This is a genomic window from Methylibium sp. (assembly GCF_013817345.1).
Classification (GTDB): Bacteria; Pseudomonadota; Gammaproteobacteria; order Burkholderiales; family Burkholderiaceae_C; genus Methylibium.
The window spans coordinates 1-42,049 of sequence record NZ_JACDCW010000027.1; the positions used below are offsets into that span (position 1 = coordinate 1).

41 protein-coding genes, 1 tRNA gene and 1 pseudogene are annotated in these 42,049 nt (G+C 67.7%); 22 read left to right on the plus strand and 21 right to left on the minus strand.

All coding sequences use genetic code 11. The features are described 5' to 3' along the window. The 3 genes from H0W40_RS07180 to H0W40_RS07190 form a co-directional block, all read right to left on the minus strand. Positions 1-373, minus strand: a 373-nt coding sequence (locus H0W40_RS07180) for a response regulator (protein WP_292444762.1), incomplete at its 3' end; no start/stop codon positions are given. Between the two features lie 28 nt (positions 374-401). Next, entirely contained in the window at positions 402-1,118 is a 717-nt protein-coding gene (gene cheD, locus H0W40_RS07185; protein ID WP_292444765.1) for a chemoreceptor glutamine deamidase CheD, read from the minus strand. 5 nt (positions 1,119-1,123) lie between these two features. Beyond that, positions 1,124-1,957, minus strand: coding sequence for a CheR family methyltransferase (locus tag H0W40_RS07190; RefSeq protein ID WP_292444838.1), 834 nt, complete (start codon positions 1,955-1,957; stop codon positions 1,124-1,126). Between the two features lie 231 nt (positions 1,958-2,188). Between H0W40_RS07190 and H0W40_RS07195 the strand changes: the two genes are divergently transcribed. From H0W40_RS07195 to H0W40_RS07205, 3 genes are read left to right on the plus strand one after another with little or no spacing between them, the layout of a single operon-like run. After that, positions 2,189-2,935 carry a GGDEF domain-containing protein gene (locus H0W40_RS07195; protein ID WP_292444768.1) on the plus strand — a complete coding sequence of 249 codons (747 nt, stop codon included), beginning with the start codon at positions 2,189-2,191 and terminating at the stop codon, positions 2,933-2,935. 16 nt (positions 2,936-2,951) lie between these two features. Next, positions 2,952-3,743 carry a MinD/ParA family protein gene (locus tag H0W40_RS07200; RefSeq protein WP_292444771.1) on the plus strand — a complete coding sequence of 264 codons (792 nt, stop codon included), beginning with the start codon at positions 2,952-2,954 and terminating at the stop codon, positions 3,741-3,743. Positions 3,744-3,792: 49 nt separating this feature from the next. Then, a complete protein-coding gene (locus H0W40_RS07205; RefSeq protein WP_292444774.1) occupies positions 3,793-4,215 on the plus strand; it encodes a group II truncated hemoglobin in 423 nt (140 codons plus the stop codon). A 94-nt stretch (positions 4,216-4,309) separates the two neighbouring features. On the opposite strand, the gene H0W40_RS07210 is transcribed toward H0W40_RS07205, so the two are convergent. Both H0W40_RS07210 and radC read right to left on the minus strand, forming a co-directional pair. Beyond that, positions 4,310-5,062, minus strand: coding sequence for a Smr/MutS family protein (locus tag H0W40_RS07210; RefSeq protein WP_292444776.1), 753 nt, complete (start codon positions 5,060-5,062; stop codon positions 4,310-4,312). Next, positions 5,059-5,733, minus strand: coding sequence for a DNA repair protein RadC (gene radC, locus H0W40_RS07215; protein ID WP_292444779.1), 675 nt, complete (start codon positions 5,731-5,733; stop codon positions 5,059-5,061). Before radC ends, H0W40_RS07210 begins: the two co-directional genes overlap by 4 nt. 165 nt (positions 5,734-5,898) lie before the next feature. On the opposite strand from radC, the gene H0W40_RS07220 reads away from it, so the two are divergent. The 5 genes from H0W40_RS07220 (at position 5,899) to H0W40_RS07240 (ending at position 9,354) form a co-directional block, all read left to right on the plus strand. After that, positions 5,899-6,363, plus strand: a complete 465-nt coding sequence (locus H0W40_RS07220) for an FKBP-type peptidyl-prolyl cis-trans isomerase (RefSeq protein WP_292444781.1) — start codon at positions 5,899-5,901, stop codon at positions 6,361-6,363. Beyond that, entirely contained in the window at positions 6,360-7,346 is a 987-nt protein-coding gene (gene ispH, locus H0W40_RS07225; RefSeq protein WP_292444784.1) for a 4-hydroxy-3-methylbut-2-enyl diphosphate reductase, read from the plus strand. Before H0W40_RS07220 ends, ispH begins: the two co-directional genes overlap by 4 nt. Before the next feature lie 4 nt (positions 7,347-7,350). Beyond that, positions 7,351-8,727 (plus strand): serine--tRNA ligase, encoded by a 1,377-nt coding sequence (serS, locus tag H0W40_RS07230; protein ID WP_292444787.1) that lies wholly within the window; start codon positions 7,351-7,353, stop codon positions 8,725-8,727. A 64-nt stretch (positions 8,728-8,791) separates the two neighbouring features. Next, positions 8,792-8,882, plus strand: a tRNA-Ser gene (locus tag H0W40_RS07235). Between the two features lie 223 nt (positions 8,883-9,105). Continuing rightward, positions 9,106-9,354, plus strand: coding sequence for a DUF3297 family protein (locus tag H0W40_RS07240; RefSeq protein WP_292444789.1), 249 nt, complete (start codon positions 9,106-9,108; stop codon positions 9,352-9,354). 32 nt (positions 9,355-9,386) lie between these two features. Here H0W40_RS07240 and H0W40_RS07245 read toward each other — a convergent pair whose 3' ends face one another. Beyond that, the gene (locus tag H0W40_RS07245) at positions 9,387-10,298 is read right to left on the minus strand and encodes a LysR family transcriptional regulator (protein ID WP_292444791.1); all 912 of its coding nucleotides are present in this window, start codon (positions 10,296-10,298) and stop codon (positions 9,387-9,389) included. Between the two features lie 249 nt (positions 10,299-10,547). Between H0W40_RS07245 and H0W40_RS07250 the strand changes: the two genes are divergently transcribed. From H0W40_RS07250 to H0W40_RS07285, 8 genes are all read left to right on the plus strand, one after another. Next, the gene (locus H0W40_RS07250; RefSeq protein ID WP_292444793.1) at positions 10,548-11,264 is read left to right on the plus strand and encodes a 2Fe-2S iron-sulfur cluster-binding protein; all 717 of its coding nucleotides are present in this window, start codon (positions 10,548-10,550) and stop codon (positions 11,262-11,264) included. A 67-nt stretch (positions 11,265-11,331) separates the two neighbouring features. Beyond that, positions 11,332-11,679, plus strand: a complete 348-nt coding sequence (locus H0W40_RS07255) for a succinate dehydrogenase (RefSeq protein ID WP_292444795.1) — start codon at positions 11,332-11,334, stop codon at positions 11,677-11,679. 34 nt (positions 11,680-11,713) lie between these two features. Beyond that, positions 11,714-12,070, plus strand: a complete 357-nt coding sequence (gene sdhC / locus H0W40_RS07260; RefSeq protein ID WP_292444797.1) for a succinate dehydrogenase, cytochrome b556 subunit — start codon at positions 11,714-11,716, stop codon at positions 12,068-12,070. 94 nt (positions 12,071-12,164) lie between these two features. After that, positions 12,165-13,121: a tripartite tricarboxylate transporter substrate binding protein gene (locus H0W40_RS07265; RefSeq protein ID WP_292444799.1), complete on the plus strand. Its 957-nt coding sequence runs from the start codon at positions 12,165-12,167 to the stop codon at positions 13,119-13,121. A 43-nt stretch (positions 13,122-13,164) separates the two neighbouring features. After that, positions 13,165-14,040: a fumarate hydratase gene (locus H0W40_RS07270; RefSeq protein WP_292444801.1), complete on the plus strand. Its 876-nt coding sequence runs from the start codon at positions 13,165-13,167 to the stop codon at positions 14,038-14,040. Positions 14,041-14,054: 14 nt separating this feature from the next. Then, complete coding sequence (locus H0W40_RS07275) at positions 14,055-14,666, plus strand: fumarate hydratase C-terminal domain-containing protein (protein WP_292444803.1); 612 nt, start codon at positions 14,055-14,057, stop codon at positions 14,664-14,666. Beyond that, positions 14,663-16,375 carry an FAD-binding protein gene (locus H0W40_RS07280; protein ID WP_292444804.1) on the plus strand — a complete coding sequence of 571 codons (1,713 nt, stop codon included), beginning with the start codon at positions 14,663-14,665 and terminating at the stop codon, positions 16,373-16,375. The genes H0W40_RS07275 and H0W40_RS07280 overlap by 4 nt, the downstream gene beginning before the upstream one ends. Further along, positions 16,375-17,118 (plus strand): sulfite exporter TauE/SafE family protein, encoded by a 744-nt coding sequence (locus tag H0W40_RS07285; RefSeq protein WP_292444806.1) that lies wholly within the window; start codon positions 16,375-16,377, stop codon positions 17,116-17,118. The genes H0W40_RS07280 and H0W40_RS07285 overlap by 1 nt, the downstream gene beginning before the upstream one ends. A gap of 15 nt (positions 17,119-17,133) precedes the next feature. Here the strand turns inward: H0W40_RS07285 and H0W40_RS07290 are convergent, their stop codons facing one another. From H0W40_RS07290 to H0W40_RS07320, 7 genes are all read right to left on the minus strand, one after another. Continuing rightward, positions 17,134-18,771: a thiamine pyrophosphate-binding protein gene (locus tag H0W40_RS07290; RefSeq protein ID WP_292444807.1), complete on the minus strand. Its 1,638-nt coding sequence runs from the start codon at positions 18,769-18,771 to the stop codon at positions 17,134-17,136. Positions 18,772-18,827: 56 nt separating this feature from the next. Further along, on the minus strand, positions 18,828-19,841 hold the full coding sequence (locus H0W40_RS07295) for a tripartite tricarboxylate transporter substrate binding protein (RefSeq protein WP_292444808.1): 1,014 nt from the start codon (positions 19,839-19,841) through the stop codon (positions 18,828-18,830). 88 nt (positions 19,842-19,929) lie between these two features. After that, positions 19,930-22,074 (minus strand): acetate--CoA ligase family protein, encoded by a 2,145-nt coding sequence (locus H0W40_RS07300; protein ID WP_292444809.1) that lies wholly within the window; start codon positions 22,072-22,074, stop codon positions 19,930-19,932. A gap of 9 nt (positions 22,075-22,083) precedes the next feature. Continuing rightward, positions 22,084-23,259: an acyl-CoA dehydrogenase gene (locus H0W40_RS07305; protein ID WP_292444840.1), complete on the minus strand. Its 1,176-nt coding sequence runs from the start codon at positions 23,257-23,259 to the stop codon at positions 22,084-22,086. A gap of 38 nt (positions 23,260-23,297) precedes the next feature. Next, on the minus strand, positions 23,298-23,747 hold the full coding sequence (locus H0W40_RS07310) for a Zn-ribbon domain-containing OB-fold protein (protein ID WP_292444811.1): 450 nt from the start codon (positions 23,745-23,747) through the stop codon (positions 23,298-23,300). 1 nt (position 23,748) lies between these two features. Beyond that, positions 23,749-24,957, minus strand: a complete 1,209-nt coding sequence (locus H0W40_RS07315) for a thiolase family protein (RefSeq protein WP_292444813.1) — start codon at positions 24,955-24,957, stop codon at positions 23,749-23,751. A 56-nt stretch (positions 24,958-25,013) separates the two neighbouring features. Next, complete coding sequence (locus tag H0W40_RS07320) at positions 25,014-25,823, minus strand: enoyl-CoA hydratase-related protein (RefSeq protein WP_292444814.1); 810 nt, start codon at positions 25,821-25,823, stop codon at positions 25,014-25,016. Positions 25,824-25,905: 82 nt separating this feature from the next. Between H0W40_RS07320 and H0W40_RS07325 the strand changes: the two genes are divergently transcribed. After that, complete coding sequence (locus tag H0W40_RS07325) at positions 25,906-26,811, plus strand: LysR family transcriptional regulator (protein ID WP_292444816.1); 906 nt, start codon at positions 25,906-25,908, stop codon at positions 26,809-26,811. Between the two features lie 89 nt (positions 26,812-26,900). Here H0W40_RS07325 and H0W40_RS07330 read toward each other — a convergent pair whose 3' ends face one another. Beyond that, positions 26,901-28,388 carry a heme peroxidase family protein gene (locus H0W40_RS07330; protein ID WP_292444818.1) on the minus strand — a complete coding sequence of 496 codons (1,488 nt, stop codon included), beginning with the start codon at positions 28,386-28,388 and terminating at the stop codon, positions 26,901-26,903. Positions 28,389-28,685: 297 nt separating this feature from the next. On the opposite strand from H0W40_RS07330, the gene H0W40_RS07335 reads away from it, so the two are divergent. The 3 genes from H0W40_RS07335 to H0W40_RS07345 all read left to right on the plus strand — a co-directional run bounded on the left by H0W40_RS07335 (position 28,686) and on the right by H0W40_RS07345 (position 31,651). Beyond that, positions 28,686-29,222, plus strand: coding sequence for a Spy/CpxP family protein refolding chaperone (locus H0W40_RS07335; RefSeq protein WP_292444820.1), 537 nt, complete (start codon positions 28,686-28,688; stop codon positions 29,220-29,222). A gap of 206 nt (positions 29,223-29,428) precedes the next feature. Next, positions 29,429-30,136, plus strand: coding sequence for a response regulator transcription factor (locus H0W40_RS07340; protein WP_292444822.1), 708 nt, complete (start codon positions 29,429-29,431; stop codon positions 30,134-30,136). 36 nt (positions 30,137-30,172) lie between these two features. Next, positions 30,173-31,651, plus strand: a complete 1,479-nt coding sequence (locus tag H0W40_RS07345; protein ID WP_292444824.1) for a HAMP domain-containing sensor histidine kinase — start codon at positions 30,173-30,175, stop codon at positions 31,649-31,651. A gap of 108 nt (positions 31,652-31,759) precedes the next feature. Here the strand turns inward: H0W40_RS07345 and H0W40_RS07350 are convergent, their stop codons facing one another. After that, positions 31,760-34,024: a TonB-dependent receptor gene (locus tag H0W40_RS07350; RefSeq protein ID WP_292444825.1), complete on the minus strand. Its 2,265-nt coding sequence runs from the start codon at positions 34,022-34,024 to the stop codon at positions 31,760-31,762. Between the two features lie 213 nt (positions 34,025-34,237). On the opposite strand from H0W40_RS07350, the gene H0W40_RS07355 reads away from it, so the two are divergent. Both H0W40_RS07355 and H0W40_RS07360 read left to right on the plus strand, forming a co-directional pair. Beyond that, complete coding sequence (locus H0W40_RS07355) at positions 34,238-35,842, plus strand: histidine kinase (protein WP_292444826.1); 1,605 nt, start codon at positions 34,238-34,240, stop codon at positions 35,840-35,842. Further along, positions 35,839-36,504, plus strand: coding sequence for a response regulator transcription factor (locus H0W40_RS07360; protein WP_292444828.1), 666 nt, complete (start codon positions 35,839-35,841; stop codon positions 36,502-36,504). The genes H0W40_RS07355 and H0W40_RS07360 overlap by 4 nt, the downstream gene beginning before the upstream one ends. Before the next feature lie 79 nt (positions 36,505-36,583). Here H0W40_RS07360 and H0W40_RS07365 read toward each other — a convergent pair whose 3' ends face one another. The 6 genes and pseudogenes from H0W40_RS07365 to H0W40_RS07390 all read right to left on the minus strand — a co-directional run. Continuing rightward, positions 36,584-37,585 carry a tripartite tricarboxylate transporter substrate binding protein gene (locus H0W40_RS07365; RefSeq protein WP_292444829.1) on the minus strand — a complete coding sequence of 334 codons (1,002 nt, stop codon included), beginning with the start codon at positions 37,583-37,585 and terminating at the stop codon, positions 36,584-36,586. Positions 37,586-37,685: 100 nt separating this feature from the next. Next, complete coding sequence (locus H0W40_RS07370) at positions 37,686-38,555, minus strand: ABC transporter permease (RefSeq protein WP_292444832.1); 870 nt, start codon at positions 38,553-38,555, stop codon at positions 37,686-37,688. After that, positions 38,552-39,718: a branched-chain amino acid ABC transporter substrate-binding protein gene (locus H0W40_RS07375; RefSeq protein WP_292444834.1), complete on the minus strand. Its 1,167-nt coding sequence runs from the start codon at positions 39,716-39,718 to the stop codon at positions 38,552-38,554. The genes H0W40_RS07370 and H0W40_RS07375 overlap by 4 nt, the downstream gene beginning before the upstream one ends. Then, positions 39,715-40,728 carry a PQQ-dependent catabolism-associated beta-propeller protein gene (locus H0W40_RS07380; protein WP_292444835.1) on the minus strand — a complete coding sequence of 338 codons (1,014 nt, stop codon included), beginning with the start codon at positions 40,726-40,728 and terminating at the stop codon, positions 39,715-39,717. The genes H0W40_RS07375 and H0W40_RS07380 overlap by 4 nt, the downstream gene beginning before the upstream one ends. 34 nt (positions 40,729-40,762) lie before the next feature. After that, a complete protein-coding gene (locus tag H0W40_RS07385) occupies positions 40,763-41,503 on the minus strand; it encodes an ABC transporter ATP-binding protein (RefSeq protein ID WP_292444836.1) in 741 nt (246 codons plus the stop codon). A 64-nt stretch (positions 41,504-41,567) separates the two neighbouring features. Next, positions 41,568-42,049, minus strand: a pseudogene (locus tag H0W40_RS07390) (hypothetical protein); the annotation flags it as partial.

The window sequence follows — 42,049 nt, forward strand, 5'->3', positions numbered from 1 at the left end:
CGGTGATGTCCTGGCCGAGCTGGCGCAGGCCGTCGGCCACGCCGATCTTGGGCTTGGCCACGAAATCGACCGCGCCGAGCTCCAGCGCCTTGAGCGTGACTTCCGCGCCGCGCTCGGTGAGCGTGGAAACCATCACCACGGGCATGGGCCGCAGGCGCATCAGCTTGCCGAGGAAGTCGATGCCGTCCATGCGGGGCATCTCGATGTCGAGCGTGATGACGTCGGGGTCGAGGCTGCGGATCATCTCGCGCGCGATGAACGGGTCTGCAGCTGCGCCGACGCAGACCATGTCGGGCTGGCGGTTGATGATCTCGCCGAGCAGGCTGCGCACCAGCGCCGAATCATCCACCACCACTACACGCGTCTTGATCATGCTGCGCCCTTGTCGCTGGTTCGGGTTCTCAGAAAAGTTCGACCGAGCCTGCGCCGCTGGCAGCAGGCAAGGGCTTGCGGGCGGCCGCGCGATCCTGCGCGACCAGCGCCTCGGGGTTGCTCGCCGCCAGGCGTTTCACCATCGCCTTGCCGCTGGCCGGAAAGAAGCAGACCTTGCGCGGATAGATGTCGAGAACGTCCATGCTCACCACGGGGATCCGCTCGGTCTTCAGATAGTCGAGCACGAAGGTGGTGTTGCGCTCGCCGACGTTGAGGCTTTCCATGCCGGAAATCACGGCGCCGCCGCCGAACACCTTGGCCTCGAGGGTCAGGCGGCTGGCACCGCGTTTGAGCAGCTCGTTGATCAGCAGCTCCATTGCGTAGGAGCCGTAGCGGCCCGAATCGAGGCCGGTGGCGGTGGCGCCCAGCTCGGGCAGCATGAAGTGGTTGAGGCCGCCGATGCGGCGCTCGCGGTCCCACAGGCATGCGGCGATGCACGAGCCCAGGGTGGTCAGGATCGCCAGGTCCTGGTCGTGCACGAAGTATTCGCCGGGCAGCACCTTGACCGCGTCGGCCCCGAAGTGCGGCTCGAAGAAGAAGAACGACGCTTCGCCCGGTTTGCGCGGCGCGGCCTTGAGCCGCTCCAGCTGCGACGCGTCGCGCGCGAAAGGCACGGGCGGGCGCCCAGACGAGGCGCCGTTCGCGCGGGGGAGGGGCGCCGTGCGGCTGCGGCTTGGCATCGACATGATGGTCAGCCGCCGACGCGCTCGTAAACCGTCTTGCCGCGCAGGCGGAACAGCTCGCGCATGTCGGTGAAATTTTCGGAGTGGCCGACGAAGAGCAGTCCGCCCGGCTTCATGGCGCGGTGCATGCTGTCGAGCACGCGTCGTTGCGTGGCAGCGTCGAAATAGATCATCACGTTGCGGCAGAACACGATGTCGAAGGGCTCGCCGAGCGACCAGCTCGGCGACATCAAATTGAAGCTGCGGAACTCGATGAGCCGCTGCAGCTCGGGCTTGACGCGGATGGCGCCCGCGTTCGCACCCATGCCGCGCAGGAAGTGCGCCTTGAGCCGCTCGGGCGTCAGGCCGCGCGCGTCGGCGTCGTAGACGCCGCGGCTGGCGGCGGCGAGCACCTTGGTGTCGATGTCGCTCGCAAGAATCTTCACGCCGGCCTGCTCGCCGAGCGTCTCGGCCACCGTCATGGCCAGCGAGTAGGGCTCTTCGCCGGTGGAAGCGGCGTTGCACCACATCCGCAGCGGCTTGCCGCGCCGCTGCTGCAGCGCCTGGGCGAGCAGCGGGAAGTGATGCTCCTCGCGGAAGAAGCTCGTCAGGTTGGTGGTCAGGCAGTTGACGAACTCCTGCCATTCGGCTTCACCCGCGCCGCCGCGCTCCAACTGCGCAAGGTACTCGGCGAACGAGCGGTGGCCCGTCTCGCGCAGGCGCCGTGAGAGGCGGCTGTACACCATCGCCTGCTTGCCGGGCTGCAGGCTGATGCCGGCACGCTGGTAGATCAGCTCTCGCACACGCTCGAAGTCGGGGCGATCGAAGCTGAACTCGCGATCGGGTGCGGCCGGCGCGGCCATCGCGGCATAGGGTTCGAGCAAAACGGGAGACAGCGCGGCGCTCATCGGCAAGGGGGCTCGGACAGGTCGAACGATCGGCCGCTGCCGCGGAGGCGGCACGGTTCGTGGTTCGTGGTGAGGTTCGCCGGCAGTTTGGCCGTCCACGGGATGTTCGGAGCCCGCGAGAAAGCAGGCGGATCGCGGCCAGTTCCCCGTCTGGCGGCGGGCGGGCACCGCTAGACTGCGGCGATCTTGAGCCTGCCCCGTCCCAATTCGCCTGAGGGCCTCCAGCTGGAGGCCGCGCTGCAACTCCTGCGCCGCGCGGGGCGTGCCCCCGCGCCCGGGCCGCGCGATAACGTCTGGCTGCAGCAGGTGATCGATGCGCTGTGCGATCTTTCCAGCCGCGACGCACTCACCGGCCTGGCCAACCGCCGCCAACTGGAAATGACGCTCGAGCGCGAGGCCGACCGCGTGGCGCGCTCGGGCGAATCGGCCCTGGTGCTCCTCCTCGACATCGATCACTTCAAGCGCGTCAACGACACCTATGGCCACGCCGTGGGCGACCTGGTGCTGCAAGCCGTGGCGGCCTGCCTGCAGCAGTGCGTGCGGCCGATGGACACGCTGGTGCGCTACGGCGGCGAGGAGTTCGCCATCGTGCTGCCGAGCTGCCCGCCGCTTTTCGGGGCAGCGGTTGCCGAGCGCATGCGCCGCACCGTCGAGTCGCATGTCATCCGGGACGGTGCCGCCACGGCATTGAGCGTCACGCTCAGCGCCGGCGGGGCGTTTGCGCCGCCCTGGGTGCGATCGTCGGCAAAGCTGTGGATGCAGCGCGCCGACGCGCAGCTCTACCGCGCCAAGGCCGAGGGCCGCAACCGCAGTTGTCTCGAGCCGGCCGCGGTGTCGCAAGTGAGCGCCGAAGAAAAAAGCCTGCTGTTCGCTGTCAGCGCCTTTGCCTCATTGGATGGCCCCAACGCGCTTCAGTCCGCTAGCCAGCCCTAACCAGCGACCCGTCGCCATGAACGCGCCCGCCTCTCCTGTAAATCCCGCCGCTTCGCGCGCGCGCATCCTCGCCGTGACCAGCGGCAAGGGCGGCGTCGGCAAGACCTTCTTCTCGGCCAACCTCGCCGCCGCCCTGTCCCGGCGCGGGCTGAAAGTGCTGGTGCTCGACGCCGACCTCGGTCTGGCCAACCTCGACGTGGTGCTCAACCTGCACCCGAAGGTCACGCTGCATGACGTGTTCACCGGCACAGCCACGCTGGAGCAGGCGGTGCTGTCGGCGCCGGGCGGCTTTTCGGTGCTGCTGGCCGGCTCGGGGCTGGTCGAGTATTCGCGGCTCACGCCGGAGGTGCGCGAGCGCTTGCTGGGCGTGATCGAAGAAGTGAAGCCGCGCTTCGACATGGTGCTGCTCGACACCGGCGCGGGCATCTCCGAAGTGGTGCTCTACACCGTCTCGCTGGCCGACGAGGTGCTCATCGTGGCCACTCCCGAGCCCACCTCCATGACCGACGCCTACGCAACGATCAAGGTGCTGGCCTTGCAGCAGTCGCGCCGTGAGCTGCGCCTGGTGGTCAACCAAGTGGCGCGCGGCGGCGACGGCCGCGGCGTGGCAACGCAGCTTCAGCAAGTCGTGGACCGTTTCGTGAGCCCGTCGGTCGAGGCGCCGGTGCGCATCAACCTGCTCGGCGACGTGCCTTACGACATCGCCGTGCGCGAAGCGGTCAAGAAACGCCAGCTCGTCGTCGAGACGCTGCCCGGCTCACCGGCGGCACAGGCGATCGTTGCGCTGGCGGCGCGTTTGAGTCCCTGATCGTCCGATCGCTTGCAAGCGCAAGCCGCGTCCTCACCTGTTCATTGCCATGTCCGCGATTCTTCCCGACCCTCGCCTGCGAGCCGACGCCAGCGACACACCGTATGCGCAACTCGGCGGCGAAGCCGCGCTGCGCGCCCTGGTCGATCGCTTCTACGACCTGATGGACCTGGAGCCCGGCTTGCGCGAACTGCGCGCGCTGCATCCAAGCACGACCGAAGGCTCGCGCGACAAACTCTTCATGTTCCTGAGCGGCTGGCTCGGCGGGCCGGACCTCTTCGTCGAGCGCCACGGCCATCCGCGGCTGCGCGCGCGGCATCTTCCGTATGCCATTGGCGTGCGCGAGCGCGATCAGTGGCTGGCCTGCATGGCGCAGGCGATGCAGGAATGCGGGGTCGATGCGGTGCTCGCCGAGCGGCTGAAGGCATCGCTCGCCAACACCGCGGACTGGATGAGAAACCAGGGCGTTTAGCTGGTGTTTCCCCTCTCCCTCTGGGAGAGGGCAGGGTGAGGGCCAGCCGGGCCGTCTTCGGCAGCCCGGAAGTCGCATCAGTTTCGGCCGGCCCTCACCCCAACCCTCTCCCAGAGGGAGAGGGAGAAGGAGAGTTGGCAGGCTTGGAGCCGTCGCCCAGCAGCACTACCAATGCCCCTGCGCCGCCCTCCGAACCCCGCGCCTGAACGAAAGCGAGCACCTCGCTCTTTTGCACCAGCCAACTCCGCACCTTGCCCTTGAGCACCGCCTGACGACCCGGCGAGCCGTTGCCCTTGCCGTGCACCACGCGCACGCAGCGCAGGCCGTGTCGGGCCGCGTCGCGCAGGAAGCCGGCCAGGCGCTCGCGGGCTTCGTCACGGCGCAGGCCGTGCAGGTCGAGCTGGGCCTGGATCGTCCAGCCGCCGCGGCGCAGTTTTTTCACCACGTCGATGCCGACACCGTCGCGGCGAAAGGACAGTGCCTCATCGGTATCGAGCAGTGATTCGACGTCGAAGTCGTCGGACAGCGCCTCGCGCAGCACCGCGGCCTCGTCGCGCTGGCGCTGCACCGGCACCGGCTCGGGCCGTGGGCGGGCCATCGCCGCGCGGGCCGCGGCCTTGAGCGGCGTGACCGGGCCGACGCTGTGCACGAACAGATCGCGCTCGCGGCGCAGCGCCATTTCGCGGGCAAGCTGCTGTGCTTCACGCAGCTTGCTTTCGCGCGCCGCCTCGTCGAGCTGGCGCTTGAGCGAGCCCAGCCCATGCAGGCCGGTGGACGGGGCGGCGGGGCGCTCACGCTCGCTCGCGCGGGACCTCGGGCCTCGACGGCGCAAGGGCGGTGCGTTCACAGCAAGCCCCGCTCGGCAAACGACACCACGCCGCCGCGCGAGACGACGAAGTGGTCGAGCACGCGCACGTCCACCAGCGCCAATGCGGCCTTGAGCGTCTGCGTGAGCACGTCGTCGGCCCGCGAGGGCTCGGCCACGCCTGAAGGGTGGTTGTGCGCCAGGATGGCAGCTGCAGCGTTGAGCGCAAGGGCGCGCTTGACCACCTCACGCGGATACACGCTGGCCTGCGACAGCGTGCCGCGGAACAACTCTTCGAAGGCGAGCAGCCGCTGCTGGCTGTCGAGAAAAAGCACCGCGAACACTTCGTGCTGCAAGCCGGCGAGCTGAAGCCGCAGGTAGTCCTTGACCGTCTGCGGCGCATCGAACACCGGCGCTGTACTCAACCGCTCGACCAGCGTGCGGCGCGCGATCTCCAGCACGGCGGCCAGCTCGGCGCGCTTGGCCGGGCCGAGCCCCCGCACGCGCAGCAGTGCCTGCGGCTCGGCCGCCATCAGGCCGCCGAGACCGCCGAACTGATCGAGCAGGGCCTGGGCCATCTGCAGCACGTCTTGCCCCGCCGTGCCGGTGCGCAGCAGCAACGCCAGCAGTTCGGCATCGGCCAGCGCTGCCGGCCCGCGGGCGAGCAGCTTTTCTCTGGGGCGCGCCTCGAGGGGCAGCTGATCGAACGACATGGCGGGAGGGCTCGGGTGAGGCAGGGCGCGGACGCGGCGCTTCGGCCCGCCGGCCGGTGGCCGACCCGGGAAAGCGGAGCGGCGTTTCTGGCAAGCCGGTGCCCCGCGAGGGGCGGAACGCAAAAACTACAATCGCTGCAGTCTATCGAAGCGAAAGCGCTGCCCTTGGAACAGCTTCAACAGGTTCGCTCGGGGTCTTTTCTGACCTTGCACTACCGGCTCGCCGGCCCCGATGGCGCGGACCTCATCAACACCTTTGGCGACAACCCCGCCACCTTGTCGCTCGGTTCAGGCGAGCTGGCGCCTGCCATGGAGCAGCGCCTGCTGGGCTTGACCGAGGGCGCCCGCGCGCGCTTCGAGCTTGCGCCGGGCGAAGCCTTCGGCGAGCGCAATCCCGAGCTGCTGCAGCGCGTGGCGCTGGCAGTGCTGCGCGAACACGGCGACCCGAACGAGACCTACAGCGTGGGCGATGTGGTGCAGTTCCCCACGCCCAGCGGAGAGGGGCGCTTCGCCGGCGTGCTGCGCGAGCTGGGCCCGCAGGACGAAGATTGGGCGCTGTTCGACTTCAACCATCCGCTGGCCGGCCGGCCGCTTTCCTTCGAGGTGCATGTGATCGGGGTGCTCGAATGAGCCTGGAACGAACAAGCGGCGAAGAACAAGGCGGCGTGACCGATGTGCTGCTGGCCGAGCCGCGCGGCTTTTGCGCCGGCGTGGACCGCGCGATCGAGATCGTCGAGCGCGCCATTCGCAAGTTCGGCGCGCCCATCTACGTGCGCCACGAGATCGTGCACAACACCTACGTCGTCAACGACCTCAAGACCAAGGGCGCCATCTTCATCGAGGACCTGTCCGACGTGCCGCCCGGTGCGACGCTCGTCTTCAGCGCTCATGGCGTGAGCCGCGCGGTGCGCGACGAAGCCAAGGCGCGCGGCTTCTCGGTGTTCGACGCGACCTGCCCGCTGGTGACCAAGGTGCACGTGGAAGTGGCCAAGCTGCACAAGGAAGGCTTCGACTTCATCATGATCGGCCACAAGGGCCACCCCGAGGTCGAGGGCACGATGGGTCAGCTCTCGGAAGGCATTCACCTCGTTGAAGACGTGCAGGATGTCGAGCGCCTGCAGATCGGTCAGCCCGAGCGGCTGGCGGTGGTGACGCAGACCACTCTGTCGGTGGACGACGCCGCCGAGATTCTGGCCGCCGTGAAAAAGCGTTTCCCGCAGGTGCGCGAGCCCAAGCAGCAGGACATCTGCTACGCCACGCAAAACCGCCAGGACGCCGTCAAGGTGCTGGCGCCGAAGGTCGACGTGCTGGTGGTCGTGGGCAGCCCGACCAGCTCCAACAGCACCCGCCTGCGCGAGCTGGCCGAGCGGCTCGGCACCCCGGCCTACATGATCGATTCGGCGGAAGAGCTGCAGCCCCAGTGGTTCGACGGCCACGGCCGCGTGGGCCTGACCGCAGGCGCTTCCGCGCCCGAGCTGCTGGTGCAGCAGGTGATCGATCGGCTGCGCGCGCTCGGTGCGGTGTCGGTGCGCAAGCTGACAGGCGTTCAGGAGAACGTGCAGTTCCCGCTGCCTTTGGGCCTGGGCGACAAGTCGATGCGAGGCTTCGAATAACGCCATGCTCGATATCACCTTGCTGCGCAAAGACCTCGACGGCGTCGTCGCCCGCCTGCAGGCGCGCCAGTCGCCGCAGCCTTTTCTCGACGTGGAGCGATTCACCTCGCTGGAGGCCGAACGCAAGGCCCTCCAGACCCGCACCGAAGAGCTGCAGGCGCGGCGCAACCAGCTTTCCAAGCAGATCGGGCAGCTCAAGGCCAAGGGCGAGGACACGGCTTCGGTGATGGCCGAAGTGGCCGGCCTTGCGGATGCGCTGAAGACGGGCGCCGAGCGGCTGGAGGCGATCCAGACCGACCTGCACGCACTGCTGATGGCCCTGCCCAACCTGCCGCAGCCGAGCGTGCCGGTCGGCGCCGACGAGGCCGGCAACGTCGAGGTGCGGCGCTGGAGCCCGCAGGGCGACGCGCCCCGCCGCTTCGACTTCCCGCCCCGGGACCACGTCGAGCTGGGCGCGCCGCTGGGTCTGGATTTCGACACCGCGGCCAAGCTGTCCGGCGCGCGCTTTTCCTTCCTGCGCGGGCCGATCGCGCGGCTGCACCGCGCGCTGGCCGCTTTCATGCTCGACGTGCAGACCGAGGAGCACGGATACACCGAGTGCTATACGCCGTACATCGTCAACGCGGAATCCTTGATTGGCACTGGGCAACTGCCGAAATTCGAGGAGGACCTGTTTGCCGTTTCGCGTTCAATGTTCCGGCTGCGCGAACTGGCTGCGCTCGGGAGCGGTGAGCCAGTGCAGGCGATCAAGGACATCGGCAGCGTCCTGAATTCCGAGAAGTTCTATCTGATACCAACGTCGGAGGTTTCGCTCACCAACAGCGTGCGCGAGCAGGTGCTCGACGCGGCGCAACTGCCGATCAGGCTCACCGCTCACAGCCCGTGCTTCCGCTCCGAGGCCGGCAGCGCCGGGCGTGACACGCGCGGCATGATCCGCCAGCACCAGTTCGACAAGGTCGAGATGGTCCAGATCACAACGCCTGACACCAGCGATGCGGCGCTCGAGCAGATGGTGGGCCATGCCGAGGCGATCCTTAAGAAGCTCGAACTGCCTTATCGCGTGGTGCTGCTGTGCAGCGGCGACATGGGCTTCGGGGCGGCCAAGACCTACGACCTCGAGGTCTGGCTGCCGGCGCAGAACACCTATCGCGAGATCAGTTCGTGCTCCAACTGCGAGGCCTTCCAGGCGCGCCGCATGCAAACGCGGTTTCGGGCCGCGCCGGGGAAGAACGAACTGGTGCACACGCTCAACGGGTCGGGTCTGGCGGTGGGCCGTACGCTGGTCGCGGTGCTGGAGAACGGGCAGCAGGCCGATGGTTCGATCGCTGTGCCGGCGGTGCTCCGGCCTTACCTCGGGGGCACCGAGGTTCTGCGCGCCTGATCCCCCTGATCCCCTATACTTCGCGGCTTCGCCGAACCCGGCGAGACCACGGTTTTTATCATCTGGAGAGGTGGCAGAGTGGTCGAATGTACCTGACTCGAAATCAGGCGTGCGGTATCCCCGCACCGAGGGTTCGAATCCCTCCCTCTCCGCCAAACCTGCAGCGAAAACAACAACTTAGGCCGCTTTCCGAGCGGCCTTTTTGTTGGCCGTAGCGGTCTCCGACCTATTTTTTTTGTGGGGCCGCATCTGCCGCCGACCAATGGGCTGCGCCGTTCACCATTCCGCTCCGATCGGCGCTGAATCGGGTGGGGTTCAGGGACTGCAAATCCCCGAAAATCTCCACGCACACACGCTAACGACAAAGGTAGATGTTCCATGAACGATGCAGCTTGCTCGCCATCACTGCCCGACCGTCTTTCGACGGACCCGCGCAGTCCTCATCACGTCGCTGCAGTTTTCGAACGTGCCATCGGCATTCGCCTGAATGGAAACGAGCGCTCGGATGTCGAGGAGTACTGCGTCAGCGAGGGTTGGGTGAAGGTGCCGGCGGGCAAGACTCGCAACCGAGCGGGTCAACCATTGATGATCACGCTGAAAGGCAAGGTCGAAGCGTTCTATCGCTGAACGCTTCGGTACATCGTCAGCTGCGCCGAAGCTCACGGCCGCTGCCCGCCGCCCGGCCGATGGCGCGGCGCCCTCGTCTTGAAGTGCTGCTTGATCTCCTCGGTGAAACGCGTGCGCGAATGGCTCGTGCGCTCGATGAGGCCGACGTGGCGCTGGATGCGGTTGCCGGGCACGGGGACGACTTCCAGGTCGCGGTCGTGATCCCAGTCGACGTTGTCGAGCTGCGGCACGATCGACACGCCGAAGCCCTGCCGCACGAGTGCGACGATGGCCTCCACGGAATTGAGCTCGAGGCTTTCGTTGACCGTGACGCCGGCGCGCGACAGCACCTGCTCGACGAGCTGGCCGGTCCAGGTGTCGCGGTCGAAACGCAGGTAGGGCGCCTGGCGAAGCGTGTCGTGCGCCTGCAGGCCCATCTTGAAATGCGGCCGGCGCGGCACGATCAGGATCATCGGTTCCGAATACAGCGGCGTCCACTTCACGCCGGTGGGCAGGGCGCGCGGAGGCTGTGTCACGACGGCGGCGTCGAGTTCTCCGCGCTCGACCTTCGGTGCGAAATCCGCCGACAGGCCGGCAAACAGCTTCACTTCAAGCCCGGGGTGCTCTCGCTTGAGCGCCCACAGCGCATCGGCGAACGCGCCCATCAGCGCCGAGACCAGCGCGCCGACCACGACGGTACCCGACAAGCCGTCGGTGTCGACCGTGGCGAGCGCTTCGTAGCGGCGCACGAGGTCGGTGATGGGCGCGACCGCCAGCCGGCCGGTGGTGTTGAGCACGACCCCGCGCCCGGCCCGATCGAACAGCGCCTGCCCGAGGTCTTCTTCCAGGGCGCGCATCTGCAGGCCGACGCCGGCGGCCGTCAGCCCGATCTCCATGCCGGCTGCAGCAAAGCTGCCGTGCTTGGCGACGGCCAGAAAAGTCTTGAAGACGCGAATCGAGGGCACGGCGGACTCGGCACCTGAAAGGGCGGGCTCTGGGTGAGGGGCAAGGAGCAGGGGCAAGGAGCAGGGGCGAGGGGCAAGCGTCACGCAAGGCGTTTGCGCGCCCCTCGAGACTCTTGCGCAAGGCTTTCACACTCCCGCGGCCGGCTCTCTTTGTAAAGCATTCCTTGTCTTTCAGCGAAGTTTTATTCGCTTTTCATTTCGCTTTGTCTCATCAATCATTGCTCCTTTGTTGGGCCTACAGCGCAGTCGATGACGAAGAACCTCACGGTCAGGATCTGGCGAGGCAAGGAGCGGGGCGAGTTCACGAGCTATCAGGTGCCGCGCCTGGAAAGCCAGACCGTGCTGGACATCGTCACCTACGTCCAGCGCAATCTCGAGCCTTCGCTCGGCTACCGATTCGCCTGCCGTGTCGGCATGTGCGGCTCGTGCGCGATGACGGTGAACGGCGTTGCACGTTGGACCTGCCGCACGCATGTGGCCAAGGTCGTCACAGGCGACCAGCTCGAGATCGCTCCGCTGGCGAACCTGCCGGTCGTCAAGGACCTCGTCACCGACATGAGCGAGTTCTTCGACAAGTGGGCCAAAGCCAAGGGCAGCTTCAAGGGCAAGCGCACCCGTGCCGATGATTTCGAGCCGGTGAAGCCGGACTCGCCCGAGCGCAAGGCCGCCGACGCGGGCGTCGAATGCATCGGCTGCGGCGTTTGCTACGCCTCGTGCGATGTCGTGAGCTCGCGGCCCGACTACCTCGGCCCGGCGGCGCTGAACCGCGCCTGGACGCTGGTCAACGATGTGCGAGACACGCAGCAGCTCGAGCGGCTGCGGGCCGTCGCCGGCGACGCCGGCTGCCACGCCTGCCACACGCAGGGTAGCTGCACCGTGCACTGCCCGAAGCAAATCTCGCCGACTGCCGGCATCGCCGGGCTCAAGCGGGTGGTCGGTCGTGCCGCCGTGCGGGGCAGACTGTGAGCCGCTCACAGGCCGGTGCGTATTCCGTCGCGGGTTGCCCGACGTCGCCGGCGAGCGGGAAAGCTCGATGAGCACCGACGCTGTCGCCGAGGCGCGCCGCTGGTACCTCCAGCGCATCAGCGCCATGATGCTCGCCGTGTGCGTGCTGGTGCACCTGGCGGTGATGATCTACGCCGTGCGCGGCGGCCTCAGCGGCAGCGAGATCCTGGGGCGCACGCAGGGCAGTTGGAGTTTCGGCGCCTTCTACGCGTTGTTCGTCGTCGCGTGCGCGGTGCACGTCCCGCCGGGGCTGGCCAATGTTGCCGTCGAATGGCTGCGCTGGCCGGCGGCGCGTGCGCTGCTCGCCGCAAGGCTGTTCGGGCTGCTGATCCTCGTCACCGGCCTGCGCGCGGTGTACGCCGTGGTGGCGACATGAGGCATCCGTCGTCCCCGTCGAGCGGGCGGCTCGCATGAAAAGATCCAACGACGCACGCGCCCGCGGCCATGCCGCGTACTGGGCTTTCGTTGTGCACAGAGTCTCGGGGCTGCTGCTGGCGTTGTTTCTGCCGCTGCATTTCTGGGTGTTGGCGCAGGCGCTGCATGGCCACGCGGCGTTCGACCGTTGGCTGCGCCTGGCGGACATGCCGCTGTTCGAGTTTGCCGAGTGGGGCCTGGTCGTGCTGCTGTCGATGCACATGGTCGGCGGCGTTCGTCTGCTGCTGATCGAGTTCACGCCCTGGAGCGGTTTGCGCAAGAACTGGATCGCCGGCGCGGCGGGTTTCTCGGTAGCAACCGGGATGGCGTTTGCGTTGGCCTTGGTCACATGATGTCGGGCGAGCCGCGCCATCCCGGTACGGCACCCTTGGAGAGGACAGATCGATGAAATCCACGCCTGTATTGCGATCGCGTTCGAAGCGGCTTATGTTGGTCGCCGCTTGCAGCCTTGCATTGCCCTTCGCTGCGCCGCTGCATGCGCAGACCGCATGGCCGACCAAGCAAGTGAGGATGATCGTGCCGTTCGCGCCCGGCGGCAGCACCGACGTGGTCGCGCGCATGCTGGCGCAGCGTCTCTCCGACAAGTGGGGCCAGACGGTGGTGGTGGAAAACCGTTCCGGTGCCGGCGGCAATATCGGCTCCGATGTCGTCGCCAAGGCGCAGGGCGACGGCTACACGTTGCTGATGGCCTCCGGCAGCATCACGATCAATCCGCATCTGTACGCGAAGATGCCGTTCGACACCGAGAAGGACCTGATGCCGATCAGCAACATCGCCAGCGGCCCGATGCTCGTCGTCGTGCAGGACAAGTCGCCCATCAAGTCGATGAAGGATCTGATCGCGACCGCGAAGGCCAAGCCCGGTGCCTTGAGCTTCGGTTCGGCGGGCGTCGGCAGCCAGGTGCACCTGGCCGCGGAGAACTTCGCCGATGCCGCCGGCATCGATATTCAGCACGTGCCCTACAAGGGCGAAGCGCCGGCCTATACGGACCTGATCGGTGGCCAGACGCAGCTCATGGTCGGCAACATCGCCGTCGCCGCTTCACTCCTCGGCCCGGACCGGCTGCGTGCGTTGGCGGTCACCGGCAAGGAACGCTCGAAACTGCTGCCCGATGTGCCGACGGTGGCCGAGAGCGGCCTGCCGGGTTTCGAGAACACCGGCTGGTTCGGCTTGTACGCGCCGGCCGGCACGCCGCCCGAAGTGATTGCCAAGGTGCAGCGCGACAGCGCCGAGGTGTTGAGGAACACCGAGATCAAGGCACGCCTTTTTGTGCTCGGCATGGTGCCGGTCGGCAACACTCCGGCTCAACTCGACAAGCAGATGGACACCGAGTCCGTCCGCTGGGCGCAGGTGGTGAAGAACCGGAACCTGAAGACGAAGTGAGTTTGCTGTCCGGCAGCACCGCCATCCACGAGGAGTCGAAACCTTGAAGATCGATCTGCAGCGCGTCGAGGACGCAGCCAAGGAGTTGTACATCCGCGCGCTGAAGGTGCTGCCGCCGGACATCAAGCAAGGCTTCGACCGTCTCGCCGCAAGCGAGACGGCGCCGACCGCCCAGCGCGTGCTCGGCACGATGCTGACCAACATCCGCGTGGCCGAGGACACAGACAACCTGCTGTGCCAGGACACCGGTGTGCCGATCTACAACGTGGCGATCGGCCGCGGCATCGAGCTCGACGGCCATGCGCTCAAGCAGGCGGTGCGGCGCGGCTGCGAGCGCGCCACGCGCGAGTACCCGCTGCGCTCGTCGGTCGTGCACCCGCTCACGCGCAAGAACGAGCACACCTCGTGCGGCATCGAGGTGCCGGTGATCCACATCGACTTCATCGACGTGCCCGACCGGCTCGAGATCGAAATGATCCCCAAGGGCAGCGGCTCGGAGAACAACTCCTTCCTGAAGATGGCGATCCCGGCCGAAGGCATCGACGCGATCAAGGCCTTCGTGATCGACTGCGTGCTCGCCGCCGGCGGCAAGACCTGCCCGCCGACGATCGTCGGCGTGGGTCTGGGCGGCACCTCGGACCTCGCGGTGGCGCTGGCCAAGCGCGCGGCAACGCGCGAGTTGGGCAGCGTGTGCAGCGATCCCGATGGCGCCGCGCTGGAAGCGCAACTGTCCAAGGCCGTCAACGAACTCGGCGTCGGGCCGCAGGGGCTCGGTGGCGACTCGACCGCGTTCGCGGTACAGATCGAACTGGCCGGGACGCACATCACGATGAATCCGATCGCCGTGAACATGCAGTGCCATTCGGCGCGTCGCGCGCGCGCCACGTTCACGCCGGACGGCGTGAGCTACGGCTTCTGAAGGAGCAGGCCGCCATGGCGCACCACGAACTCACGACACCGGTCGATGAAGCGCAGGTCAGGCGCCTGCAGGTCGACGACACGGTCACGCTGCAGCACACGTTGTTCGGCATCCGCGACGCGACGCAGATCCACATGTTCGACCGCGGGCGCAGGACGCGCTTCGACCTGCGCGGCCATGCGGTGATCCACACCGCGCCGAACGTCAAGCGCGTGCCCGAAAGTTCGGAGCACCCGGCCGGCTATGCGCCGGTGTGCATCGGCACCACCACCTCCGACCGCATGGAGCGCTTCACGCGCCCGCTGATGACGCGCGAAGGCGTCCGCCTCATCATCGGCAAGGGCGGCATGCGCGACGAAACGCTGGCCGCGTTCCGCGAGATCGGCGGCGCCTACCTGGCGATCGTCGGTGGCACTGCGGCGCTGGAGACGACGTGGATCGAACAGATCGAGGACGTCGACATGGACGACCTGAATCCGGAGTCGCTGTGGCGCTTCAGGATCCGCAACTTCGGCCCGCTGCTGGTGGCGATGGACAGCCATGGCAACAGCCTGTACGACGTTGTCATGAAGGACGCAAAGGACCGTCGAACCCAGGTGCTCGCGAGCCTGGGAGTGAAGGCGTGAAGTACCGGCGCATCCAGACGGATGTCCTGATCCTCGGCTCCGGCGGCGCGGGCCTCTTCGCAGCGCTGCATGCTCATGCCGCCGATCCCTCGCTCTCGGTCACGGTGGCCGTCAAGGGGCTGCTCGGCAAGTCGGGTTGTACGCGCATGGTCCAGGGCGGCTACAACGTCGCGCTGGCCGAAGGCGATTCGGTCGAGCGCCATTTCATGGACACGATCGAGGGCAGCAAGTGGCTCGCCGATCAGGAACTCGCGTGGACGCTGGTCGAGCAGGCGGTCGTGCGCATCCGCGAACTCGAGAACGAGCTCGGCTGCTTCTTCGACCGCAACCCCGACGGCACCGTGCACCAGAAAGCGTTTGCCGGGCAGACCTTCGACCGCACCGTGCACAAGGGCGACCTGACCGGCATCGAGATCATCAACCGCCTCGCCGAGCAGGTCTGGGCGCGCGGCATCGGGCGCCTCGAGGAACACCGGGCGATCGAGCTGGTTCGCACGGCCGACGGCAGCGCCATCGCCGGCGTACTGATGATCGACATTCGCAGCGGCGAATACGTCTTCGTCCAAGCCAAGGCCGTGCTGCTGGCCACCGGCGGCGGCCCGACCATGTACAGGTACCACACGCCCTCGGGCGACAAGAGCTGCGACGGCCTCGCGATGGCGCTGCGTGCCGGTCTGTCGCTGCGCGACATGGAGATGGTGCAGTTCCACCCGACCGGCCTGCTGGCCGGCTCTGGCACGCGCATGACGGGCACTGTGCTCGAAGAAGGCCTGCGCGGTGCGGGCGGCTACCTTCTCAACGGCGGTGGCGAACGCTTCATGGCCCGTTACGACGCACGCGGCGAACGCGCCACGCGCGACATCGTCTCGCGTTCGATCTTCACCGAGATGCGCGCCGGCCGCACCTCGCCCAACGGCGGCGTCTTCATCGAGATGTCGCACCTCGGCCCCGACAACGTGCGCCGCCAGTTCAAGGGCATGGTCGAGCGCTGCGCCGACTGCGGTTTCGATCTGGCGGGCGGACGGGTGGAGGTGGTGCCAACCGCTCACTACCTGATGGGCGGCGTGGCGTTTCGCCCCGACTGCTCGACCGCGCTCACCGGCCTGTTCGCCGCCGGCGAAGACACCGGTGGGGTGCATGGCGCCAACCGGCTGGGCGGCAACGGCGTCGCCAACTCCACCGTCTTCGGCGGCATCGCGGGCGACACGATGGCCGCGTGGGTCCGCCGCAACGGCGGCTGGCGAGAGCCGGACGAGGTGGCCATCCGGCAGAGCATCACCGCGCATGAAGTGCCGTTCCAGCAGAAGGCCGGCAGTACCGAAGCGATCCGCGAAGAGCTGTTTGCCTGCATGTGGGAAGACGCCGGCATCCTGCGCACCGAACAGGGCCTGCGGCGCGCGCAAACGAGGCTGATCGAACTCGACGCCGAACTCGCGCGCACCGGAGTGTCTGCGGACGACCGCACGTTCAACGTGAGCTGGCACGAATGGCTCAATCTGAAGAGCCTGATCGACGTGAGCCGCGCCATCACGGTGTCGGCACTGGCCAGAGAGAATTCGCGCGGCGCGCATTTCCGCGAGGATTTCCCGGAGGTCGGCGACCTCGAAACGTCGACCTTCACTGCCGTGCGCCGGCAGGGCGCGGAGCTCGAGGTCCGCCACGAGCCGGTGCACTTCACGAAGATCAGGCCGGGCCAGAGCCTCATTTGATGGATCCGACGCTGCCGGCCTACGTCGGCATGGCGGCCGTCGTGTTCCTCGCCTACACGGTGTTCGGCCTCACCGGCTTCGGCTCCTCGATCGTCGCGGTGCCGATCCTTGTTCAGTTCGTTCCGCTGAGCTTCGCCGTGCCGCTGGTGCTGCTGTTCGACCTGGCGGCGACGTCGGCGGTGGGCGTGAGCAACTGGAAGCAGATATCCCGCATGGAGTTGCTTCGCCTGCTCCCATGCATGCTGATCGGCATAGCGATCGGCGCGATTGCGCTGGTCGGCGTGCAGGCCCGGTGGCTGCTGCTCACGCTGGGCGTCTTCGTGCTCGCGACCGCGACGTGGAGCCTCGTCGCGCCGCCGGCTCGCCACGCCATCGGCACGCTGTGGGTCGTGCCGGCTGGTCTTGTCGGTGGCGTCTTCAGCGCACTGTTCGGCACCGGTGGGCCGATCTACACCATCTATCTGGCGCGCCGCATCCAGGACGCCGGGTCGCTTCGCGCGACGATGTCCGCGGTCGTCCTGATCAGCGCGCTGTGCCGGCTCGCCGCCTTCGCCGGCGTCGGGCTCCTGCAGCAGGACCACTTGCTGCTCAGTGGCTTGTGGCTGCTTCCGGCCTGCGCCGCGGGTGTGTTCGCAGGCAGCAGGCTGCGTGGTGTACTGCCGCCCGCACGCGTCAAGCAGGCGCTCTTTGTCGTGCTGATGCTCGGCGGCGCAGGCGCCATCGTGCGGGCGTTGTCGATGTAGCGGAGAACAGGCGGCTCAACGCCGACTGACCGCGGGCGCAGGCAGGCCTTCGATCATGAGGTTGAGACACGCGGGCAGCCTGCTTTGCAGCGCGCGCTGGGCCGCTGCCGCTACCTGCCCCGGGTCGGTGACGAGTTCGCCATGGCCGCCGAAGCCGGCCGAGACCAGGTCGTACCGGGTGGGAAGCAGGTCGCAGCCGACCAGTCGCTGGGCACCGTAGTCGCGAAGCTGGATCTGATATTCGGCGTTCCAGCGAGCATCGTTGCCGACCACAGCGACAAACGGGAGCTGGTAGCGAACAGCCGTGTCGATCTCTGCGGCATGGAAGCCGAAGGTACCGTCCCCCAGCACTGCGACGACCGGTGCATCGGGTTTTGCAACGCGCGCGGCCAGCGCAAACGGCAGCGCCGCACCGATGGCACCTGCTACGCCGTTGATGACACGGTTCGGCGCTTTCAGGCAGGCCTGCGCCCACTGGCCGATCTCGCCGCCATCGGAAACGAAGACGGCATCGGGATGCCTGTCGAGCAGGCTTTGCAGAGGCCGCAAGGCCTGCACGGGATGCATGCGGCCGGGTTCGGCGGACGACGCCTCGGTCCAGCTAGGCGGTCTGAAAGCAACCGCATCACGGACCTCGCCTCGCCAGGCGGAAGGGCCGACACGCTGTCGCGATGCGAGTCCGGTCAGCGCGGCGATCGACGACGCGGCATCGGCGACTGCGACGCCTTCCAGCCGCGAGCCGACCGCCCTGCGAGTGCGATCGAGTTCTTCGGTCTCGGCATCGATCTGCAGAAAAACGCAGTCGGCGTGCAAGGCCGGCGCCTGGCCGAAGCGCAGGGTGAAGTCCAGGCGCTTGCTCAACAGCAGCACGCAGTCGGCCTGGGCGAGCACCTCCGCGAACGCGCCGAGACTCGGGTCCTGGATGCCGCGGGGGCTTTCCATGCCGATGACCGGGATGCCGGTCGCGTCTTCCAACGCGGCCAGGCGTTGGCGGCTCTCTTTGCTGAGACTGGCTGGTCCCACGAGAACGAGAGGCCGCTTTGCCGCGCCAAGGCATTCCAGCATGGAAGCCGCGATGCTCGGATCGAGGGACATTGCCGTGGCCTTGGATTGCGCCGCGTCGGGCAGGCCGGCGGATTGCGCCTCGGCTTCGATCACGTCGGTGGGCAGGCTCAGGTGCACCGGCCCGGGACGCCCCGAAAGGGCCGTGCGCACGGCCCGAGCGAGGTCGCTTGCCAGCGCATCGGTTCGTTCGCTCGTCCAGCTCGCCTTCGTGACCGGACTCGCCAGGTCGGCCTGCCGCATTTCCTGAAAGGCGCCCATGCCGATCTGCTTGATCGGCGCATGCCCGGAGAGCAGGACGACCGGGGACTCCGACATCTGCGCCGTGTACAGCGCAGACACGGCATTTGCATGCCCCGGTCCCCCGGTCACCATCGCGATGCCCGGCTCACCGGTCAACCGCGCATAGGCATCGGCCATGTGTACCGCCGCCGCCTCGTGCCGCGTGTGGATCAGACGCAGGCCCGCGTCGAGTGCGGCGTCGAACATCGGCATGATGTGATTGCCCGACAAGGTGAAGATCTGCCGAACGCCGATGCTGGCCAGCGATGTCATCAACGCATCGGCACCTCGAAATTTGCCTCGGGTCATTGTGCTTTCCAGTCTGAAGGGGCTTGGCAATCGCAGGTTGCGCGGCCTCGCGCAGGCTACTTCTTGCTGTCGATGATATTGAGCTGCTCGCCCAGCGACCGATAAAGCTCGTGCTGTTTGCGGGCGAACTCCTTCGTCTCGCCGGGCGTCGTCACATACGGGATGGAGCCCGTTTGCGCGGTGCTTTTCAGCCATTTCGGGTCTTTCGAAACGGTCTTCAGCACGGACACCCACTTGTCACGCACGTCGTCGGGCAATCCCGGCGGGCCGAAAAGGGCGCTCCAGCCGACGATGAGCTCCATGTCCTTGAAGCCGAGTTCACGGGCGGTCGGCACATCGGGCAAGGGCTCGATGCGCTCGGCGGTGGTGACCATCAGCGCACGCAGCTCACCACTCTTGATCAGGCTGAGGAAGGGCCCGAGGCTGCCGCAGGAGAATTCGGTCTCGTTGCCCATCAGCGACATCGTGGTGTCACCTGTGCCTTTGTAGGGAATCTGCGTCGGCACCTGGTCGGTGACCTTCAGCAACCTGAACAACTGGCGCGGGCCCATGTCGTTCGTCGTCAGGCTGCCGGCCGTGGCGTAGTTGAGCGTCTTGCCTTTGGTGCGGATGGCCTGGGCGAGGTCCTCGAACTTCTTGTAAGGCGACTTCGCATTGACGACGCAGCCGTAGGGGTTGAGCTCCAGCGTGCCGATGAAGGTGTAGTCGTCCCACTTGTACTTCGTCGAGGTCGGCTCGATGGCCGGCAGGATGGATTGCGATCCCGTTCTCGCGAGCAGCAGCGTGTAGCCGTCGGGTGGGGCGGCGACCACCTGGGCGGACCCGATCACGCCGCTGGCGCCGACCTTGTTCACCACGACGATCGTTTGACCGAGGACGTCCTGTGCGGCAGCGGCCAGGCCGCGCGCGGCGAGGTCGGCGTCGCCGCCCGTGCTGTAGGGCGAGATCAGCGTGACGGGGCGGTTGGGATACGAGCTTTGCGCGAAGGCGGTGGTGTTGACCGAGAACGTCGCGGCGATCGCTGCGCCGGCGAACAGTCGGGACATCAGGCGTCGGGATCCGTATTGCATGGTTTTGTCTCCAGGTGAATATCGGTCGAGGTGGGGCGGGCTTGTCTTGGCTATCTGTCGTTCTTCATCGTGCGTGCTTCCTTCGTCTTCATCGTGCGGGGTGGCGCTGATCCTCGAGCACCATCACGCAATCCACGGCGATCGGCCCATCGGCGCCGACCAGCACCGGGTTCAGATCGAGTTCGGCCAGCAAAGGGTGCATCGCGGCCGCCCAATGCGAAAGTCGGGAAAGCATGTGTGCGATCGCTGTGCGATCCACGGCAGGCTGCCCGCGCACGCCGTCGAGCAAGGCGGTCATGCGCAGTTCGCGAAGCATCGCTTGTGCTTCGTCGGCATCGAACGGCGCGTGGCGGAACGCCACGTCCTTCAGCACTTCGACCAGCACGCCGCCCAGTCCGACCATGACGATCATGCCGAACACCGGATCGCGCTGCACGCCGACGACGAGCTCCAGATGCCCCTGCGCCATGCCTTGCACGAGCACGCCTTCGAGGCGCGCATGGGGCATCGCCTCGCGAGCGCGCTGCATCAGGGTCCGATAAGCCTCGCGCACCGCGCCTTCGTCGTTGAGCTTCAGGATCACGCCGCCGACTTCGGTCTTGTGCGTGATGTCGGGCGACTCGATCTTCAGCACCACAGGCGAACCGACGGCGCGCCACTGCGCGACCGCCTGGTCTTCATCGCGCGCCAGCGACACCGCTGCCATCGGCACGCCGGCGGCGCGCAGCCATTCGGTCGCCTGAACGCTGGGTTGCACGCCGTCGACGATGCCGCCTGCGGTGGCATCGACAGGCATGATGTGCAAGGCCTTTACCGCGGCGGATTTGTCAGCGAGCGCCTTGCGCTGGAACGCGTGGTGCCGGGCCAGCGCGGCTGCCGCCTCCACCGCGCGTTCCCCCGCGGTGAACACGACGATGCCCTGGGCGCGCAGCTTTTGCATGGCATCGGCCGGCGCGGCGACCCAGCAGACGAAGAGCGGCTTGGTCGTGCGATCACGGATCTCGCAGAAGATGTGCACCAGGGTATCGACGTGCGCCGTCATCAGCTGCAGCCAGACGATCCCGATGTGGATGTTCGGATCGTCCAGCAGCGCCACGACCGACTCGCGCAGCAGTTCGGGACGCGCCACGAACTGGCCGGTCACATCGACCGGGTTGCCTGCGGCACCGAACGCGGGCATGACCTCTGCCAGACGCGATGTCGTTGCAGGCGTGAGCTCGGGCACCACGAGGCCGACTTCTTCGGCACGGTCGGCCATCATCACTCCGGCGCCGCCGGACTGTGTCGCGATCCCCAGGCCGTTGCCGCAGGGACAACGGTCCTGGCTGAGCGCCTCCAGCATGTCGAGCATCTGCTCTTCGTTGCGAGCCCGCAGCACGCCGTACTGGCGGATCACAGCGTCGAACACGGCGTCGGTGACGGCCAGTGCGCCGGTATGCGACGCCGCGGCGCGCTGGCCCGAGGCCATGCGGCCGACCTTGGTCAGCACCAGCGGCTTGTTCAGTTCGCGGCAGCGCCGGGCCAGGCGGATGAGCGAGGCCCCGTCGTCCAGGCCTTCCAGGTAGCCGGCCGCCACCCGGATGCGCGGATCCTCGATCACGCTCAGCATCAGCTCGCTGAAGTCAAGGTCGGCCTGGTTGCCGGTGTTGATGAAGTAGCCGAGGCCCAGGCCGCGCTCGCGCGCCAACGCTGCAATCGCGGTCCCGAATGCGCCGGACTGTGTGACGAAGGCGATCGGTCCCGGCCCGGTCTCGCCGTCCGCGTACTGGCTGAAGGTCGCGTAGACGTTCTCGAAGGCGTTGACGAAGCCCAGGCAGTTGGGGCCGCACAGCACCATGCCGTGCGAGCGGGCGCATTCGGCCAGCGCGTGTTCCATCGCCAGGCCCTCGGGCCCGGTTTCACCGAAGCCGGAGCTGAAGATCACGGCAGCGCGCACGCCGCGTTGGCCAAGCGCGTCGATGCTCTTGAACACCTCGCTCGCCGGCACCGCCACGATCGCGAGATCGGCGGCCTCGGGCAGGTTCGCGACTGTGGGGTAGCAGGTAAGCCCCGCGATCTGCGCGTACTTGGGGTTCACCGGCAGGATGCGCCCCGTGTAGCCCTTGTCCATCAGGTGCTTGAGCGGTCGTCCGTTGATCTTGGAAAGGTCGGACGAAGCGCCGATCACGGCGATCGACCGGGGATGGATCAGTGCGGCGATCGCATCGGCGCGATGGCAGGGAAGGGGAGTCATGGCGCGCATTTACTTGAAGGCGGAGATGCCCGTCTGCGCGCGGCCGAGCACGAGCGCATGGATGTCGTGCGTGCCTTCGAGCGTGTTGACGGTTTCCAGATTGAGGACGTGTCGAATCACGTGGTACTCGTCGGAGATGCCGTTGCCGCCGTGGATGTCGCGCGACATGCGCGCGATGTCCAGCGCCTTGCCTGCGCAGTTGCGCTTGAGCAGGGAGACCATCTCGGTGCTCGCCTTGCCTTCGTCGCGTAGCCGGCTCAGGTGCAGGCAGGCGATCAGGCCGAGGTTGATCTCGGTCTGCATGTCGGCCAGCTTCTTCTGCACGAGCTGGTTCGCGGCGAGCGGCCGGCCGAACTGCTTGCGGTCCAGTGCGTACTGGCGTGCCGCGTGCCAACAGAACTCGGCCGCACCCATCGCACCCCAGCAGATGCCGAAGCGCGCATTGTTCAGGCAGGCGAAGGGGGCGGCGAGGCCGTCGGCGCCGGGCAGGCGCTGCGCCTCGGGCACGAACACGTCGTCCATGTGGATCTCGCCGGTGGGCGATGCGCGCACGGAGAACTTGCCCTCGATCTTGCTGGTCGACAGGCCCTTCATGCCGCGCTCGAGAACGAAGCCGCAGACCTTGCCGTCGTCGTTCTTGGCCCACACGATCATCAGGTCGGCGATCGGCGCATGGGTGATCCAGGTCTTGTTGCCGCTGAGGCGCCAGCCGCCCTCGACCTTGCGCGCGCGGCTGATCATCGAGCTCGGGTCGGAGCCGTGGTCGGGCTCGGTCAGGCCGAAGCAGCCGAGCTTGTCGGCGCGTGCCATCGCCGGTAGGTACTTCTCGCGCTGCTCCTGGCTGCCGAACAGGTAGATCGGCATCATGCTCAGCGTGCTCTGCACGCCGAGTGCGGAGCGATAGGCCGTGTCCACGCGTTCGAACTCGCGGGCGATCAGGCCGTAGCCCACGTAGCTGATGCCGGCACAGCCGAAGCCGTCGATGGTCGCGCCGAGGAAGCCGAGCTCGCCCATCTCGCGCATCACTTCGATGTCGAAGCGCTCGTGGCGGTGCGCCTGCAGGATGCGCGGCATCAGGCGCTCCTGCGCATACTTGTGCGCGCTGCCCTGGATCATCACTTCTTCGGGCGTCAGCAGGGAATCCAGGCGCAAGGCGTCCTGCCAATCGAAGGCCACGTCCTGCATGGCGGCCTTGCGCAGGGTCGCTTCGTCGGGCGCGGCGTTCATGCAGGGCGAGCCTCGGGGGCGGCTTGCTGCGAGGGCCGGAATTTCGGGATGCCGGCCTCCTCGCTGATCGCTTCGAAGTACGCCTCCACGCGCATGCCGATGCGGAGTTCATCGGGCTTGCAGTGCGTCACCTGGCCGTACATGCGCGCGCCGTCGTCCAGGTCGATCAGGCACATCAGCACCGGCAATTCGGCCTGCCAGCCGGAGAAGTTCATGGCCACCGAGCGCGACACGGTGTACGAGTAGACGGTGCCGAAGGGCTTGGCCTCCGTCCATGCAAGCTCGCGGCTGCCGCACTCGATGCACCACGGCTTCGGATGGAAATTGAAGGTGGCGCAGCGCGGGCATTTCTGCAGCATGAGCTTGCCGTTCTTCGCGCCCGTCCAGAAGGGGCGAGTCAGGTCGGTGATGACGGGCAGCGGTTTGGAGAGGGCGGTCTCGGTCATGTCATTGCTCCGTTCCGAGAACCAGGGAAATGCAGCTGCGGCCCGGGCGCCCGTACGGGATGCCGCCGAAGCCGCAGGCCGTGCCGACCGTGGCGTTGGGCACCTGCCGTTCGCCGGCCTCGCCGCGCAACTGCGTGACGGCCTCGACGAGCGGCATGAAGCCGCCGATCGCCCCGCCGGGCTGGCCGCCGGAGAGCTGACCGCCGTCTGTGGACATCGGAAAGTCGCCGTCGAAGCTCAGGTCGTGGTCTTCGACGAATTGGCCGCCTTCGCCTTTCTTGCAGAAACCGTGGTCCTCGATCGTCATCATCGCGATGAAGGGGTAGTCGTCGTAGGGCTGCAGGAAGTCGATGTCCTGGTGTGTCACGCCGGCCATCTTCATCGCCTGAGGCGCGGCCTGGACAAAGCCGGTGGCGGTGATGTCGGGCAGGGTGCGCGAGCCGTGGTAGTAGTTGTTGGCTTCGCCGAAGCCGCGCAGGTACACCGGGCGGTCGGTGAGCGTGCGCGCCGTCTCGGCCGAGGTCACGATGTAGGCCAGGCCGCCGTTGACGATCGGCACGCAATCGAGCAGACGGATCGGGTCGGAAAGCATTCGCGACTCGAGGTACTCCTGCACCGTGAACGGCTTGCGGTAGATGGCGCCCGGGTTCAGCGAGGCGTGAAAGCGTGCATTGACGGCGATCTTGCCGAGCTGTTCGAACTTCAGCGCGTGCTCGTGCATGTAGCGCTTTTGCACCAGCGCGAACTGCGCGCTCGCGCCCATGACGCCGAAGGGTCCCTGGAAATCCCAGTAAACGCCGCGGGTGCGCTCGGGAGAAAGCGGCAGCCCGGGGGCGACCGACGGAATGTTCAACGGCGTGTCGGCGCCGACCACGAGCACGCGATCGACGATGCCCGCACTGATCATCGCGGCCGCGCGGATGAGCATCGACGAAGCGGAGGCCCCGCCCTGATCGCCGCGTATCAGCGCCTGCGGGCTGATGCCCATGTTTTCGGCCACGGCTGCCGACCAGTTGACGGTGTGCGCGACCTCGGCGTGCGCCACGCCCAGGCCCTGACCGTCGAAGTCGTTCTTCGACATGCCGGCTTTTTGCAGCGCGAGGTCGGCGGCCCAGGCGATGTAATCGTCGGCCGTCAGCACGGGCTCGCCGGGCTTGGCTCGGCTGTAAGGCGTTCGGCCGTAGCCGACGATGGCGACGTCTGGGCGCATGAAGCTCGTTCCTTGAAAAGTGGATGGCGTTGTGTCGAAGGGCAGGGCGGCCGGGCTCATCGGCCGACGAAGGCAGGCGGGCGGCGCTCGACGAAGGCCTGCATGCCTTCCTTCTGATCGGCCGTGTCGAACAGCAGCTCGAAGGCGCGCCGCTCCAGCATCAAGCCGGTTGCGAGAGGCGCGTCGGCGCCGGCAAGCGCGACTTCCTTGATCAGGCGCAGCGCGAGCGGCGGGCGCGAGGCGATGTGCGCGGCAAGTTCCAGCGCGCGCGCTTCGAGGGCGTCGTCTTCGACCACTTCGGTGACCAGCCCCATCGCGAGCGCTTCCTCGGCGTTGACCGGCTCGCCCGTCAGCAGCAACTTCATTGCACGGTACTTGCCGAGTGCCCTGACCAGGCGTTGGGTCGCGCCGCCCCCGGGCATGATGCCGACAGCGACCTCCGGCTGACCGAACTTCGCGCAGCGCGCGGCAAGGATGATGTCGGCGTGTTGGGCAAGCTCGCAGCCGCCCCCCAGCGCCGGGCCGGACACCGCAGCGATCAAAGGCTTGGAAAAGTCGGCGATCGCTTTCCAGTACCGCGGCACGTCGAGCTTGAAGACTTCCGCGCTGCCCAGCGCAGCGATCTCCTTCAGGTCGGCGCCGGCAGCGAAGTAGCTCGGCGCCCCGCACAGGATGACGCAGCGGGTGTCGGTGTCCCGATCGAGCTCGGTGAGCGCCCGAGCCAGCGCCTCGCGCAGGGCCGTGTTCAGCGCGTTGCGCGCTTGCGGCCGGTTCAGCCGCAGCCGGGCGACGCCGTCGAGCGGCCAGTCCAAAAGCACCGGTGCCGTGGCTTCGGCCATTGCGTTCGTCTCCCGACTCGTTGCCATGAAGGCAGTGTCGGAGTGGTCTTGTTATTCAGCAACTTTCAATGTCGAATAGGCAGAATTCAGATTCCAAATATGCCGCCGCATGAACCTGCGCACCTTCGATCTGAACCTGCTGCTGGTCTTCGATGCGATTTACGGTGAACGCAGCATCTCCAAGGCGGCGCACAAGCTGCACTTGTCGCAGCCGACCGTCAGCAACGCCTTGGCGAGGCTGCGCGAGCGGCTGCAGGACCCGCTGTTCGAGCGCAGTGCGCAGGGAATGTGGCCCACGCCGCGGGCGAAGAAGCTCGCCGATCCGATTCGCCAGGCCTTGAACGTGCTCGAGCGCGGCCTGCGCGGTGACGAGGCCTTCGACTTCGCCCGCTCCGACCGCGAATTCGTCATTGCCGTGGAGGACTACGGTGAAGCCGTGATCCTGCCGGGCTTCATCAAGTGGCTGGCCGAGGTGGCGCCAAACATCCGGATCAGGATTCGCCCGGAGTCGAGCGCCCAACTCAAGGCCGAATTGCGCGAGGGCGCGGTCGACCTGGCGCTCGACTACTTCGTGTTGACCGAGTCGGCCTACCGCAACACCTGCGTGCTCACCGAAACGCTGTTGAGCCTGACGCGCCGCGATCACCCCCTGGTCAGCGAGCGGCTCACTCTAGAGCTGTACCTGGCCTTGCCTCACGTGGTGCTGGCCGCCCCTTCCAATGCGCGGCCGATGATCGATCTGGCCTTGCACAAACGCGGGCTTCAACGGCGCATTGCGGTAAGGGTGCCGCATTTCGTCTCGATGCCGGTGATCGTCCAGACCACCGACATGATCGGCACCGTGCCCCGGCGAATGGCGTACTTGTATGCCGACAACTTCCGCTTGAAGTCGCATGCAGTGCCCTTGCGCATTCCGCAGTTTCCCGTGTACCTGATCTGGCACGAATCGGTCGAGTCGGACGAAGGGCACCAGTGGTTCCGCGACCACCTGAGGGAGTTCTGCCAGCGATTGTGAGCAGGTCGCGGCGAGTGCTGGAATTCGGCTCCAGCGGTGAAACCGAAGCCGTCGGGGCGGGCCTTGCTGCGGCCCGCCTTCTTGGCTTTTCAAAGGGCCGTCACGACGCCTGCGGCGTTGAGCAGATCGGCTATCGTGAACTGGTCGTTGCTGCCGAGCGTCGGCGTCCAGTCGGGCTCCTGACGAAGGTAGGACATGGCGTCGCCCTGCAAGACGCCGATGAAGACCTCACCGACGATGCGCCCGCCCACGGGGCCGAGCCGTTTGCCGTCGGCGCGCAGTTCTGCCTCCTTGAGGATGTAGAACCACAAGGGCGTGCTGTCGTCCAGGTGCAGCGGCGCCAGATCAGCCAGTTCGGCAGGGGTCAGCGGTTCTTCTTTCATGGCCTTGGCGACGCGTTGGCCTGACGGCAGCTTGAAGGTCAGGTGGCGCAGCAGATTGCGCCCGGCCAGTGATTGCGGCTCCCCGCCCGGCATGCCCGGCAGATCGAACAGCACGCTCGAAAGCTTGCTGTCGATGCGCTTGTTGTTGCGCGGCGGCGGGCTGCCGAAATCGAAGAAGGTTTGCCAGTCGATGAAGCGGTCGGCCGCACGTGTGCCACCGCGCATGTCGAAGGCGATCGGACTGACGGCCAGGTTGTCGTTGAAGAGCAGGGCGAACACTTCGCCGGTCGATACGGGGCCGAAATTGACGCGGTAACTCGAGCGAATTTGCGAATGCCCGAAGCGGTAGGCCGATACCGAGAACTCCACCGGGATGTAGGGCGCGTTGCGCCACTTGTAGAACTTGCGGCCGTTCTCGAGGATGTCGTCGACCATCGCCTGGCCGATGGTCTTGGGCAGGAACTCGTGCACGATGATCCACTGGTAGTGCCAGCGCACCAGGCGCTGCGCCTCGGTGAAGATCTCGTGCGTATTGGTGCTGCCGGTGTGGGCCTTCACCTTGGCAACCATGGCGTTGTGAAAGCGCAGCATCGCCACATGCAGCTGCGAAAGCACCATGTTTTCGTCGTTGCGCGGGTCGCCCATGATCGGCGTGCCCTGGCTGTTGCGTGGCAGGTCGAACTTTTGCGAGCCATCGCGGCACTGGGCCGGCGAGCCGGGAATGGCTTCGACCAGGAAGGTGGTGCGGCCGTCGTCGATGCTCTGGTCGTAGAGCGCCGGCGAGCCTTGGGGACCCTGGCCATACACGCTGTCGAGCTCGAACGCCGGCGTGCGGAAGTTCTGAATCAGCTCCGGATCGACCTGCTGCTCCAGGCTTGAAGTGATGTCGAGCGTGAGATCGTGATCGAGGAACTGGCCGAGGAACGTCATACCGGCCGGCATGTCGGGGTTGTCGGAATTGTTGAGCGACAGGTTGGCGTCGGTAATGAGGTCGCGCGGGTGTGCGGTGAGCTGATCCATCGCGTCCATCAGGCCGCCTTGCTTGCCGAGTTCCTTGAGTGCGGCGCGCTTGCTCGGCGTGTCGGCGGCGAAGGGCGGTAAGTTGCCGAAAAGGCGGCCGAACTTGCCTTGGTCGTAGAAGCTGGAGGTGGGTGGGCTGTCGCCCGATCGATAGACTTTTCCGTGTCCTGCCATGAGGGTCTCCTTGAGATTGAAGCGGGCTGTCGGCGCAGCCCGTCGGCTGCCGCGCAACCGGTGGAACTCTTGCAGGCGCAATGCAGCTTGTGTATCCCAAGAAGGTTTGCGAGCTAGGGGCTACGGGGTGACGTCGAAGACATGCTCTTCGCAGAGTGGCTGCTGCTCGTGACCAAGGGGCGGGCCGGCGAACGTGAGGGGTTCACACATCTTTACCCCAAGCCCAAGCCGTCTTCACCCCCGCCACCGAGCATGGCTGTACCACCCCGCACCGGGGTGTTCTTGCAGGGACTCACGATGAGACTTTCGACTGTGTCTTCGCGCGGCATGCGCGGCGTTTTGCTCGGTGTGACCGTGGCACTTGCAGGTGCCAGCGTCGCCGCATGGGCCGATCCCGGCCGAGGCCAGCACGCCCAGTACGAGCACCACGGCCACCACGGCGGCGCGATGAGGGGCGGCTCGCCGCGCCACATCGAGCGCATGCTCGACAGCGTGAATGCGACCGACGCGCAACGTGCTCAGATAAGGCAGATCGCCGAGGCCGCGGCGGCCGAAAACAAGGATCGCCGCGCGGCCGGCCGCTCCTTGCGCCAGCAGCAAATGGAGCTTTTTGCTCAACCGACCGTCGACGCCAACGCAGTGGAGGCGCTGCGCCGGCAGATGCTGGCCGAGCACGATCAGACCAGCCAGCGCATGACCCAGGCCATGCTCGACATCAGCCGCTTGCTCACACCCGAACAGCGCGCGCAGATGGCCGAGAAGCAGAAGGATCGGCGTGAGCTGATGAAGAAGCACCACCGCGAGCGCCGGCAGCTCGACGCGCCGGCCGGTTGAGTCTTGCGGTCCACGCGCTTTCCGCACGGCAAGAGAGCGGCGTTCGGACGCCAGGGCCCTCGGCCTCGGCGTCCGGCACGTCACCGCTGCACCGCATTGCACAGCGCTGAGCAAGGCTCGTGGCCTATCCTCTCAGACGCCCTGTCCGTGGACCGCCGCAGCGTGCTTTGAAGACCGCTGCGGATTTCCCCCTTCGAGAAACCGCCATGAGTGCCCGACTGCTGCTGATCGATGACGACGCCCGCCTCACCGCCATGGTGGGCGACTACCTGCGCCAGGCCGGCTATAGCGTCGAAGCCGTGCCGACTTTGGCCGCCGGCCGCGACCGGCTGGCGCGCGAGCCCTACGACGCACTGGTGCTCGACCTGATGCTGCCGGACGGCGACGGCCTCGAGCTCACCCGCGAGCTCCGCGCGGCACCGCGCACGCGCAGCCTGCCGCTGCTCATGCTCACGGCCCGCGGCGAGGCGATGGACCGCATCGTCGGCCTGGAACTCGGCGCCGACGACTACCTGCCCAAGCCTTTCGAGCCGCGCGAACTGCTGGCGCGCGTAAAGGCGCTGCTGCGCCGCACCTCGCCGCCGAGCGACGACGAAGTGCTGCGCTTCGGCCGGCTGGAGGTCGACCCCGCTGGCCGCCAGGCCCGCCTGGAAGGCAAGCCCTGCGAGCTGACCAGCTACCAGTTCGACCTGCTGCTCGTGCTGGCCCGCGCGCCGGGCCGCGTGCTCTCGCGCGATCAGATCATGGACGTGCTCAAGGGCCATGCGCTGGAGGCCTTCGACCGCTCGATCGACGTGCACGTCTCGCGCATCCGTGCCGCCATCGAAGACGACCCGAAGATGCCGCGCCGCATCCTTACCGTGCGCGGCGCCGGCTACGTGTTCGCGAAGAAGCAGGATGCCGAGGCAGCCTGAGCCCGGCGGAGCGCGCCCTGAGCTCGGGGGCGGCGCATGAGAACGCTCTACCTGCGCATCTACCTCACGGTGGTGGCGCTGCTGCTGCTGTTTGCGCTGATCGCGGGCTGGCTGCTGCAGCACAACATCGAGGCCGAGCGTGAGCGCTTTCGCGACAACGCGACCGAGCGGGTCACGGCCTGGGGCGAGTTGATCCGCAACGCCTTGCCGCCACCGACGGCGCCGCCCGAGCAGCAGGGGCAGGCACTGCTCGATTGGTCTGACCGGCTGCGCCTGCCGCTCGCGCTCGACGACGAGCAGGGCCGGCGCATCGCCGCCGCGGCGGACTATCCGCGCAGCGATGGGACGCAAGGCACGACCGGCACCGCGCCGGCTGCCGGCACTGCAGAAGACGACGCCGACGCACGCCGCGAAGCCGCCGGCGCCGCGCTGGGCCAGCGCCCACCGCAGCGCGTGGAATTGAGCGATGGTCGCGTGCTGTGGGTGGTGCGTCCCTATCGCACGCGCAGCAGCGCACGGGCGGCCCAGCGCGGGCTGCTCGGCGACCCGCCGGCTTTCATTCGCGGCACCGGACTGGTCGTCACGCTGGTGCTGCTGTTCGTGGCCGTCGCCGCGGGCGCCTATCCCGTGGTCCGCCGGCTGACGCGCCGCCTCGAAGTGCTCAAGCAGGGCGTCGAGACTTTCGGTGCCGGTGCGCTGTATCACCGCGTCGATGCCTCCGGCAAGGACGAGGTCGCGGCGGTGGCGACCAGCTTCAACCAGGCCGCCGCGCGCGTGGAGTCGCTGGTGCTGGCCAGTCGCTCGCTGCTCGCGAACGCCAGCCACGAACTGCGCTCCCCGCTGGCGCGTATGAAGATGGCGGTGGAAATGCTCGACGGCGCGGCCGGGGCCCAGCGTGCACCGCTCAAGGCCGAGATCGAACGCAACATTCGAGAGCTCGACCAGCTGGTCGAGGAGGTGCTGCTGGCCAGCCGGCTCGACGCACGCCATGAGCGCTCTCCCGACGGCGTCGATGAGCGGGTGCGCGAGGCGGTGGACATGATCGCGCTGGCCGCCGAGGAGGCTGCCCGTGTCAACGCGACGCTGGATCTGCCCGAGGCGCCGCTGACGCCGGCTGAACCGCTGGCCACGCCGCTCGCCCCCGAGAACGGCCACGGCGCGCCGCTGCCGGACACGCTCTCGGGCGACGAACGGCTGCTGCGCCGCGCGTTGCGCAATCTGCTGGAGAACGCCTGCCGCTACGGCGGCGCGGGCGCACCGGAATTGCAAATGAGGCGCGCCGGCAACCAGCTTGAACTGCGCGTGCTCGACCGCGGCCCCGGCGTGCCCGAGGCGCAGCGCGAACGCATCTTCGAGCCCTTCTATCGCCTGCCGGGGCATGCGGAGCAGGCGGGCGGCGTGGGTCTGGGACTGAGCCTCGTGCGCCAGATCGCGCGTCACCACGGTGGCGAGGCGCGCTGCGAAGCGCGCGAGGGTGGCGGGAGCTGCTTCGTGATCAGTTTGCCGGTGGCTTGAAGCGGGGTGCCGGCGTGCGAGGTGCGGGCGGTTGGCGCAGGGGATCAGCGCACTGCGGTGGCCCTCACCCCAACCCTCTCCCAGAGGGAGAGGGAGCAGACGGCGACGTCAGTAGCGGTAGCGCAGCCCCACGAAGACACCACGGCCGGCGCCCGGCGCCACGAAGACGGCATCGCGCTCTTCGCCGGGGCCGTTGCCTCGAGCGTCGAACACGGTCTCGGCGAGCGCACCGAAGTTCTCGTAGCGGCGGTCGAAGACATTCGTCACATTGGCGTAGACCTCCCACGCGCGGTCGGGCTTGTAGCTGGCGCGCACGTTGAGCAGCCCGTAGCCGGGGACCTTCAGGCGTCGCGCTTCGGGCTCGTCGCCGGGTGCGGTGTCTTCCAGCAGGCCGTCCTCGTTGCCCGACACGCGGCGCGAGGAGACCGCCAGCACGTCGGCCCCGAGCGAGAAGCCGCCGCCGACTCGCCAGTCGGCGCCGAGCTTGAGCGTGTGGCGCGGGATGCCGGCGATGCGCGTGCCGGGCTCGATCGCCACGTTGCGCTCGCCCTGGCGCAGCACGCCGTCGGCCTCGTAGGTCGCATCGAGGAAGCTGTAGCCGATGCCCACGTCGAAGCGGCCCAGCGTGAGCGCGAGTTCGGTATCGATGCCCTGGTTGCGCGTCTTGGAAAAGTTGTCGAAGTAGCCGAGCTGGCCGTTGACGTCGATGCTGCGGAACAGGATGTCGTCGCGGTTGTCGGTGCGAAAAGCCGCGATGGTGAAGCGCGCGTTCTCGGCGAAGGGCCAGCGCAGGCCGGCCTCGATCGAGGTCGACTTGACCTGTTCAAGGAAGGGGTCGGCCTGCAGCCCCGCCGGCAGGCGGCAGGGTTCCTCGGGGTCGGCGCAGCCGAGTTCGATGACGGTCGGCGCACGCGAGTTGCGCGCCACGTTGGCGAAGACGGTCGGCGTGTTGCCCGCCTCGCCGATCCGGTGCGCGATGCCGAGCGCCGGGTTCACGCTGTTGTAGGTGAAGGTCTCGCGCGGCTTGTCTTCGACCACGTCGGTGTCGTCGTCGCGCGTGGTGAGCTGGTTGCCGACGCGCGAGCGGTTGTAGCGCAGTGTGCCGGTCAGGTGGGTGCGCGGGGCGAGCCGGATCGTGTCGCTGGCATAAATGCCGTAGTGCGTGGATTCGCCGTCGACGTCGGCCGACAGTTCATTGCCGAAGCCCGGCGCCGGCTCCACGCCGCGATCGGGCGTGAACAGGCCGCCGCGTTCGAACTGCCGGTAGCCGACGCTGCTGGTATCGACCGTGGCGCCCACTTGCCACTGGTGGGCGCCGATCTGGCTGGCGTAGTTGAGGCCGGCGCCGTAGCCGGTCTGGGTGGTGCTCGTGCTGTTGAAAGCAGCGTTCGGGTCGCCCGGGTTCTCGGGTTCCTCTTCGGCCTCGTCGCCGTTGACGGTGTCGCGCGTGCTGTGGCGCACGTAGGCCAGCGCCGAGATCGAGCTTGTGGCGCTGAGCGCGTGCTGCAGGTTGAAGCTGAGTTGCTCCAGCTTGTTCTCGGTCTGGTCGGGGAAGGTGTAGACCGACTCGCGGCGGCTGAAGTACAGGTCCTTCTCGAGTTCGCCGTCATCAATCGTGTAGGCAGGGATCAGGCCGTTGCCGACCAGGTCGCTGCGCCCGAGCAGCAGGTTCACGCTCCAGTTGGTGGTGCCGTTGTCGCGGCCGATCTTGGCGAGGAACTGGCCGAGATCGCCTTCGGAATGGTCGCGCCAGCCGTCTTCTTCGAAGTACGTGAAGGCGGCGAACTGATGCCAGCCGCTGGCTTCGTCGTTGCGGCCGTAGCTCAGGTCCAGTCGCTTGCGGCCGAAGCTGCCGCCGGAGATCTCGGCGCGTGCGCCGGGTGCGCTGCGGCCATCGTGCGTGGTGTAGGCCAGCGCGCCGCCGAGTGAGTTGAGGCCGAAGGCCGGGTTGGCGCCGGGCACCAGCGAGATGGTGTTGACCGCAAATTCCGGAATCAGGTCGAAATTGACGACATCGCCGAAAGGCTCGTTGATGCGCACGCCGTCGAGATAGACCGACAGGCCCTGGCCGGCGCCGAGCAACGGCGAGGCGCGGAAGCCGCGGTAGGTGAGGTCGCCCTGAAATGGGCTGCCCTGGATGTCGTTGACCTGCACGCCGGGGACGCGGCGATTGAGGTAATCGACCAGGTTGCCGGCCTGCGCGTCATCGATGCGCTCGCGTTTGATGAGCTGGGTTGAATAGGGCAACAGGTCGCGGTCGATGCCCTGACCCGGCAGCGGCGAGGTGCCGATGATCTCGACGCGGTCGAGCTTCGTGGTCGCGGCCGGCGTGCCGGGGGTCGGTGCGCTTTGCGCGGCCGCGACGGCGGGCATTGCGATCAGGGCAACTCCCAGCCAGCCTCGGGCCGCAAGGCTTTTCGACAGCGGTGATAGTGCGGGGCCTCGGGCAACGTTCCCCATCGGACGCGTGCCGCCGATTCTTTTCGAGATATGTCCCATCGATCGTCTCCTCTGTTGTTATGAATGCAAACCTTGAATTCTGAGCGAGCTGACTCTTCGCGAGCGGCAGGAATTTTTCCCGACTTGATGCGCGCTCCGGCTCCGATCGAGTTGCCGCGCGTCGTCATGCGCGGCGCGCTGGCGGTCGCGCTCGTCGGCTTGCTGCTCGCGCTGCTGCTCGGCTTGTGGCGGGCGCGTGATGACATGCGCGAGGAAACCGATGCGGCCGTGACCCTCGCCCGCGCGATGGCGCTGCTGGCCGCGCCGGTGGCCGAGCAGCGCCCGCGCGCCGAAATGCTTCAGGCCCTGCGCTGGTTGCAGACCTCGGAGAACCTGCGGCACCTTCGTCTGCAGTTGTACGACGACGACGGCCTCGCGCTGTTGCCGGAGGCGCAAATCGAGCCGCCGCCGTTCGCACTCGGCTGGCTGATTGCGCTGAACCAGCGCGTTTTTCCGCCGCCGCCCGAGCACGTGGTGGACTGGCCCTTGCCGCGGCCGGGCGGCGAAGTCTGGCGCCTGCAACTGCGCGCTTCGCCCGACAGCGAGCAGCGCGAGGCGCTCGAGCAACTGCTCGAACTGCTCGGCCTGCTGGCGCTGGGCAGCGTGGTCATGCTCGCCGTGATGCACCTGCACTTGCGCCGCGCGTTCAGGCCGTTGCGTCCGCTGCTCGACGCCATTGCGCGCATCGAACGCCAGGAGCTGGCACCGCTGCGCGGGCTGCCGCCGATGCCGATCCGCGAACTCGATGCCATCGCCACCGCGCTGCGCCACCTGAGCGGTGCGCTGGAACAAGCCGAGGAGGCGCGCCGCGGCCTGGCGCGCCAGGTGCTCACCTTGCAGGAGGACGAGCGCAGCCGGCTCGCGCGCGAACTGCACGACGAGTTCGGCCAGCACCTCACTGCCTTGCGCGTCGATGCCGCCTGGCTGCAGCGGCGCCTGGCTCACGTTCCCGAGCTCGCCGCCGTGGTGGCCGGCATGGCCGAGCAGTGCGCGCGCATCCAGCAGGAGGTGCGCGGCCTGCTGACGCGGCTGCGCCCGCTCGGCTTGAGCGACTCGAGCCAGGAAGCAGGCGACGAGCCGGCGCTGCGCTTGCGCGAACTGCTCGAAAGCCTGGTGCAGGCCTGGGCTCAGTCGCCCGGGCAAGCCACGCGCTACGCGCTGGATTTCGAATGTGCGGGAACGGGCGGCGCCGCCGAGAGCGAACTCCTGCTTCCGCGCGAGTTGATGCTTACGGTCTACCGCATCAGCCAGGAGGCGCTCACCAACGTGGCACGCCATGCCGGCGCGCGAAACGCGCGGCTGGGCGTTCGCATCGAGAGGGACGGCGAGCGCGGTCTGCTGCAGTGGTCGGTCGAGGACGACGGCCGCGGCCTGGATGCCGGCGCGTGGCAGCGCGGTAATGGGATGGCCGGCGTGAAAGAGCGCATCTGGGCAGCGGGCGGTGATCTCGAATGGCGCGCGACCGACGATCTGCGCACCGCCAAGCCGGGACTGCGCCTCGATGCGCGGTTGCCGTTCGTGATCAACACGGTCGGCAGCGGCGCCAACGCCAACGCCAACGTCAGCGGTAGCGGTAGCGGTAGCGGCAGTCGCGGCATCAACGGCGTCGACAACGACGTCGACCGTGCGGCGCGCGGCGATTCAGCCGACGGTGCCGGCACGCAGAACCTGCGCGGCGACACTGCGCCATGAGCGAAACGATCCTCTCCACGACCCTGCGTGTTGCGCTGGCCGACGACCACGCCGTCGTGCGCGCCGGCTACCGCCGCTTGCTCGAACTCGAGCCCGACATGGCGGTCGTCGCCGAGTTCTCCGACGCCGATTCCGCCTATGGCACGCTCACCGGCGCGGGCGGCGATGCGATCGACCTGCTGGTGCTCGACCTGTCGATGCCGGGCCGCAGTGGTCTGGAACTGCTGCGCCGCCTGACCCAGCGGCGGCCCGGCCTGCCGGTGCTCGTGTTCACCATGCACGACGGCGCCGCCATGCTCGACCAGTGCCTGCGCGCCGGCGCGGCCGGCTTCGTGACCAAGAGCAGCGCACCCGAAGTGCTGGTCGATGCCGTGCGCCGCGCCGCACGCGGCGAAACCGCGCTCTCGCCCGACGTGGCTGCACTCGGCGCAGCCCAGTCCGCGGACGGCCCGCCACACCGCAGACTGAGCAGTCGCGAGTTCGACATCCTTCAGCAGCTGTGCACGGGCCGCAGCGTCGAAGAGATCGCCCAGGCACTGCGACTGAGCACGAAGACGGTGGCGAACTACCAGACGCAGATCCGCCAGAAGCTGGGCGCGGGCAGTGCGGTGGAGCTGCTGCGCTATGCGAGCGAGCACGGGCTGCTCGGGCCGTCGGCTTGATCGTTTGCCGCAGCTGGCACGCGACACAGCCCTTTGAACTGATTCTGTGGTTTGCAGCCTGTGGGCGGCAGACCGAACCTCATCCCCCTCGCCGCATCAACCCCAGCCGCTGCACGATCAGCTTTTCCGCCGCATACGCTTCCCGGCACGCCTTGGCGTATTCCTCCGGCCCGAGATAGGCCAATTGCTGGTCCGACCGCGCCAGCTCGGCGATGTACGCCGGCTCCAGCATCGCCGCCCGAAAGCCTTCGTGGAGGATCTGCACGATCGGCTGCGGCAGGCCGCGCGGGCCGCCCAGGCCGTAGGGCGAGGTGGCGACGATGCCGTGGCCCAGTTCCTCGAGCGTGGGTGTCTGTGGCCAGCGCTTGCTGCGCTCTTCGCCAAAGGTCATGAGCAGGCGCAGCTTGCCGTTGTCGACGAAGGGGCCGAAGGCGGTCGAGCCCACGCCCACCTGCACCTGCCCGCTCGCCACGCCGAGCATCTGCTCGGCCACGCCCTTGTAGGGAATGTGCAGGTACTCCAGCCCCTGCTTGGCGAACAGCTGTTCGATCACGACGTGCGGCGTGGTGCCCACACCGTTGCTCGCGATCGTGATCTTCTTGCCCTGGGCGCTGCCCTTGCGCGCCGCGGCGAACACGTCGTCCAGCGTCTTGATGGGGCTCTCAGTGGCGACCACCATGCCGAAGGTGGTGCCGGTGAGCTGGAGGATCGGTGTCACGTCACGGATCGGATCCCACAGCACCTTTTGCGTATAGGGCGCGCGGAAGATCGTCTGCGGCAGTTGCGCGATGGTGTAGCCGTCGGGCGCGGCCTGCTGCAGGATCGGCATGCACAAGGTGCCGCCGGCACCGGAGCGGTTTTCCGTAACGACCTTCTGGCTCAGGTGATGCGAGGCGGCCTCGGCCAGCACGCGCATCGACAGGTCGGTGCCGCCACCGGGCGGCCAGGGTACCCATAAGGTGATCGGCCGGGTGAAGAAGTCGCCTTGCGCCCGCGTGCCCACTGCGGGCAGCGCCAGCGAGGCGGCGGTGCCGCGCAGCAGGGTGCGGCGGCGAAGGAGGTTGCGCGAGGCGGGCTTCATGATTCCTCTGGACACAGGCGGGCTGCGCTCGATGCGCCGCTCTCGGTGCTTCGCACCGTCTTGATGGGCGGCAGTAAGTCGGGGGTTCGGTCCTGTGCGTTCATCCGCCGCCGCCGCCGCGCTTGGCCAGTTGGCCGAAGCCGCGTTGCGGGTCGTAGCCCCAGCAGGCCAGCGCGAAGAACACCGCCAGGCAGCCGAGCACCACGTAGGGCGCCATGCCCGGGTCCTTGCCGTAGAGCGCAAAGCGAATCCACTCCACCGCATGCGTGAACGGGTTGAAGCGCGCCGCCTGGTACACCCATTCGGCGCCGGACTCCTGCAGCTTCCACAGCGGGTAGAGCGCGGTGGAAAGGAAGTACATCGGGAAGATGACGAAGTTCATCGTGCCGGCGAAGTTCTCGAGCTGCTTGATGTGCACCGACAGCAGCAGGCCGAGCGCCCCGAGCATCAGCGCGCCGGCGAGCACCGCGCCCAGCGCGTGCAGGCCATTCAAGGTGAACACGGGCAGCTCGGTGCCGATCAGCAGCGCGATGGCCACGAAGGCCAGCGCCTGGATCACCGAAAGCAGCGCGGTCGCCGCGAGTTTGCAGAACAGCAGCCACGGCCGCGGCAACGGCGCGGTGAGCAGGAGGCGCATCAGCCCCATTTCGCGGTCATACACCATGGCCAGCGAGGACTGCATGCCGTTGAAGAGAAGCACCATGCCGACCAATCCGGGCGCGATGTAGACCTCATAGGGGATGTAGGTGTCGTAGGGCTCGACGATGGCGATGCCGAACACATTGCGAAAGCCCGCCGCGAACACCGCCAGCCACAGCAGCGGGCGCACCAGCGCCGAGACGAGCCGGCCGGTCTGTTGCAGGAACTTCATCAGCTCGCGCATCACGATCGCGCGCAGCGCCTGCAGCGCATGCGGCACGCCGCGGCGCGCGCCAGAGGCGGTCGGGTTCAACGCCAGGGTGCTGCTCATCGCGGGGCCTTGCAAAGCTTCTCGCCGGCATCGGTGCCGAGCGTGTCGAGCACGTTGGTCGGGTGGAGGATGCCTTCGATCGGCGCCTGCGAGATCACGCCCTGGCCGTCGGTCAGGAGCATCGGCTGGCGCAGTTGGCCGTCCCAGGGGCGGAAGGTCATGCTCACGCCCTTGGAGCCATCGAGTTGCGTCTTGCCGAGCGCCTGTTGCCACGCGGTATTCGGGCCTTTGGGCTGAGCCGAAGCCAGCGCGACCAGCGCCTTGCCGGCCATCCACGCGCTCCAGTCGTGCGCGGTCATCGGCCGATCAGTCGCCTTGTGGAAGCGGCGCGAAACCTGCGGCGCGCCGAAGCGTTCGAACTGTGCGTGCCAGCCCACGGGCACCAGGCCGGCGTCGCCGACCACCGGGCGCGGTAGCACGGTGCGGTAGGGCAGGGCGCGGGCAAATTCGCCGTCGCTGTCGACCACCCAGACGGCGTCGTACTGGGTGCCGGCCGTGAGCAGCAGCGGGTTGGCGAGATTGCGCTCGCGGGGGTCGGCCGAGAGCTTGAAGGGCTTGTTCGCCACCAGCTGCAGGCCGTAGCGCTTGAGCGCCGCCTGAACCACCTGCGCGCGCTGCTGGTCTATGGGGCTGCTGCCCACGAGCAGTAGCAGCTTGCTCCACTTGCGCGAGAGCAGCGTCTGCGCGAGCGCGTCGGCGCGCATGCGTTCGCTGGGCATGATGTGGAAAAGGTTCGCACGGCAGTTCGCACCGCGCAACGGGTCCGCTGCCGCACTCACGTTTAGCACGGGGATCTTCACGGCGTCGGTTACCGCGAGCAGCCACTCGGCCGGCAGATCGGCGATCAGCACGGCAGCACCGGCTTTCTCGGCCGCGACGGCGGCGCTGCGCGCTGCGGCGAGGTCGGCGGCTTCCTCGGTCTCGACCTCGACTGCGGCGCCTGCGGCATCGAGTTCGAACTGGCCTTCCTCGAGCGCGAGCTTCACGCCGTCTTCTGCCGGGCCGGTCGGGTGGCCGAGGTAGGCGCGTTCGGCGCGGCTGCGGTCGAGCCGGTCGTCGTCTTCTGCCACGATCAAGGTGGCTTTCAGCGTGGCGGCCTGCGTCGCCAACGCCGCAGCCGACAGCGTCAGCGCCGCCGCAAGACCCAGCGCAAGCCGCTTCATTCGACGATCACCACGCCATAGGGCACGCGGCCGACGGGAATGGACTTGACCGCCTTGACGCCCGCAACGTCGACCACCGTCACGTCGTCAGACAGGCCGTTGATGACCCACAGCCGCGACTCGTCCTTGTTGAGCGCCACGTTCCATGCACGCTGGCCGACGAGCACCAGGCCGGTGACCTTGCGCGCCGGCACATCGACGAAGGCGACGTGGTTGGCCTTGCCCAGCCCGACGAAGGCGCGCTTGCCGTCCTTCGTCATGGTGATGCCCACCGGCGTGATGTCTTCGCTGCGCGCGCCCTTCACAGTGAACTCGATCGTGTCCTTCACGCTGTGGTCGGCGGTGTCGATGATGGTGGCGCTGGCGTCGAGCTCGCTGGTCACCCACAGCTCCTTGCCGTCGGGCGTGATCGCCATGCGGCGCGGACGCTTGCCGACCTTCACGTTCTTGACCACCTTGCCGGTGGCGGTGTCGATCACGTGCACCAGGCTGGCGACCTCGGAGGTGATGTAGAGCAGCTTGCCGTCGGCGCTGACCTTCACGCCCTCGGGCTCCTCGCCGACCTTCACGGTCTTGAGCACCTTGCCGGTGGCCGCGTCGATGAAGCTGGCCTCGCCTTCGTCTTCGTTGGAAACGTAGATCGTCCTGCCGTCGGGCGAGAGGTCGAAGGCCTCGGGCTCGTCGCCGAGCGGCACGCGCTTGACCGACTTGCCGGTGGCGAGGTCGATCACGTCGGCCTCGTTGGAATCGGTGCACGCCACCATGAGCTGCTTGCCGCCCGGCATGAGCTGCACGTGGCGCGCGCGCTTGCAGGTGGCGATGGTGCCCTTGACCGCGAGCGTGTCGGTGTCGATCAGGGTGAGCGCATCGTCTTTCTCGCTGCTGACGTAGGCGGTGCCGGCGTGGGCCGGGCCGGCCAGCGTGAGTGCGGTCACTGTCACGGCCGCCGTCAGCGTGAGCAGGGCCCGGGCGGTCGTCGCCACGGTCGGAAGCTTCTTCGTGTTGTTCATCGGGATTTTTTCCTGTCTTTGTAAATGCACGGCGTCAGGCCGCCTTCGAGCGCTCGCCGGCGCCTCCTGTGCGTGCGATGAAGCCGCGCTCCAGCGTGGCCTCGCCGAGTGCGGCGGTCACCTCGGCCGGCGTGCCGTCGGCCAGCAGCTCGCCCTTGTCGAGCACCAGCACGCGGTCTGCCTGCTCCGCTTCTTCGACCAGGTGCGTCGCCCACAGCACGCACACGCCGCGCTCGCGCACGTCGTCTCGCATCGCGGACAGCAGGTCGCGTCGCGATTTCGGGTCCAGGCCCACGGTGGCTTCGTCCATCAGCATCACGGCAGGTTGGTGCAGCATCGCGCGCACGAGTTCCACCTTGCGCCGGTTGCCGCCGGAGAGCTCGCGCACCGTGCGGTTCAGGTCGGCATCGACACCGAGTCGCGCGCAGCCCGCCGCGATGCGCTCCTTCGCCAGTGCGCGCGGCAGGCCCTGCAGATCGGCCTGGAACAGCAGGTTGCGCTGGATGCTCAGGTCCATGTCGAGTGAGATCTGCTGGAACACCACGCCGATGTGGCGCAGCGCCGCCGAAGCGCCGTGGCGCAGCGAATGGCCGGCCACTTCGACCTCGCCTTCGTCGGCCGCGAACAGGCCGGTGAGCACTTGGAACAGCGTCGATTTGCCCGCGCCGTTGGGGCCGAGCAGGGCGGTGAACTGGCCGGCGCGCAGCTCGAGGCTCAAGGACTTCAGCGCGACGCGCTCGCCATAGCGTTTGGTCAGACCGCGCACGCTCAGCATCGGTTGTTCTTCTCCGGGGATGGGGGATCGGGCAGCGCGCTGCCCGGTGCGAGGCCGCGGCGCATCACCGCGCTTCGAGGAGCGCTGACTCTACCGCCGCAGGCTCGTCCGTGAGGGCGTGGGAGTTTGCGTCGGTGCGCAACCAGAGGTTGCCGCTGCGCGCTGCGCCGGGGATGAAACGCAGGGGCTGGCTCGGTGCGGATGGGGTGGCCTTTGCCGAACTCACGACGCGGCCGTCGGGTGCGATGACCGTGAACGCGGCGCTCGCATCGGCCATGCCAGGCGTGGGCCGTGCATCGAGGGCGTGGGCCGAAATCCACAGGATCTTCATGCGCCCGGCGAGGCGTTGCCGGCTGGCGTCGACCACCGCTTCGGCGTCGGCCAGGTCCTGCGGCGTGGGCATGAGCGCGTCGCGGTTGAGCCAGGCCCAGCCGTGGTACTGCGTGCTGGTGAGTTCCAGGAAGTCGACGCCCATGCGCTCGGCCATGTCGATGATGCGGCCCACGTGCGGCAGGTTGTAGCGGTGCATCACGCAGTTGAGCACCA

What these genes read in the sequence shown, in the direction of transcription:
- H0W40_RS07380 (WP_292444835.1), bottom strand. Translation starts at nt 40,728, where the DNA reads ATGAACAACACGAAGAAGCTTCCGACCGTGGCGACGACCGCCCGGGCC.
- H0W40_RS07300 (WP_292444809.1), bottom strand. Translation starts at nt 22,074, where the DNA reads ATGACTCCCCTTCCCTGCCATCGCGCCGATGCGATCGCCGCACTGATC.
- H0W40_RS07320 (WP_292444814.1), bottom strand. Translation starts at nt 25,823, where the DNA reads ATGGCAACGAGTCGGGAGACGAACGCAATGGCCGAAGCCACGGCACCG.
- cheD (WP_292444765.1), bottom strand. Translation starts at nt 1,118, where the DNA reads ATGTCGATGCCAAGCCGCAGCCGCACGGCGCCCCTCCCCCGCGCGAAC.
- H0W40_RS07325 (WP_292444816.1), top strand. Translation starts at nt 25,906, where the DNA reads ATGAACCTGCGCACCTTCGATCTGAACCTGCTGCTGGTCTTCGATGCG.
- H0W40_RS07370 (WP_292444832.1), bottom strand. Translation starts at nt 38,555, where the DNA reads ATGAGCAGCACCCTGGCGTTGAACCCGACCGCCTCTGGCGCGCGCCGC.
- H0W40_RS07305 (WP_292444840.1), bottom strand. Translation starts at nt 23,259, where the DNA reads ATGCAGGACGTGGCCTTCGATTGGCAGGACGCCTTGCGCCTGGATTCC.
- H0W40_RS07345 (WP_292444824.1), top strand. Translation starts at nt 30,173, where the DNA reads ATGAGAACGCTCTACCTGCGCATCTACCTCACGGTGGTGGCGCTGCTG.
- H0W40_RS07360 (WP_292444828.1), top strand. Translation starts at nt 35,839, where the DNA reads ATGAGCGAAACGATCCTCTCCACGACCCTGCGTGTTGCGCTGGCCGAC.
- H0W40_RS07310 (WP_292444811.1), bottom strand. Translation starts at nt 23,747, where the DNA reads ATGACCGAGACCGCCCTCTCCAAACCGCTGCCCGTCATCACCGACCTG.
- H0W40_RS07250 (WP_292444793.1), top strand. Translation starts at nt 10,548, where the DNA reads ATGACGAAGAACCTCACGGTCAGGATCTGGCGAGGCAAGGAGCGGGGC.
- H0W40_RS07200 (WP_292444771.1), top strand. Translation starts at nt 2,952, where the DNA reads ATGAACGCGCCCGCCTCTCCTGTAAATCCCGCCGCTTCGCGCGCGCGC.
- ispH (WP_292444784.1), top strand. Translation starts at nt 6,360, where the DNA reads ATGAGCCTGGAACGAACAAGCGGCGAAGAACAAGGCGGCGTGACCGAT.
- H0W40_RS07375 (WP_292444834.1), bottom strand. Translation starts at nt 39,718, where the DNA reads ATGAAGCGGCTTGCGCTGGGTCTTGCGGCGGCGCTGACGCTGTCGGCT.
- H0W40_RS07205 (WP_292444774.1), top strand. Translation starts at nt 3,793, where the DNA reads ATGTCCGCGATTCTTCCCGACCCTCGCCTGCGAGCCGACGCCAGCGAC.
- H0W40_RS07275 (WP_292444803.1), top strand. Translation starts at nt 14,055, where the DNA reads ATGGCGCACCACGAACTCACGACACCGGTCGATGAAGCGCAGGTCAGG.
- H0W40_RS07265 (WP_292444799.1), top strand. Translation starts at nt 12,165, where the DNA reads ATGTTGGTCGCCGCTTGCAGCCTTGCATTGCCCTTCGCTGCGCCGCTG.
- H0W40_RS07315 (WP_292444813.1), bottom strand. Translation starts at nt 24,957, where the DNA reads ATGCGCCCAGACGTCGCCATCGTCGGCTACGGCCGAACGCCTTACAGC.
- H0W40_RS07240 (WP_292444789.1), top strand. Translation starts at nt 9,106, where the DNA reads ATGAACGATGCAGCTTGCTCGCCATCACTGCCCGACCGTCTTTCGACG.
- sdhC (WP_292444797.1), top strand. Translation starts at nt 11,714, where the DNA reads ATGAAAAGATCCAACGACGCACGCGCCCGCGGCCATGCCGCGTACTGG.
- H0W40_RS07290 (WP_292444807.1), bottom strand. Translation starts at nt 18,771, where the DNA reads ATGACCCGAGGCAAATTTCGAGGTGCCGATGCGTTGATGACATCGCTG.
- H0W40_RS07340 (WP_292444822.1), top strand. Translation starts at nt 29,429, where the DNA reads ATGAGTGCCCGACTGCTGCTGATCGATGACGACGCCCGCCTCACCGCC.
- H0W40_RS07295 (WP_292444808.1), bottom strand. Translation starts at nt 19,841, where the DNA reads ATGCAATACGGATCCCGACGCCTGATGTCCCGACTGTTCGCCGGCGCA.
- H0W40_RS07335 (WP_292444820.1), top strand. Translation starts at nt 28,686, where the DNA reads ATGAGACTTTCGACTGTGTCTTCGCGCGGCATGCGCGGCGTTTTGCTC.
- serS (WP_292444787.1), top strand. Translation starts at nt 7,351, where the DNA reads ATGCTCGATATCACCTTGCTGCGCAAAGACCTCGACGGCGTCGTCGCC.
- H0W40_RS07385 (WP_292444836.1), bottom strand. Translation starts at nt 41,503, where the DNA reads ATGCTGAGCGTGCGCGGTCTGACCAAACGCTATGGCGAGCGCGTCGCG.
- H0W40_RS07255 (WP_292444795.1), top strand. Translation starts at nt 11,332, where the DNA reads ATGAGCACCGACGCTGTCGCCGAGGCGCGCCGCTGGTACCTCCAGCGC.
- H0W40_RS07365 (WP_292444829.1), bottom strand. Translation starts at nt 37,585, where the DNA reads ATGAAGCCCGCCTCGCGCAACCTCCTTCGCCGCCGCACCCTGCTGCGC.
- H0W40_RS07330 (WP_292444818.1), bottom strand. Translation starts at nt 28,388, where the DNA reads ATGGCAGGACACGGAAAAGTCTATCGATCGGGCGACAGCCCACCCACC.
- H0W40_RS07190 (WP_292444838.1), bottom strand. Translation starts at nt 1,957, where the DNA reads ATGGCCGCGCCGGCCGCACCCGATCGCGAGTTCAGCTTCGATCGCCCC.
- H0W40_RS07285 (WP_292444806.1), top strand. Translation starts at nt 16,375, where the DNA reads ATGGATCCGACGCTGCCGGCCTACGTCGGCATGGCGGCCGTCGTGTTC.
- radC (WP_292444779.1), bottom strand. Translation starts at nt 5,733, where the DNA reads ATGTCGTTCGATCAGCTGCCCCTCGAGGCGCGCCCCAGAGAAAAGCTG.
- H0W40_RS07350 (WP_292444825.1), bottom strand. Translation starts at nt 34,024, where the DNA reads ATGCCCGCCGTCGCGGCCGCGCAAAGCGCACCGACCCCCGGCACGCCG.
- H0W40_RS07355 (WP_292444826.1), top strand. Translation starts at nt 34,238, where the DNA reads ATGCGCGCTCCGGCTCCGATCGAGTTGCCGCGCGTCGTCATGCGCGGC.